At 48.4% G+C, this 44,205-nt stretch carries 43 protein-coding genes and 1 riboswitch (1 of these 44 cut by a window edge); of the genes, 14 read left to right on the top strand and 29 right to left on the bottom strand.

The window, feature by feature from the left end:
* Positions 1 to 442 precede the first annotated feature (442 nt).
* Positions 443 to 895: an RNA recognition motif domain-containing protein gene (locus BCT27_RS14715; protein WP_017012525.1), complete on the top strand. Its 453-nt coding sequence runs from the start codon at positions 443 to 445 to the stop codon at positions 893 to 895.
* Here BCT27_RS14715 and murI read toward each other — a convergent pair.
* From murI to BCT27_RS14695, 4 genes are all read right to left on the bottom strand, one after another.
* Positions 870 to 1,703 carry a glutamate racemase gene (gene murI, locus BCT27_RS14710; protein ID WP_102396110.1) on the bottom strand — a complete coding sequence of 278 codons (834 nt, stop codon included), beginning with the start codon at positions 1,701 to 1,703 and terminating at the stop codon, positions 870 to 872. The two genes, BCT27_RS14715 and murI, sit on opposite strands and share 26 nt — an antisense overlap.
* 19 nt (positions 1,704 to 1,722) lie before the next feature.
* Positions 1,723 to 2,385, bottom strand: coding sequence for a Dph6-related ATP pyrophosphatase (locus BCT27_RS14705; protein WP_102396109.1), 663 nt, complete (start codon positions 2,383 to 2,385; stop codon positions 1,723 to 1,725).
* Between the two features lie 54 nt (positions 2,386 to 2,439).
* Positions 2,440 to 4,263: a TonB-dependent receptor domain-containing protein gene (locus BCT27_RS14700; protein ID WP_157939239.1), complete on the bottom strand. Its 1,824-nt coding sequence runs from the start codon at positions 4,261 to 4,263 to the stop codon at positions 2,440 to 2,442.
* A 44-nt stretch (positions 4,264 to 4,307) separates the two neighbouring features.
* Positions 4,308 to 4,509: riboswitch (cobalamin riboswitch) on the bottom strand.
* 73 nt (positions 4,510 to 4,582) lie between these two features.
* Positions 4,583 to 5,110: an ATP:cob(I)alamin adenosyltransferase gene (locus BCT27_RS14695; RefSeq protein ID WP_102396107.1), complete on the bottom strand. Its 528-nt coding sequence runs from the start codon at positions 5,108 to 5,110 to the stop codon at positions 4,583 to 4,585.
* Positions 5,111 to 5,268: 158 nt separating this feature from the next.
* On the opposite strand from BCT27_RS14695, the gene trmA reads away from it, so the two are divergent.
* Complete coding sequence (gene trmA, locus BCT27_RS14690) at positions 5,269 to 6,375, top strand: tRNA (uridine(54)-C5)-methyltransferase TrmA (RefSeq protein ID WP_102396106.1); 1,107 nt, start codon at positions 5,269 to 5,271, stop codon at positions 6,373 to 6,375.
* 73 nt (positions 6,376 to 6,448) lie between these two features.
* Here trmA and BCT27_RS14685 read toward each other — a convergent pair whose 3' ends face one another.
* On the bottom strand, positions 6,449 to 6,820 hold the full coding sequence (locus BCT27_RS14685) for a YijD family membrane protein (RefSeq protein WP_017012519.1): 372 nt from the start codon (positions 6,818 to 6,820) through the stop codon (positions 6,449 to 6,451).
* 5 nt (positions 6,821 to 6,825) lie between these two features.
* Entirely contained in the window at positions 6,826 to 7,470 is a 645-nt protein-coding gene (gene fabR, locus BCT27_RS14680) for an HTH-type transcriptional repressor FabR (protein WP_017012518.1), read from the bottom strand.
* A 262-nt stretch (positions 7,471 to 7,732) separates the two neighbouring features.
* Between fabR and sthA the strand changes: the two genes are divergently transcribed.
* Positions 7,733 to 9,148 (top strand): Si-specific NAD(P)(+) transhydrogenase, encoded by a 1,416-nt coding sequence (sthA, locus tag BCT27_RS14675; RefSeq protein WP_017012517.1) that lies wholly within the window; start codon positions 7,733 to 7,735, stop codon positions 9,146 to 9,148.
* Between the two features lie 144 nt (positions 9,149 to 9,292).
* Here sthA and cysQ read toward each other — a convergent pair whose 3' ends face one another.
* The 14 genes from cysQ to gspC all read right to left on the bottom strand — a co-directional run bounded on the left by cysQ (position 9,293) and on the right by gspC (position 21,950).
* On the bottom strand, positions 9,293 to 10,108 hold the full coding sequence (gene cysQ / locus BCT27_RS14670; protein ID WP_102319064.1) for a 3'(2'),5'-bisphosphate nucleotidase CysQ: 816 nt from the start codon (positions 10,106 to 10,108) through the stop codon (positions 9,293 to 9,295).
* Positions 10,109 to 10,184: 76 nt separating this feature from the next.
* Complete coding sequence (gene nudE, locus BCT27_RS14665; protein WP_102319063.1) at positions 10,185 to 10,739, bottom strand: ADP compounds hydrolase NudE; 555 nt, start codon at positions 10,737 to 10,739, stop codon at positions 10,185 to 10,187.
* A gap of 23 nt (positions 10,740 to 10,762) precedes the next feature.
* Positions 10,763 to 11,506, bottom strand: coding sequence for a type II secretion system protein N (locus BCT27_RS14660; RefSeq protein WP_102319062.1), 744 nt, complete (start codon positions 11,504 to 11,506; stop codon positions 10,763 to 10,765).
* Position 11,507: 1 nt separating this feature from the next.
* Positions 11,508 to 11,993 (bottom strand): type II secretion system protein M, encoded by a 486-nt coding sequence (locus tag BCT27_RS14655; RefSeq protein WP_102396105.1) that lies wholly within the window; start codon positions 11,991 to 11,993, stop codon positions 11,508 to 11,510.
* Positions 11,993 to 13,201 (bottom strand): type II secretion system protein GspL, encoded by a 1,209-nt coding sequence (gene gspL, locus BCT27_RS14650; protein WP_102396104.1) that lies wholly within the window; start codon positions 13,199 to 13,201, stop codon positions 11,993 to 11,995. The genes BCT27_RS14655 and gspL overlap by 1 nt, the downstream gene beginning before the upstream one ends.
* Positions 13,173 to 14,183 (bottom strand): type II secretion system minor pseudopilin GspK, encoded by a 1,011-nt coding sequence (gene gspK, locus BCT27_RS14645; RefSeq protein ID WP_017016281.1) that lies wholly within the window; start codon positions 14,181 to 14,183, stop codon positions 13,173 to 13,175. Before gspK ends, gspL begins: the two co-directional genes overlap by 29 nt.
* The gene (gene gspJ / locus BCT27_RS14640; RefSeq protein WP_102319060.1) at positions 14,180 to 14,848 is read right to left on the bottom strand and encodes a type II secretion system minor pseudopilin GspJ; all 669 of its coding nucleotides are present in this window, start codon (positions 14,846 to 14,848) and stop codon (positions 14,180 to 14,182) included. The genes gspK and gspJ overlap by 4 nt, the downstream gene beginning before the upstream one ends.
* The gene (gspI, locus tag BCT27_RS14635; protein ID WP_017012509.1) at positions 14,841 to 15,203 is read right to left on the bottom strand and encodes a type II secretion system minor pseudopilin GspI; all 363 of its coding nucleotides are present in this window, start codon (positions 15,201 to 15,203) and stop codon (positions 14,841 to 14,843) included. Before gspI ends, gspJ begins: the two co-directional genes overlap by 8 nt.
* The gene (gene gspH / locus BCT27_RS14630) at positions 15,200 to 15,757 is read right to left on the bottom strand and encodes a type II secretion system minor pseudopilin GspH (RefSeq protein WP_102319059.1); all 558 of its coding nucleotides are present in this window, start codon (positions 15,755 to 15,757) and stop codon (positions 15,200 to 15,202) included. Before gspH ends, gspI begins: the two co-directional genes overlap by 4 nt.
* A gap of 2 nt (positions 15,758 to 15,759) precedes the next feature.
* Entirely contained in the window at positions 15,760 to 16,197 is a 438-nt protein-coding gene (gene gspG, locus BCT27_RS14625; protein WP_017012507.1) for a type II secretion system major pseudopilin GspG, read from the bottom strand.
* A gap of 46 nt (positions 16,198 to 16,243) precedes the next feature.
* The gene (gene gspF, locus BCT27_RS14620; protein ID WP_102319058.1) at positions 16,244 to 17,467 is read right to left on the bottom strand and encodes a type II secretion system inner membrane protein GspF; all 1,224 of its coding nucleotides are present in this window, start codon (positions 17,465 to 17,467) and stop codon (positions 16,244 to 16,246) included.
* Positions 17,467 to 18,990: a type II secretion system ATPase GspE gene (gene gspE / locus BCT27_RS14615; RefSeq protein ID WP_102396103.1), complete on the bottom strand. Its 1,524-nt coding sequence runs from the start codon at positions 18,988 to 18,990 to the stop codon at positions 17,467 to 17,469. Before gspE ends, gspF begins: the two co-directional genes overlap by 1 nt.
* Before the next feature lie 5 nt (positions 18,991 to 18,995).
* Complete coding sequence (gene gspD, locus BCT27_RS14610) at positions 18,996 to 21,014, bottom strand: type II secretion system secretin GspD (RefSeq protein ID WP_102396102.1); 2,019 nt, start codon at positions 21,012 to 21,014, stop codon at positions 18,996 to 18,998.
* A 24-nt stretch (positions 21,015 to 21,038) separates the two neighbouring features.
* Positions 21,039 to 21,950: a type II secretion system protein GspC gene (gene gspC, locus BCT27_RS14605; protein ID WP_102396101.1), complete on the bottom strand. Its 912-nt coding sequence runs from the start codon at positions 21,948 to 21,950 to the stop codon at positions 21,039 to 21,041.
* Between the two features lie 268 nt (positions 21,951 to 22,218).
* Between gspC and hslR the strand changes: the two genes are divergently transcribed.
* From hslR to BCT27_RS14585, 4 genes are all read left to right on the top strand, one after another.
* Positions 22,219 to 22,629 carry a ribosome-associated heat shock protein Hsp15 gene (gene hslR / locus BCT27_RS14600; protein WP_017012502.1) on the top strand — a complete coding sequence of 137 codons (411 nt, stop codon included), beginning with the start codon at positions 22,219 to 22,221 and terminating at the stop codon, positions 22,627 to 22,629.
* A gap of 18 nt (positions 22,630 to 22,647) precedes the next feature.
* Complete coding sequence (gene hslO, locus BCT27_RS14595; protein ID WP_102319055.1) at positions 22,648 to 23,523, top strand: Hsp33 family molecular chaperone HslO; 876 nt, start codon at positions 22,648 to 22,650, stop codon at positions 23,521 to 23,523.
* Between the two features lie 310 nt (positions 23,524 to 23,833).
* Entirely contained in the window at positions 23,834 to 25,465 is a 1,632-nt protein-coding gene (gene pckA / locus BCT27_RS14590) for a phosphoenolpyruvate carboxykinase (ATP) (protein ID WP_102319054.1), read from the top strand.
* Positions 25,466 to 25,695: 230 nt separating this feature from the next.
* Positions 25,696 to 27,603, top strand: a complete 1,908-nt coding sequence (locus BCT27_RS14585; protein ID WP_102396100.1) for an AsmA family protein — start codon at positions 25,696 to 25,698, stop codon at positions 27,601 to 27,603.
* Between the two features lie 128 nt (positions 27,604 to 27,731).
* On the opposite strand, the gene BCT27_RS14580 is transcribed toward BCT27_RS14585, so the two are convergent.
* Genes BCT27_RS14580 through BCT27_RS14570 form a run of 3 tightly spaced genes read right to left on the bottom strand, consistent with a single transcriptional unit; the run spans position 27,732 to position 30,063 of the window.
* Positions 27,732 to 28,679, bottom strand: coding sequence for a bifunctional GNAT family N-acetyltransferase/hotdog fold thioesterase (locus BCT27_RS14580; RefSeq protein ID WP_017012498.1), 948 nt, complete (start codon positions 28,677 to 28,679; stop codon positions 27,732 to 27,734).
* A gap of 34 nt (positions 28,680 to 28,713) precedes the next feature.
* Positions 28,714 to 29,148, bottom strand: a complete 435-nt coding sequence (gene dtd, locus BCT27_RS14575) for a D-aminoacyl-tRNA deacylase (protein WP_102260056.1) — start codon at positions 29,146 to 29,148, stop codon at positions 28,714 to 28,716.
* A gap of 21 nt (positions 29,149 to 29,169) precedes the next feature.
* Complete coding sequence (locus tag BCT27_RS14570) at positions 29,170 to 30,063, bottom strand: virulence factor BrkB family protein (RefSeq protein WP_102396099.1); 894 nt, start codon at positions 30,061 to 30,063, stop codon at positions 29,170 to 29,172.
* Positions 30,064 to 30,129: 66 nt separating this feature from the next.
* Between BCT27_RS14570 and BCT27_RS14565 the strand changes: the two genes are divergently transcribed.
* Complete coding sequence (locus tag BCT27_RS14565) at positions 30,130 to 30,765, top strand: DUF2959 domain-containing protein (RefSeq protein ID WP_017012495.1); 636 nt, start codon at positions 30,130 to 30,132, stop codon at positions 30,763 to 30,765.
* 169 nt (positions 30,766 to 30,934) lie between these two features.
* Entirely contained in the window at positions 30,935 to 31,183 is a 249-nt protein-coding gene (locus BCT27_RS14560) for a GlsB/YeaQ/YmgE family stress response membrane protein (RefSeq protein ID WP_017012494.1), read from the top strand.
* A gap of 146 nt (positions 31,184 to 31,329) precedes the next feature.
* On the opposite strand, the gene typA is transcribed toward BCT27_RS14560, so the two are convergent.
* Complete coding sequence (gene typA / locus BCT27_RS14555) at positions 31,330 to 33,153, bottom strand: translational GTPase TypA (protein ID WP_102319051.1); 1,824 nt, start codon at positions 33,151 to 33,153, stop codon at positions 31,330 to 31,332.
* A 577-nt stretch (positions 33,154 to 33,730) separates the two neighbouring features.
* Here typA and glnA point away from each other — a divergent pair.
* From glnA to add, 5 genes are all read left to right on the top strand, one after another.
* Positions 33,731 to 35,140 (top strand): glutamate--ammonia ligase, encoded by a 1,410-nt coding sequence (glnA, locus tag BCT27_RS14550; RefSeq protein ID WP_017012492.1) that lies wholly within the window; start codon positions 33,731 to 33,733, stop codon positions 35,138 to 35,140.
* A 112-nt stretch (positions 35,141 to 35,252) separates the two neighbouring features.
* The gene (locus tag BCT27_RS14545; protein WP_102396098.1) at positions 35,253 to 35,819 is read left to right on the top strand and encodes a DUF4124 domain-containing protein; all 567 of its coding nucleotides are present in this window, start codon (positions 35,253 to 35,255) and stop codon (positions 35,817 to 35,819) included.
* Positions 35,820 to 35,962: 143 nt separating this feature from the next.
* Positions 35,963 to 37,000 (top strand): nitrogen regulation protein NR(II), encoded by a 1,038-nt coding sequence (gene glnL / locus BCT27_RS14540; protein ID WP_017012490.1) that lies wholly within the window; start codon positions 35,963 to 35,965, stop codon positions 36,998 to 37,000.
* 9 nt (positions 37,001 to 37,009) lie between these two features.
* Entirely contained in the window at positions 37,010 to 38,416 is a 1,407-nt protein-coding gene (gene glnG / locus BCT27_RS14535; RefSeq protein ID WP_102391554.1) for a nitrogen regulation protein NR(I), read from the top strand.
* Positions 38,417 to 38,626: 210 nt separating this feature from the next.
* The gene (gene add / locus BCT27_RS14530) at positions 38,627 to 39,655 is read left to right on the top strand and encodes an adenosine deaminase (RefSeq protein ID WP_102396097.1); all 1,029 of its coding nucleotides are present in this window, start codon (positions 38,627 to 38,629) and stop codon (positions 39,653 to 39,655) included.
* A gap of 355 nt (positions 39,656 to 40,010) precedes the next feature.
* Here add and hemN read toward each other — a convergent pair whose 3' ends face one another.
* From hemN to BCT27_RS14505, 5 genes are all read right to left on the bottom strand, one after another.
* Positions 40,011 to 41,384: an oxygen-independent coproporphyrinogen III oxidase gene (gene hemN, locus BCT27_RS14525; protein WP_102391556.1), complete on the bottom strand. Its 1,374-nt coding sequence runs from the start codon at positions 41,382 to 41,384 to the stop codon at positions 40,011 to 40,013.
* Between the two features lie 112 nt (positions 41,385 to 41,496).
* Positions 41,497 to 41,994 (bottom strand): DUF2489 domain-containing protein, encoded by a 498-nt coding sequence (locus BCT27_RS14520; protein ID WP_102319047.1) that lies wholly within the window; start codon positions 41,992 to 41,994, stop codon positions 41,497 to 41,499.
* Positions 41,995 to 42,546: a Der GTPase-activating protein YihI gene (gene yihI, locus BCT27_RS14515; RefSeq protein ID WP_102391557.1), complete on the bottom strand. Its 552-nt coding sequence runs from the start codon at positions 42,544 to 42,546 to the stop codon at positions 41,995 to 41,997. It lies immediately after the preceding gene.
* Positions 42,543 to 43,190, bottom strand: coding sequence for a class I SAM-dependent methyltransferase (locus tag BCT27_RS14510; RefSeq protein ID WP_102391558.1), 648 nt, complete (start codon positions 43,188 to 43,190; stop codon positions 42,543 to 42,545). Before BCT27_RS14510 ends, yihI begins: the two co-directional genes overlap by 4 nt.
* A gap of 674 nt (positions 43,191 to 43,864) precedes the next feature.
* Positions 43,865 to 44,205: the 3' portion of a c-type cytochrome gene (locus BCT27_RS14505; RefSeq protein ID WP_017011975.1), read on the bottom strand. It continues 277 nt past the right edge of the window; only the last 341 of its 618 coding nucleotides appear in the window; its start codon lies beyond the right edge, outside the window; it ends in the stop codon at positions 43,865 to 43,867.

Below are 44,205 nucleotides of genomic sequence, written 5' to 3'. Positions count from 1 at the left end.
GTTCACCGCATCCAAAACGTCTTGTTGACTTCCTTCAACCGCGATAAGCACTGGGCTTTTCCGTTGAAGCAGGCGGGCATTCTACTGATTCAAACCAACGCGTCAAGCGTTTATTTATCATCGATTTTTGAAGCCATTTCCCATCTGATTTCGTAGAGCGATTTCTCTTTAAGAAGTCGTTCTCCGTGTCAGTGAGGCGGCATTATAGAGACTGAGATCACATTGGCAAGCGTTTTTATTCGTTTTTATTTCGACTGAACACAATTCAACCTAAACTTTAAAAAACACAACATATTGCAACATTAGATAACGGTCACATTCACTCACTGGTAATAACAATTCAATAACCGTAATATCGAACCGACAATTGTATTTATTTCAATCAGCATTGATTTCTATTCTTCATGCTACTTCTTCTAACAGAACTTTAAATTAGACGATTATGAGAACATCTATAAGTTTGCTTATTGCAGCAGCCATTGCTGGACTGGGCGCATTACTGCTCAATACTTCACAACTAATATCGAGTACCGGGTTCGCATTTGCAATGGGTGCCATAACCGTAGGTATTGCCCTTTCTCTTTTATCTACTAAATCTACAGACACTACTTCTGAGGCGTCTTCGCTTAATTCAAAAACAATCTATGTAGGTAACCTGCCTTATCGTGCAAATGAAAATGACGTGAAGGAGCTCTTCGCTGAATACGGTGAAGTGTTTGCGGTACGTTTGATGAAAGACAAAAGGACAGGGAAACGTAGAGGGTTTGGTTTTGTTGTCATGGCCGCCGCAGATGCACCAGCAGCCATTGACCAACTAAACAATAGTGAATACGGTGAAAGGACGTTAAAAGTCAGGGAAGCGAATGACCCTAGAAAGTCGGAGCGCGTTCAATAGGCGAAAAGCCTAGTAGTGACAACTCCTGATTTAACGCACTCTCTTCTTTTACTGGTGCACTACTAAATACTCTGTGTTTATGTTTATTGAAGAAGGCCTTTTGGCCTTCTTCTTTTATTAGCTCTGCAACTCTACTCGCAATCGCTTCTCCCGAATCGATCACCCTACAGTCTTTACCTACCACCTCTTCAATTTCTTCTTTAAGCAATGGAAAGTGAGTGCAGCCTAAAACGATACAGTCTACCTGCCCAATAAACGGGGCGAGAATGTCTTTTAATATACTTTTATTTACAAGCTTGCCACGTAATTTGGACTCCCCCATTTGAACCAACTCGGTCGAACCAACCATATTAACGTGGCAATCAGGCGCGAAATCATTTACGAGCTGGAAAGTATAAGGACGCTTTATTGTGGCTGGCGTGGCTAAAAGACCAATGTTTTTCGTCTTGCTTAATACTGCGGCAGGCTTTATCGCGGGAACGACGCCAACGACAGGAATAGACAGCATGTCTCGAAGGTATGGAAGTACAAGTGTGCTTGCGGTATTGCACGCAATGACCACCAACGAAATGTCGTGTTCAGCGCAGATCGACGACACCATACCAGTGACCCTAGACACCAATACGTCGTCTTTCAATTCACCGTAAGGAAATGCTTCATTGTCGAAGGCATAAATCACATGCTGTTCAGGCATCACCTTTGTGATTTCTCGATAGACTGACAGCCCACCGACACCAGAATCAAAAATCAGCACACTTTTCACATCTATTACCTTCATCATTATTTTCGCCGTCATGATACTGCGCATGATCAGATTTTAAAATCTCTCACTCAAGAAGGCGGTGTATCTGATGATGAAAACGCCCTTCGCGTTTAACAGTATCGACCTCTGTGATGAGTGGGTAAGAGAAGCATGGCGCATCTGTGACCAATGTATGGAATTCACCATCCTCACCACACGGATCACAATGGGCAGGCAAATCATTAAGAAGTCGCTGATCGTAAGCTCTTCCTAGGAAGCTTCCGTCTAGTTGCGAGGTATCAACCGTGGTCAGTCTCGTAACAATACCCACCTCTATGATCTCTCTGGCGAGCAGTGCGCTGTCTTGGCCAATAAGCGGAAACACACATTCCCACCCTTCCGGCTCTATGTAACCTCGACGGTATGCTTCTATACCATTGCAAAACATATCCCCGAACGCGACAGCATCAACCTCAAGGCCGCAATACTTGATACCACTAATGATCGCTTGCTGGTATACATCGTTAGGAGGGAACACCTGATCCAGTTCGATCAGAACCAAAGGCAGGCCAATGCTTTTCGCTTGCGCCTTAACGATATCAATGGGTGTGGCTTGAAAAGGCACTTCCCCATCGACATACGACGTATATAAGCCGACGACGTCATAGTCCGGGGTTTGCTGAAGCCTGCAAAGTGTGAGTGTTGAATCTTTGCCTGATGACCAACTCACGATGACACGTTTTTTCATTGCTGTTCTCGGATGAAAAAAGCCGCCCGTAGGCGGCTTAGATTACTAAAGTAGTTAGTAAGCAAAATTCAGATTAACGTAGAATGCTCGTTCAGCTGCAGGATAGTCACCCGCTGTCTCATATTCTTTATCAAACAAATTAGAGACCTTTCCGCCCAACGTTATATTGTCGTTGATGTCATATTGAGCAGTAACATCCCAAACAGAGAAACTGCCCAGAACATCTCCACCAGAGAAATTAGGTCGTTCACCTTGATACATAAATTGGGTACCCAATAAAACATCACTTACCCGAGTAGATGTACGCCATTTTGCCAACTTCTCTGCGCGTCGAGCAAGCTGCTCATTTTTGGTCACATCTTTAGGATCCCGTAACTCTGCAGAGATTTCGTTATATATCGGGCCTAGGTCAAACCCCGCAATTAACTCAACACCTTTGATACGTGCTTCTTCCACGTTCTCTTGCATTCCATCAGGCCAATTTCCCGAGTACACGATTAGATTATCAATTGTATTGATATAGCCATTCAGACTCCAATTGACATCGTAAGTGACCCCTTCAATGCCTACTTCAATATTTTCGGATTTTTCAGGCTTAAGATTAGCATTGCCTGACGACCCATAGAGTTTATCAAAGCCCGGAGCCTTGAATGCTGTACCGTAACTACCGAAAATACGGTAGTCATCATTAACATCCCAACCCGCTGCGACTAAGCCAGTAGTATTTCCACCAAACTGATCGTTGTCATCATGACGAACACTACCTTCAAGCAAAATACTATCAGTGATGTTCCAATTGGCTAAACCAAACACTCCGATGTTTTGACGAGGGTTGTCCTGAATCGAATCAGCTGAGATGAAGCTACCATCGAGATACTTCTCCAGCGTCAAATCAACACCCGCAGTCAGAGCAAAGTTATCTCTCGCTTGGTAGCGAGATGTTAAACTCGAATAGATTTGGCGAATTTCACTGGTCAGGCTATCCGCTGACGGACTTGAACCTTCCTCGTAGTCGTAGTTTTTCTGCTCACCAACCTCTATGCGCGCTAAGGTATTCCATTTACCAGCCGTATAGCCTGAATCTGCACCTATAGACTTACTCTCAACCCAGAGATATCTTTTCTCTCCAAGGCCGCCCGCAAACCCCACTTCATTTTCATACCAACGGCCAACTACATTGGAGCTCCAGTTTTCACTTGGAGCGTAGCTAAGACGCAAAGAAACATTTTTACTCTCAAATCCGTGTTCGTCGTCAACAGGTGCAATGTCAGGGCGCACATTGTAACCATCAGTGGATTCTAGCCCCCCCATAAACTGCATAGATACATCATCTGAGAGTTTCTGAGTAACACCCGCATTTGCGGATGCAGAACCAAAGCTCCCACCTCCAATACCAAAACGGGTGCCCTCTGCGTCGTTGCGAGTAATGATGTTAATTACACCACCGATTGCATCAGAGCCATAGACTGTCGCTCCGGAACCTCTGATGACTTCAATGCGCTCGACGGTATTAAGTGGCAGCATATTAAAGTCAATTGTTCCCAGCATTGTGCGAGGCAATCGAACACCATCAACCATAACTAGAACATGATTAGAATTGGTGCCTCTTAAAAAGATAGATGCCAGTTGTCCTCGACCACCACTTTGTCCAATTTCAATACCCGGGAGTGTTTTAAGTGCATCAACCAAGCTATTTGCTTGAAGTTCCTCAATATCTGAACGAGTGAGTACAGATACAGGAGCAAGGACTGTTGATACTGGCTGCTCAAATCGAGAGGCGGTGACGACCATAGTGTCGTCGATAGAAGGGGTGTTTGTTTCGGCGTGCGCAAACACAGCCATTGGCAGCATTCCTGCTACCCAATACTTATGAGACATATCAGATCCATAATCGCGTGTATCTAATGATGTCAGGAATTCCTGATACCATATTGTGATCCAGCTGATATTCGGACTTAGAGACGGCCTACAATGACGACTTCCCACCCCCTATCTTAGATAGAAGCACAGTGTCTGGCTTTCGCCGTGTCACCTTCGTTTCTCATTACCGCTGCGCGCCAGTTCTGGATTTTCACCAGATTCCCAGCTGGAAGTAAAAAGCGCGCCGATTATAGTGAAGTCAGCGCGTTATTGATACTTTGATTGTGAGATCTGAGTCCTATTTGAACCGCAAAGAAGACGGTGTGTTACCAAAAAACTAGTAGCTGAGGCTGACGAAATCGACTTCCTCTACATCCAATTTCATCTTTATATAGACGGTTAACACAAAGAAGAAATTGGCGAGAAGATTTGCAAAGCGTGGCAGCTCAGGTTCAAACGTCACCCCCGACTCATCCAAACGGTGTAGCAAGCGAACGGTTTTTTTCGACCCCGAGCGGCATTGATGCAACGCCATCACAGCAACAGGTCCGCGCGGTAAAACGAAACGAGAGATTCGCCCTTTACTCGCTTCGTTGTAATAGTCATAGCGCGCGTGAAGCCATTCAAGGTCTTCTTCGAAGATTGCCGTCTTCCCACGTACCGACCCATTAAGGTGATAAATCTTCGGATGAAGGATTTCAAGATCTGCCACCACATCATCAAACCCCTCGGGCATTTGCGCCAACACCATACCCACTAAGCTACACAACTCATCGGTATGCACCTCATAGTCACACGTCAGTGCCGATTCATAGATGAAGGGATAACAAATTTCTTTACGGTTTTTGGGTTTTCGAAAGGTCATGATCATTCCTGCCATAGCAAACTGCGCCAATATTATCCTATGCACTGAATTTACGCTGCCACATTGTCCGATTGGCGAAAAAGTCAGCGAAAAGGCTGGACAATATGGATGGGCTACTTACAATTTGCGCTCATTTTTAGTTACGCAGGTTAGGTAATATGAGCAACACCCTGATTGACACCCGCCAGTATCAGGCACAGCTGGACGAGAAAATTGCCCGCATGAATGAGGCATTTAGCGCGTTCAACACGCCTGAGCTCGAGGTGTTTCCGTCTCCAGACAAGCACTATCGTATGCGTGCAGAGTTTCGCGTCTGGCATGAAGGGGATGATCTCTATTACATCATGTTTAACCAAGAGACGAAGGAAAAGTATCGCGTGGATGAATTTCCACAAGCGAGCCGCATCATCAATGATCTGATGCCTCTCTTGGTCGACGCAATTAAGCCTATCGAAAGCCTGCGCCGTAAGCTTTTCCAAGTCGACTTCCTCTCTACATTGAGCGGCGAAGTACTGGTCTCCATGCTTTATCACCGTCAATTGGATGAAGAGTGGGAGAAGAACGCGCGTGAGCTGAAGCAAGGCCTAAATGATGAAGGGTTTAACCTGAACCTGATTGGCCGCGCACGTAAGCAAAAAATCATCATCGACCGCGATTACGTGGTTGAAAAGCTGACAGTTCACGATCGTACGTTGACTTACCAGCAAATCGAAAACAGCTTCACGCAGCCAAACGGCAAAGTCGCAGAGAAAATGTTGGAATGGGCAGTAGACTGCACCCAAGACAGCACGGGCGATCTGCTTGAGCTTTATTGCGGTAATGGCAACTTTTCATTGGCGCTGGCCCACAACTTCGATCGCGTGTTAGCGACTGAATTGGCGAAGCCGTCAGTGGAATCTGCGCAATTCAACATTGCAGCAAACAACGCTGATAACGTACAAATCATCCGTATGTCTGCAGAAGAGTTTACGGAAGCGATGGAAGGTAAGCGCGAGTTTCGTCGCCTTCAGCAAGCGAACGTTGATCTAAAAAGCTATAACTGCAACACCATCTTTGTTGATCCACCACGCTCAGGCATGGACGAAGGAACGTGCCGTATGGTTCAAACCTACGACCGTATTCTCTACATTTCTTGCAACCCAGAAACGCTAAAAGAGAACCTTGAGATTCTCTCTGAAACACACCGCGTTTCTCGTTTTGCGCTGTTTGACCAATTCCCATACACCCATCATATGGAAGCGGGTGTCATGCTGGAACGTAAATAAAACAGCAAACGCGATGCAATAAAAAAGGAGCCTAAGGCTCCTTTTTTGCGTTTAGTCGAACAGACTCGATCGCTTATTCTTCAACGGCTTCTTTTTTCCCTTTCAACCAACCCATGCGATGGAAAATCCAAAACGCGAGGATCATGGTGACAATGATAGAGAAGAAATTACCGCCGATGTCGGGCATTTGCATACGTACAAATGCCGAGTATCCGAACGCACCGACTAAGAAACACGCAAACGCGATAAGCGGCGTGCCTTCGGTGAGAGGTTGTGTAAGGTGTTGCTGGTAGAAACAGTAGATAGACAAAACAAACGCGATTATTGGAAAAATCGAGAATGCTACGCTATCAACGAACAGTGTCGACAATGTCGCACTGCCACATAAACCCGCGATTACCGCGAGGAGGAGAAATTTACGCTCAGATTGATGATTTTGTTCCATAATTCTTACCTGCCTGAAGACAACTTATCCTTGAGAGCATTGCGTTCCCGCTCTTTACGGTACCAGTAAGCGCCCTTTGCAATCATGCGCAATTGTGTCACCAATCGCTCAGCGAGTTCAGCACGCGCTCGCTTGTCCAGATCGAGTGCTTCTGCACCAGAACTGAATACCAAGGTCACACATGCTTCCGCCTGATTATAGGCTTCATCACGGGTTAGTCCGGTTTTCGCTTCGAAGTATTCTGTCAATTCAGCCACAAAGTGCTGAATCTCACGGGCCACAGCCGCGCGGAATGCTGTCGATGTACCAGAGCGTTCACGCAATAACAGCCTGAACACGTTCGGGCTGCTTTCGATAAATTCCATGAAAGTTTCTACTGACGTTCTGACCACACTGCCTTCGGTCGCGATGCGTTGACGCGCTTGTCGCATCAGTTGACGCAACAGCAGGCCTCCTTCATCAACCATGGTCAGGCCTAATTCATCCATGTCTTTAAAATGGCGATAGAAAGAAGTCGGCGCAATACCGGCTCCTCGTGCCACTTCACGGAGGCTTAAACTGGAAAAACTGCGATCGGCGCTGAGCTGACTAAATGCAGCATCGATCAACGTACGACGTGTTTTTTCTTTCTGTTGAGCTCTTATTCCCATCGCCAGTGTTTACCTCATGAAATCTAACCGCAAACTATACCCGCTTTTTACAAGGAGTTCAGTGGGTCTCACTGTTCGTTTTTGCAATCCCTGTGTTAGATCACCACAACGAGACAGAATTATGACCTGAATAGCGACCTTTTCGCCCAAAGTTGCGTGATCACCTACGCTGATTAGTAGTGAGTGTGTTCTCGTTAAGCCCCTGTGGCGTTACAATCAGCTCGCGATTCTTAACATAATGAAAACAAAAGGTCATAAGGATATGAGCAAAGCATCCCCTACATCGCCTAGCCATTTTGACGTTATCGTGATCGGCAGTGGCCCTGGTGGCGAAGGTGCCGCCATGGGTTTAACCAAAGCTGGTTTGCGCGTTGCTGTCGTCGAAAAAGAAGAGACCGTCGGTGGTGGTTGTACCCACTGGGGCACCATCCCATCCAAAGCGCTGCGCCATACCGTTAGCCGTATTATCGAGTTCAACAAAAGCCCGATCTATTCAGGTGACAATCGATATGTTCACAGTACTTTCTCCGCCATTCTTGGCCACGCGCAATCTGTGATCGGTAAGCAAACCCGTATGCGCCAAGGCTTCTATGACCGTAATGCCTGCTCTATTTTGCATGGCAGTGCACGTTTTAGCGGCACAAATGAATTACAAGTCACCGCGAAAGACGGCAGTGTTGACACCTACACCGCTGATAAGTTTGTCATTGCGACAGGCTCTAGCCCTTATCGTCCAAACGATGTCGACTTCAAGCACCCTCGCATTTATGACAGTGATTCAATCCTGTCTTTAGAGCACGACCCTCGCCACGTCATTATTTATGGAGCAGGGGTCATTGGCAGTGAATATGCGTCGATATTCCGTGGTCTTGGTATCAAGGTCGATTTGATTAACACCCGTGATCGTTTGTTGTCTTTCCTTGATAACGAAATGTCTGACTCGCTTTCCTACCACTTCTGGAACAGCGGTGTACTGATTCGTAACGATGAAACGTACGAGCGTATCGAGGGCACCAAAGACGGCGTCATTTTGCACCTGCAATCTGGTAAGAAAATGCGTGCAGATTGCATCTTGTTCGCGAATGGGCGTTCCGGTAATACCCACTCACTCAATCTCAAAGCAGTTGGCCTAAAAGCCGACTCTCGTGGTCAGTTAAAAGTGAACGACAACTACGGCACAGAGGTCGAACATGTTTTTGCTGTGGGTGATGTTATCGGTTACCCAAGCCTGGCAAGTGCGGCTTATGACCAAGGCCGCATTGTGGCGCAAGCCATTGTTGAAGGCCAAGCAACAGGCCGACTGATCGACCACATTCCAACGGGCATTTATACCATCCCTGAAATCAGTTCTGTTGGCAAAACCGAGCAAGAACTGACGGCAGATAAAGTGCCCTATGAAGTCGGTCGTGCGCAGTTTAAACACCTGGCACGCGCGCAGATTGCGGGCATGGATGTCGGCAGTTTGAAGATCTTATTCCACCGTGAAACCAAAGAAATTTTAGGGATTCACTGTTTCGGCGAACGCGCCGCAGAAATCATTCACATCGGTCAGGCGATTTTCGAGCAAAAAGGTGAAGGGAATACGCTGGACTACTTCATCAATACCACGTTCAACTACCCAACCATGGCTGAGGCTTACCGTGTTGCGGCATTGAATGGATTGAATAGGTTGTTCTAAGACTGGGTCCTAAAAATAATTGAGTCTTGTTTTAGGTCTTAAAGAGTTTTGCTCACGCAGAAAGACATCACCTTTTTAAGCACTAGGCCCAACAAAAAACGGAGCGAATGCTCCGTTTTTTTTATTGCTGGCTTAAAGAAGGCATTAACCTTCTAAGCGCACGATATCTCGCCAAGGCAGTCCGGTGTCACCCAACACAATAAAGTTAGGGTTTTCGAACGAATCTCTTTCATTGTAAGAAAGGGGCGACAACGTCATGTCTAAAATACGGCCACCGGATTCTTCGACAATGCACTGTGTTGCAGCCGTGTCCCACTCGCCCGTCGGACCTAAACGTAGGTAGCAATCCACCGCACCTTCAGCCACCAAACATGACTTCAGCGCGGCGGAGCCTAAAGGCACCAAATCATAATTACGGCTAGGATCCAAACGTTCAGTGATCTTACTGATGTCTTGTCGACGGCTAATCGCAATGGAAAGTGATGACATTTCATCGTCATGCTTGAGGATAGATAAACGCACTTTTTCGCCATCCGGCATGATTTTCCATGCGCCGTGACCTTTCGCCGCGTAATACGACACACCCGAGACGGGGCCATACACTACGCCCATCACGGGTTGATTGTTTTCAACCAACGCAATGATGGTGGCAAAGTCACCGCTACCTGCGATAAATTCTTGTGTTCCATCGAGTGGATCCACCAGCCAATATCTGTCCCACTTTTCGCGCTCAGACAATGGCACAGTCGCGTCTTCTTCAGAAAGCACGGGAATGTCGGGGGTGAGCGCCGTCAATCGCTCAGTCACCAGCTTGTGTGCAGCTAAGTCTGCACTGGTGACAGGCGTGTCGTCGCTTTTTATGTTTTTTTCAAAATCACCACGTTGGTAAATATCCAGAATCACTTGTCCGGATGCACGTGCGATTTCAATCACTGGTTGCAGTAGCTGTGACAACTCCATGTGATACTCCTCTTGGGCCTTCACACTACGACTGCTTTCAATGCCTTTTGGTCACTGAAAGTAACGCCGACAGTTTTTACTGGCCGGAAAGATGTTTCAGTGCCAGCAGCAATGCGGTAATGCTGCGGGCTTCCCCAAAATCAATGTGAGACAGTAGCGCTTCAGCCTGATTAACAGGCCAACGAACAAGTTCCAACGGCTCGGGTTCATCGCCCTCGAGCTTCTCTGGATACAGGTCATGCGCAAGAAATAACGTCATTTTGCTTGAGAAATACGACGGTGCAAGTACCACCTCTTTCAGTGGTAAAAGCTGGTTAGCGCCAAAGCCGATTTCTTCTTTTAGCTCTCGGTTTGCAGCATCAAGTGCGGTTTCACCAAGATCAATGAGGCCTTTTGGAAAGCCTAGTTCATAACGTTCCGTTCCGGCAGCATATTCACGCACCAGAAGCAGGTCGCCATGTTCAGTCACAGGCACAATCATTACAGCGTTTCTGCCGCTCGGTTTCATGCGCTCGTATGTGCGCTCTTCCCCGTTACTAAAACGAAGTTCCAGAGACTCGATTTGGAAAAGACGCGATTTAGCGACGACTTTTGCATCCAAGATCTCGGGGGGCGTGAGTTTCTTTGTCATGTGTTCTCTCCTAACAAAGGCTGTTAGCTACCAAAGCTGAGTCGGTAGCGTCCTTCGTTGTCTGGCTTTCCAAGCCAGCTTAACTGATTCTTCATGCTCTCTGGTAACGCATCGCCGGGAATGAACCAACCATTAATGTTGTAACGCTGACTCGGGTCAAGTGAGAGAGTAAACTCGCTCTGCAATGCATCCGATTTACTGTCACCATTCAACACCAGGCTACCTTCATCACACGTGACATCCGCCACCACTAACCCCGGGTCGACGTTACCTAACGGAGAACTTACGCTTCCTTGAGACCACGCAATATTGCCATCCAATGTATCGCAAAATGGCTCATTCATCAGGTAATCACGTACAGTGACATCAAATTGCCCCGAGACACCAACAGGCAAAGGGTAAGGCACGTAAGATTGAATGAATGAGGCTGGCGCGGACAGTAAAAGCTGCTTTGCAAACACACCATTGAATCCATAACCCACATTACCACGCGCTGATAATCCTGAGCCTGCTAAACGTACCGACACATCAGCCTTACCGGTAAACAAAGGCAGAACATTCAACGTCCAATTTAACGTACCCAGAGGTTGCCCTTGCCACGTAAATTGCTTGGCCGAACCGTTCCATAACGTCCCCGAGACACCAGTAAAGTCGGCGCCAGTGTTCGAAGGCAAATGGCGAAGCGCAAAACTCGCGGGAATGTGCACGATAACGCTGGTCACGAGAAGGATGACAAAGACCAGTCCGGTGAAAATTTTACCTTTCATCTCAACCCCGCCCCAACTGCAGACGCTTCACTTCAACCATACCTTCGGTATCCGTTTTGCCTAAATCGATAAATTTCACCTGCACACCCTGAGAAGAAGAAAGAAACTCCAACCAGTTCAACAACGTGCTGAAAGACATGGGTTTTAGCCACACTTGAATATCTTCTTGCTGCGGCTGCAACCTAACAATTTCTAATTTGTAGCGTTTAACACTGCTTGTCACCGCTTGGTTGAGTGGTAACGTACTCACTTGCGAGCGGTTACCCGTTGCAGTACGAAGCGCTTCAATTTCTGCGGCTTTTCCATCAACCCAAGCCAGTAACGCTTTTTCGCTCGCCAGTTTCTGCTTTGCTTGTTCGGCACGATCTTGCAGCGGGCTTATCAACCCCCAATACAAACCACCCAACAATAGTACTGCCGCTGCTGCCCCTAACAAGCGTTGCTCACGAAGCGACAAGCCTTTCCAATACGCGATAAATGCTTTCATTACGACGCCCTCTTCAACACAAAGGCACCTGTGACGCTTTCACGATCACGGCTTGTTTGGCCAATGCTTGTTTCATATTTACTAGAGAGTACTTCTCGCAACTTATCAAAATCTGCAAAGTCTTTACCACGGGCATTAAAGCGCAGTTCGCCACGCTTTTGGTCATAGCGAATAGAGTCCAAACGAATGCCTGACACGCCTTTCAACATCGGACCTAATTCGTGCAACCACACCATCAACCCCGTTTGTTCTCCTGCACCGGAAAGCCGGTTCACTTCTGATTCCATTAAACGACGCAGGTAACTGGTGGTTGGAATACGCTGATTATTCGGTAACACAGAACGCAATCGGGTTTCGCTTTGCTCACGATATTGTTTCGCCTGCGCTTCCATTTGGTAAATGCCCGCCACTTTTTCAGCGCCAAGCACAGACAACAATATCCCCGCAGCGATGGCGACACTTCGCCAAGGCTTTAGGTGTTTATAAATTTGATTTTGTGGCTTGTAGCGACCCGTCAACAATGAAGCTCGGCTCGACATGGCACCTTGCGCCAGTAGCAACATGACTAACTCAGAAGGTTCACAACGCCAGTTTTCAGGGGCATCTTCAGGCAATGCTGAATAGCTGATCACAGCACGTTCTTCTGCTTCGTTATCATCATGTGAATCAGCGACGCTTTTTAGCCACATAGGCAGCCAAGCAGGTTCTGCCGTTCCACCTTGCGTATCACTCACGCGCGCCAACCAGCGGTTGTTCAACGATGCCACGCTCACGGCATCATCATGCAGTGGCAAGCACAAACAATCAGGAACAAGACGTTTAAGTGTCATGCCTTCATCAGACAATTCCGAAAGCCAACGCGTCAAGATGCGATGCTCAATGACCGCCACATGCGCCTGCGTACTAGACTTTCCAAGCAGGGTGACATGCACCTGATCGACATCTTGCGCTAAATCATCCTCTAGCAAGTAAGGCAACACAGTTTCCAACTGGCGTTCGCTACCAGAGGGAATAGCCACAGAGGCTAAAGTCAACGCTGCGCTATCCGCCAACGCCATGACATCACGGTCTTTGGCATACTCTGCCAATTGTGCCAAATTCTCAGCTTCTCCCGATGCAATCACATCTTGCTGACTTGGCGACCATACTAGCCACGGTATTGCTTCCTGCGGATCACTGTTAAGCCTTATCGTCAGGATCTCGCTCACTCATTCCTCCAAAGCGGCGACGGACAACGTTGACCGTGCCTGAATCATCTCTTACCAACAGCGCGCGCATTCGTAAGCTCGTGCTGTCGAGGGTAATGGTTGTATCTAGTTCAAAGAAGCGACTTCGAACATCAAAAAAGTTCTGAAGACGTTCTCTGTCTTCTTGTTTTAAGCTGCTTAACACGGGCTCTGCCATAAAGCTCGCCACGTCTTTCCAGCCATCAACAGCGTTTCGTTCGTTGATCAGTTGTTTAGCCTGGTCATCACTTAAATTCGGGTGAAAAATGGCACTCAGTATTGGTGCGTCTTCTTCTGTCAGTGTATTCACGTTTACGACAAGGTTGCCATTGGGGACGGCACAGAGAAACGGGCTGACTTTCTCATACATCTCTTGGGATACGCCGTTTACCGCGCGCCACTCAGAGATATCTGCAATAAAATTGTTTGGTGCGACATGAGCCAATGAACGCGCTTCATACTCACTGTCTTCGACACCCAACGTCGATTGCACATCTGTGTTGGTATCAATGTATTCCCACGTGGATGCTGCGGCAGTTTCTGCTTCAAAGCTATCGATGCCTTGAGACTCTATCAATTGCTGTAGCGCCGTCACCAACAACGGATTTGTACCATTCTCTAGCGGTTTAATGTCCCGCAGGCCATTCACGTTGAAGCAGGCTTGGCGGTCGAACACACTGCCCGTGGCTTGCCCACCATCCAACGGATAAATTTGGTCTCGCACCGCCCAAGGCTGGCTGAGTGTCACGGTTTCATCGCTGTCGATGCTCTCTTCAATGCCGTAGCGAGCAAGTGCTTCTACAGATTGCGCATACCAATACGCTTGTTGGTATCGGATCTGGCTTTCAGCACGGTTGAAGTTCACGAACATACGGCTCGACATGCTCACAGCGACAGTCGTCATCAGTGCCATGATCAGCAACACCACCAGCAATGCTACACCACGTTGGGAGTGCTTCATCATTGCACGCCTCCAACAGCAGGGGTATCCGCGATCTTTTGACCCGGCAACAGATACACGCGTGTTAGCTCGCCGTATCGTTCCGTTTCAAGCGTCACGCGAACCGCTTTAGGCATGACATTCGCGCTATCCCAATTTTTCTGCCAGCTTTCTTCACCAAGCACTTCAAAGGTTAAATTTGTCAGGCCTTCCATCAACGGCATCACAGCAGGTTCCGTGGCAGAGCTGTCATCTGCGTACATCCAACGAATACGCTCTAGCGTTTCATCGTGTAAGCGATACCCCACTTTTACCACCTCCCCCCGAGGGAAGAGCTGTTGTGGGTTGATCCAACCACCGCGTACAAATCGAATACCTGCGGCTTCTGAATCCAATAAGTTATCACCGAGCTCAAGCAGTTTGTCTTCAGCTTCATCGCCACCATTTCGGTATTGGCGCGCCAACATCTGACGAAAATCGCTGTCCATGATCACCAAGCTACGTTGCAAGGTTTTCAACGCATCACCCACTTCTTCCGTTTGTTGGTTAGCGTTGATCACATTACGAAAGATCTGATTTGCAGCCACACTCAAGGTGGCAAAAATCATCAGTGCCAACAGCACTTCAATCAAGGTGAAACCATGCGCTTTACGAGACGTTAACGTCGTTATCTTATTCACCTTAGCCATTCGGGACATACGTCCTCACGGAGAGCAGTTGGTTTGTCTTCTCTTCGTTCTGCCACACGATCACATCCACGGCCTTGAGCGCATTGTCCACCGTAGGCACCGGTTGGATTGTCCAAAACCATGTGCGGCCCGCCAACTCAGACTTGCCATTTTTAGCCGACGTTGGCACTTTCCCTTCAAGGGTAAACAAGGCCAATTCATTGTCAGCAACCATGGCTGCAAAGGTTTTCTCTTCCAAGGCACCGAGCGAGTTAACATGTTGCCCTGTTGCATTCAGCACCGCCATGGCAGCCACTGCAAACACAGCCATTGCCACAAGCACTTCAATCAGGGTAAAGCCGCGAGCTCGTCTCACTCTTTATCCTTATTCAGCGCCATAATTTCAAAGGTCGCGACATCATTGCCTTTGACTTGCCACAAACGCTTATCATCCGCCAAGAAGGTCAGCGTGAATGGAATGATTTCACCATTTCCCATCAGCACCACTTGAGGTGGCTTAGGTTTGTCTTCTTCCTCAGCAAACAACTCTTCATCAAACAGACCTTTGCGATCGAACAAGCGATCTTCTTCATTCACAAAACCTGAGACTTCCAAGTCCATCTCAATCCCCTCTGGCATTGAAATCGCGTTGGCATACCGCCCCTCAGAGACAGGTCGCCATTCTTTTGGTGTCAGTTGATTCAAGGTGTAGCTGTCATTATCAAAGCGCAGCCCAAAGGTTTGTCCTGTCAGCAGCGCTTGCTCTGTCCACAGTTGCACCAATTGGTAAAAACGCTGCGCTTCTTCTTTCGCTTCATCACTCTGATTTTGTGGAAGATTAGGCACAACAACCACTGCACTGACTGCTAACAAAAGCAGTACCAGCAAAATTTCCAGCAATGTAAATCCGGTTGAGTGCCCATTCTTCACAATCAGTTAATCTCTAGCATGTTCCAGTTACCGATGTCTTGATTGACACCCTCACCGCCTTCTTGGTTATCCGCACCCAGGGTGAAGATATCCGTTGTGCCGTGCTCGCCTGGGTTCAAGTACTGGTAATCGTTACCCCAAGGGTCTTGCGGAAGACGCTTGATGTAACCATCTTGGCGATAGCTACGTGGTTCTGGCGATGAGGTAGGTTTCGACACCAACGCATCCAGACCTTGGTCTGTGGTTGGGTAAACGCTGTTGTCTAGACGGTACATATCCAACGCACCTTCCAGTGCACTGATATCTGTGATCGCTTTTTGCTGGTCAGCTTTATCTTTGTTACCGAGAAGGTTAGGGACAACCAAACTTGCCAATACACCCAAAATAACGATAACAACCATGATTTCCAGCAGGGTGAAGCCCTGTTGACGACGTTGCATGTTCTATCTCTCCTGAAAAATTGCTGCTTAGCAGCTTATGTTTTGCTTATACACCAACAATATTGTTGAGCTGAATAATGGGCATCAAGGTTGCCACAACAATGAAAAGCACGATGCCTGCCATGCAGACAATCAGTAACGGGCCAAAAATCCCGAGTGCGATATTGACCTGAGATTCAAAGTCGCGGTCTTGGTTATCCGCAGCGCGAGTTAGCATTTGCTCCAACTCACCACTGCGCTCACCACTGGCGATCATATGAAGCATCATCGGTGGGAACAGTTTGGATTTCTCAAGCGACACACGAAGGCTTGCCCCTTCACGCACACGATCGGACGCTTCCAGCACCTTGGTTTTCACCCAGGTATTGGTCATCACATCGGCGGCGACCTTCATGCCATCAAGCAAAGGAATGGCGCTTGAGGTACAAATTGACAAGGTACGTGCAAAGCGTGATGTGTTGAGTCCACGCGCCACGCGCCCAATCACAGGCATACCCAACACATGATGATCCCAATTGAGTTTGCGGGTTTCATTTTTCAGTAGCATTTTGGTGAGCACTAAGAGCCCCACAAACACCACAAGGACGAGCACCCCCCAATTGGTCACAAAGTCACTGGCACTGAGCAGCACCTGCGTAATGCCGGGCAATTCAGCGCCTGTACGCAAAAACTGCCCAACGATGTCAGGCACCACGGTCGCCAACAAGAAAGCGACGATCGCAATCGCCGCCACAGTCAGCACAATCGGATATACCATGGCTTGAATCAGTTTGTTTTTAACTTGCTGACGGTTTTCGACGAAGTCCGCCAAACGCTCAAGCACAGGGCCCAAGTGACCGGATTTTTCACCCGCAGCCACCATGGCACGAAACAGTTGATCAAACACATGTGGGTAATCACCCAAACTGTCCGACAAGGTATAACCTTCAACAACGCGTGCACGTACCCCTGTCAGCATGTTCTTTAGACGCTGCTTTTCAGTTTGTTCAGCCACCGCCTTAATGCATTCTTCCAAAGGCATGGAGGCTTGCACCAAGGTCGCCAGCTGGCGAGTGATCAACGCCAACTCACTGGTGCTGATTCCACGTTGGAAACCCACGGATTGAGATCGCTGCTGTTGCTGCTCTTTCTCACGCGTTTGGGCTATATCAACGGGAACCAAGCCTTTTTCGCGCAGCATTTGCCTTGCAAGACGGGCGGTGTCGGCCTCAATCACACCTTTGATGGTGCGACCTTTAGGGTTAAGTGCTTTGTATTCGAACGCTGCCATTACCCCTCCCGCGTAACGCGAAGGACTTCTTCGAGCGTGGTCTGGCCGAGCCTGACTTTCATCAAACCATCGGCACGAATGCTTGGCGAATGTTGGCGAGCATAACGCTCAATGGCTTGCTCACCTTCTTCGTTGTGGATCAGCTCTTGTACGTGCGTATCCACCACCAGCAGCTCGTGAATACCGGTACGGCCACGATAGCCTTTGTTGTTACAGTGCTTACAGCCACTTGGACGATACAAGGTCAGCGATTCATCTTCCGACATACCAAACCAAGATTTGCTTGGCGCATCCGCTTCATACGGCTCTTTGCAGTCTTGGCATAATGTACGAACAAGACGCTGTGCAAGCACACCCAACAATGACGAAGACACGAGGAAAGGCTCAATGCCCATATCACGCAAACGCGTGATCGCACCCACGGCGGTGTTAGTGTGCAAGGTTGACAGTACCAAGTGACCCGTTAACGAGGCTTGAACCGCAATCTGCGCGGTTTCTAGGTCACGGATCTCACCGACCATCACGACATCTGGATCTTGACGCAAAATAGCGCGAAGACCGCGAGCAAAGGTCATGTCGACTTTGGCATTGACCTGCGTTTGACCGATACCGTCGATATCAAATTCGATCGGATCTTCTACCGTCAAAATATTACGTTCAGCGCTGTTAAGTTCGGTCAAACCCGCATACAAGGTCGTGGATTTACCCGAACCGGTTGGGCCAGTGACGAGCAAAATACCATGAGGGCGTTTAATGAGCGTTTGGAAGCTATCATGCACCGAACGCGTCATGCCCAAACTTTCGAGGTCAAGCTGGGTGGCATTTTTATCAAGTAGACGCAACACCACACGCTCGCCGTGAGACGATGGCATGGTGGACACACGCACATCGACGGCACGGCCACCAATGCGCAGTGAAATTCGGCCATCTTGCGGTACACGCTTTTCGGCAATGTCGAGACGCGCCATAACTTTGATACGCGACACGAGCAGCGGCGCCAGTTTGCGACTTGGGCTTAACACCTCGCGAAGCACGCCATCGACACGAAAACGGATCGACAGGGTTTTCTCAAACGTTTCAATGTGAATATCAGACGCGGTTTCTTTGATCGCCTCACCCAGCATGGCGTTGATCAATTTGATGATCGGCGCATCGTCTTCCGATTCCAGCAAATCCTCGCTTTGCGGCAGCTCTTCTGCCAAGGCAAAGAAATCATCACTGTCCGCACCGATGTCTTCCATCAATTGCTGTGCTTCCGACGAATCACGTTGATAGAGTTGCGTCAGCTTGGGATCGAAATCTTCAACACGCAGTTGGATCGGCGTAAAAGATTGCCCAAGCACACGACGCACTTCCATCAATACTTCTGCACGCGGCTGGTCTTTGTAATACATCAACCAACCGGTATCGGTACGCTCAACCATCACGCCATGACGTTTCGCAAAACCAAACGGCAGACGTAATGCCAAGATAGGCATGACTTGCTCAAGTACTTCATCAGAAACTGCTGGCAGCTCATCCATCGCGTTTACCTCAGTTCCGATAAAATGGCACGGATTTCTGCAGGCATGGTCAGATCGTTACCAAACTCAGGTAGCACTGGCGTCGTCACTCCCGGCATCAGTTTCACTTCTTCTTGCGCGCGGTAAATTTGCTCTGCACGAATGTAGTTGTACTTGCGCTGCGTAATGCCGTCAGCCGTCAAACCGGTGCGAATGATCGTCGGCTTGATAAACAGCATCAAGTTACGTTTTGTTTTACCTGAAGACGTAGATTTGAACAGGTGACCAAGGAATGGAATATCACCCAAGATTGGCACTTTCTGCTCGCTTTCATTGGTTTGTTCATCAATCAAACCACTCAACACGATCATTTGCTGGTCAGCCGCCAAAATCGACGTTGTAAGTTGGCGTTTACCAAAGCGAATGTCTACTGCGCCACTTGCGCCCAGTACGTTAGAAATTTCCTGTTCGATGCTGAGCTGAACAGAATCACCTTCATTGATTTGAGGCGTTACCTTCAGCTTGATACCCACGTCTTTACGTTCAACGGTCTGGAATGGGTTGTCATTATTGGAGCCTGTTGCAGAACCTGTCACAACCGGCACTTCTTCACCGACGATGAATGAGGCTTCTTCGTTGTCGAGCACCATCAAGCTCGGTGAAGACAGAATGTTCGAATCGCTGTTGGACGATACCGCTGTGACCAACGCAGTCCAATCACCAAACACAACACCCGCCGCCAAGCCGCTCACGCCGCCTAACACTTCAGCAATCGCCGTTGGGTCACCAGCTTCAGTAACAGGAACCTGCACGGCAATATTATCTCTATCAAATTGTGTTTCAGTTGTGGTGGTGTCTTTAGCTTGCTCTTGTGCCGCAAGGTAGTTGGTGATCGGTACACCCGTATTACCAAACTGGATACCACCACCATCAAGCGAACCCCACTGAACGCCAAGGTTTGCACCGTCGCTTTCAGAAATTTCAACAATCATGGCTTCGATAAGCACTTGTGCTCGGCGAATATCAAGCTGTGAAATGACACTTTCAAGGGCACGCATGATATCGGGCGGCGCAGTGATCACGAGGGCGTTAGTGCCTTTGTGTGCAGAGATTTTCACGTCCTTGCCCGCTTGTGCTCCGCCAGATTTCTGACCGCCCTGCTTTTCAGCAATCAGGTTGTCAGACACACCTTGAAGGACATCAACCACGTCTTCGGCTTTTGCATAACGCAGGTACACAACACGGTTGTTGCCCGTGGTAGCCATTTCGCGGTCAAGTTGACGAATTAGGTTACGGATACGCTCACGAACCTGAGGTTCGCCAGAGACGAGAATTGAGTTAGTGCGCTCATCAGCAACAAAACTTGGTTGCAACAATGCTGGGGTATTTTTACCGTCTGCTTGTTTGTGCAAGCTTTCAACGATACGTACCATTTCAGATGCCGACGCGTGGTTAAGGTTAACGATCTCAACTTCCGTATCACCCGCCCTGTCCACACGATCAATGATTTCAGCCAGTCGATTCACAACCGCAGCACGGCCGGTGATCATAATGACGTTTGCCGGGTCGTAGTGAACAACGTTACCCGCACCCGCATTGTCGATAAGTTGACGTAGCAAAGGAGACAATTCACGTACGGTTACGTTTTTCACCGACACAACGCGCGTAATAACCGCATCACCTTGGATGGTGTTGTCATCACCGACAACGGGAACGGCTGCCTGCTTCGCGTCTTTATCGCGAATGACTTTCAACACACCGTTTTCCATCTCAACCACAGCAAACCCGTAAACCTCAAGCACGTTGAGGAAGAACTGGTAATACTGATCATCGTTCAGGACGTCATAGCTACGTACATTCACTTTGCCGCGTACAGCGGGATCGACAATGATGGTTTTTTCTAGGTTACGACCAACAATCTCGATAAATTCTTGGATGTCCGTTCCTTTAAAACTGGCACTGAATTCAGCGGCCCATGCGCCCATGCTTTGCATCGCTAACACGCCGGCGACTAGCCACGTTTTACGTTTCTTCCACGTATCCACTCTGTTCTCCGTTTCCAGTCCTACTTACAGGCTGATATAAATGTCGTGCAACTGACCGTCGCGCTGAACGGTGAGACTGATCTCTGAGGCATCAGACAAGCTTTGCCAAATACGGTTCATTTCAGCAGGGTTTGTTAGGTCAGCACCGTTAAGGCCAACTGCTACGTCTCCGGACTTCAAACCCGCCTCATCAAATAAACGGCTATCGCTACCAGGACCGATGCGATACCCAACTAATCCATTTTCACCCTGCTCTTGAGACAAGGTGATGTATTTCAGTAACGCTTGCGGGTTACTCAGGATTTCCGCCTTCACATTACTAAGATCTGGCTTGCCTGTATTTCGTCTGACAGGCGCAGACGCTTTTTGACGCGTCGCTGGCTTGGTTTGGCCGCGCGCATTGTAATCGACACCCGCCAACATCAAAGCTTCATCTCGTCCGTTATTGCGTAAAATGACGCGGTCGTTCAAAACTTGACGCAAAGTAACGCGAGTTCCTTCAATGGCTTCGCCAATACCATAGGTTTTTTGCGAGCCACGGTTTGCGATCACCGCCAAACCACGCTCAGGTTCAGAACTCGCCACCAATCCGACAAGCGTCAGATTCAGACGGGTACGCGGGGCATCAACCACTGGCTCAGGTTTTTTAGGGGCTGGCGCTGTTTTTTCGCTGAAGCGCCCAAAAATATTATGATTAACGATCTGATCGATTTGATAGGCAGGTGTGACTTGTCCAACCGAAACTTGAGAGGGTGCAGAAGAAACAACCGTCGCGTCAGCGGGTACAAACCATACCCATAGCAAGCGGCCTAACGTCCATGCCAGTATAAATAGCAATATCCGTGTCACCCACTTCGCTGCCGAGGCAGGAGCGTCCTTTCCTAATTGTGGCGGCGCAAAGTTCCCTAAGCGCTTCATCCCGAAATTTGCAAACATGCTTTTCCTGTCTAATTACATCAGCAATGCATTGGCAACCAATATGTTGACTGTTTTTAGCGCCTTGATGCAGGAATCATTAGTATGACTCAACAATTTACCTTTTTTCAGACCAATTGCCGATAATACAGAACTGATTTTTGACTGAATGATTCCATCTCGGCTTGAAAGTTAGACGGATCGACACCATATCGAGCCCTGAATTGTGATGCTGATCGTATTAACCAATTGTGGTAAGTTTAGCCACCTGAATGTAAAGGAGTGTTTAGTGGGTTCAAAACACGACAATTCCGACCAAAATTTGCAAGTTCGCCTAGACAAGTGGTTGTGGGCCGCGCGCTTTTACAAAACACGAAACTTGGCGAGAAACATGATTGACGGTGGCAAAGTTCATTATAACGGCCAGCGGTCAAAACCGAGCAAATTGGTTGAAGTCGGTGCGGAAATCCGACTGCGCCAAGGTGCTGAAGAAAAAACCATCGTGGTTGAGCAGCTCAGCGAACATCGACGTGGTGCCCCAGAAGCACAAGCGCTCTATAGCGAAACCGATGCCAGCGTGACATTGCGCGAGCAAAAGAGCCTCGAACGCAAACTCAATGCGCACAACCCGAGCCCAGAACGCCGACCTGACAAAAAGCAGCGACGCGATATTATCAAATTTAAAAACAGTAACGATTAACGCCGGAGAAGTTATCCCATGGCACAAGACAGTCTGCACCGTTACTTGTTCGATGGCGTTTCAGTACGCGGCGAACTGGTTCAATTATCTGACTCTTTTGAACAACTCACAGGCAGCAAGGAATACCCTGCTCCCATTAAGAACCTGCTCGGTGAGCTTATGGTTGCGACCAGCTTGCTTACAGCGACCTTGAAATTTGAAGGCAGCATTACCGTACAAATCCAAGGTGACGGTCCCGTACCCCTTGTGGTTATCAACGGTAACCACGAACAAGTGCTTCGTGGCACAGCGCGTTGGCATGGAGAGCTTGCTGACGACATCACCTTGCAAGGCATGATCGGCAAAGGGCAAATCGTGATCACGATTGAACCTGAGAAAGGTGAACGTTACCAAGGTATCGTTGGCTTGGAAGGCGAGACCCTTCAAGAATGTATTGAAGATTACTTTGAGCGTTCTGAGCAGCTAAAAACACGTTTGTGGCTTCGCACGGGTGACGTTGACGGTAAAAACCATGCGTCAGGCATGTTGCTTCAAGTGATGCCAGATGGCCAAGGAAGTGACGAAGATTTCGACCACCTTGCGCAATTAACTGACACGGTGAAGAACGAAGAATTGTTCACTTTGGCCGCTGAAGACGTTCTTTACAGACTTTATCACCAAGAAAATGTAAAAGTCTTCGAGCCGAAAAACGTGACATTCAAGTGTACATGCTCTCGTGAGCGCAGTGCTTCTGCGATTGCTGCAATTGAACGCCAAGAAGTTGAGAAAATGGTCGTTGAGACAGGAAATCTCAAACTTCACTGCGATTATTGTGGCACGGACTATGAATTCGACAGTGTTGATATTAAAGCAATTTTCGATCAAAACAGTCCATCATCAGATTCTATGCATTAATATTTTCCTTAAATAATTAACGCACAAAAAACCAACAAAAATCGGCCTCCTGGCCGATTTTTGTTCTCTTTCTCGCCTCTTTCCTAAAAAAAACACGCCGACCTTCAACTGCTTAATTTTGTACAAATAATAACCGATATCGAGTGGCACAAGTGCTTAACATGGCGGTAATATAAAAGGTACAGACTGGTTAAGAGTATTACATTCCCTTAATTTGTTTGTGGTTATTTTTTGAATTAACTCTCTGAATTACCTAGTTCAGGTTGCTAGCATGGACGACAGTTAAACACATCTTACCCAAGGAGCACCTATGACTGTCATGAACGTCGAGAAAAAGGTTGCAAGAAATATGGATTTGTCACTGCACGGCTTACACAATGTTAAGGAAGTAATTCGTAACCCAAGTTATGAGCAACTCTTTACTGAAGAAACAAAAGCTGAGCTTGAAGGATATGAGAAAGGCGTTGTTACCGAACTAGGTGCAGTGTCGGTCGATACTGGTATTTTTACTGGTCGCTCTCCGAAAGACAAATACATCGTACGAGATGCCACCACTGAAAATACCCTATGGTGGTCAGATCAAGGCGCTAATGATAATAAAGCGATCGAACAGCATGTCTGGGATGATCTGAAAGCCCTTGTGACAACCCAACTATCTGGCAAGCGTCTGTTCGTCGTTGACGGCTACTGTGGCGCAAACCCTGATACTCGCTTATGCATTCGCGTTATCACAGAAGTTGCTTGGCAAGCACACTTCGTTAAAAACATGTTTATCCGCCCAACAGAAGAAGAGCTGGAAAACTTTGAACCTGATTTCGTGGTAATGAACGGTGCTAAGTGCGTCAATGAGAAGTGGGAAGAGCATGGTCTGAACTCTGAAAACTTCACAGTATTTAACCTGACCGAGAAAATGCAATTGATCGGCGGTACATGGTACGGCGGCGAAATGAAGAAAGGCATGTTCGCAATGATGAACTACTTCCTGCCTTTGCAAGACATTGCATCCATGCACTGTTCTGCAAACATGGGCAAAGAAGGCGATGTTGCGATTTTCTTCGGTCTTTCTGGTACAGGCAAAACCACCCTGTCTACCGATCCTAAGCGTGAGCTTATCGGTGATGACGAACATGGTTGGGATGACAACGGTGTCTTCAACTTTGAAGGGGGTTGCTACGCGAAAACCATCAAGCTATCGAAAGAAGCTGAGCCTGATATCTACAATGCAATCCGTCGTGATGCACTGCTAGAGAACGTTACCGTTCGTAAAGATGGCTCTATCGATTTTGATGACGGTTCGAAAACGGAGAACACCCGTGTTTCCTACCCTATCTACCACATTGAAAACATCGTTAAACCCGTATCGAAAGGCGGTCACGCAAACAAAGTGATCTTCTTGTCTGCGGATGCATTCGGCGTATTGCCACCTGTATCTAAACTGACTCCAGAGCAAACCAAGTACCACTTCTTGTCTGGCTTCACGGCCAAACTAGCAGGTACTGAACGTGGTATCACTGAGCCGACACCAACGTTCTCTGCATGTTTCGGTAAAGCGTTCCTGACGCTTCACCCTACCAAATACGCAGAAGTACTGGTTAAACGCATGGAAGCCGTTGGCGCAGAAGCTTACTTGGTTAACACCGGTTGGAACGGCACAGGCAAACGTATCTCAATCAAAGATACACGCGGCATTATCGACGCTATCCTTGATGGTTCTATCGAGAAAGCAGAAACAAAAATCATCCCAACGTTCAATCTGGAAGTGCCTACCAGCCTGCCAGGTGTTGATTCAGGCATCTTGGATCCACGTGACACGTATGTTGACCCGCTACAGTGGGAAAGCAAAGCGGAAGATTTGGCGCAGCGCTTTATCAACAACTTCGTTGAGTATACTGACAACGACGAAGGCAAAGCATTGGTTAAAGCGGGTCCACAACTCGACTAAAACAAACTTGCAGATGAAAGCCCCCAACTGGGGGCTTTCTTTTTCCCGCCGATGTGATCCTCGTTTCTTTTCATGTTGTCTCACGCCCTTGCCGCTTTCGGCTTGAATAACAGACCTTTTTACGCCAACCTCAACACACTATGCGGGTGTGAACCCGACCCATGCGTATTCCTCACAAACTCAGGTTCATCGTTATCCTTGGTTTGAGTATTTAAAGAGATCATCTCCACATGCGTTTGCTTGCAAAGTTGCTCACGTCGCTACTCATCGTGCTCGTTGTTGCACTGTGCACCTTCCTGACGGTTCTACACACGTCATATGGTTTACCTATGGTGCAACGCGTTGTTAGCACGCTTACGCCTTATCAGCTCAATGCCAATGCGCTTGAGTACGACATCCTTTCGCCTTTTAGCGTTGCATTTGATGACCCAGAACTGTTTCAGGACAATCGTGGTGAGTCTGTCGCATACCTGTCTTTCACCGTCTCGCCTCTCGATAGCCTCACCGGACAGCTCGTGCTAAAAAGCCTGGTGATTCGTGGCGCCACCATCGACGACACTCTGCCTGAATGGGTACCAAGTACGTTGTCGGTAAAACACATTGCACTGGATGATTTGGCCTATGACAGCGATGGACTGTCTTTCTCTCAAGCCGACGTTCAACTGTCGAATTGGCAAAACAGTGAAAAAGAGTGGGGGACGTGGAACGGCAAGTTTCAATTTTCGGCGCCTCACATTTCACTTCAAGGTCAGACACTCTCGAACTTGCTGCTCGACAGCGAAAAGCGGGATGATATATGGGAAGTGTGGGGATTATCCTTCAACAGCATTTTTGGCAACATCACAGGTAGCGCCACCCTTGATGCAAACGACCATTGGACCGTTCACCAACTTGGCGTAAGTGACGCCCGGATCGAACCTTCAGAGGCTTTGTCGGCACTGTCCTCGCAATGGCAGGCTTTTTCTCAACACTATTCCATGGACATTCGCAGGCTCGACCTGCTCGATGTCAGTGCTGAAATGCCCACGCTGAGCATTGACCACCTCAACCTTTCCGCGCAATCCATGACGGTAAAAAACGGCGAACTGACGTGGGCCAACAGCAACGTACCCTCGTTGTTATCATTCAACGCAAACTTGCTGCGTTACGACACGTGGGTGCTGACGGACGCATTGGGTGAGTTTTCACTTTCTCCTGATCTTCTGCGCGTTAACGCATTCTCCTCCAAGATTAACGACGAAGGCTTTATCTCGTTTGCTGGTGACATCAGCAAGACAAGTATACAACTCGACACCTTGGTGGTTAATGGGTTTGACCTTACGCTCCAGGCGCCCTTATTTAGCACACTAAAAACAGCATGGTCAGCGCTGAATGATATTCGAATAGCGTCACTTTCAGTGCGACACACCAATGTTACCGTGCCCGATGTGAACTTCCCGCTGCAGTTCATTGGCATCAATTTGCGGGGCAATGCGTTATCACTGCGAGAAAAGCAACGCTCAGGCATGTGGCAAGGCGACCTCACCGTCAGCATGAAAGCCGCCAGCGTGAATCGCGTTTCAGTCTCAGCACCGCATGCGAGCATGTCCGTCAATGATGGAGTATGGCAATTGGACACGTTGTCATTGTCATTCCGTCAAGGCCAGTTGAACGCAACCGCCAAGGTCGATTTAGCCAACCCAAGTCGACCTTGGGAGATGAAGGCACAAGGCCTCAGTATTCCAACCACGCTTTATCAACAGTGGCTTGATATTAATTTACCGCTATCCGGTGAGCATGACGTATACGCGGCGTTTTCTGGCCTTGCAGCAAGCAACGACAGCTTTGCATACAGTTTGACTGGCACCTTGAATGCAACGCCGCACCGAGTCCTCTTTTCTCGCTCGCCAGGAACAACGTTGTCTCAAGACATTCTGAATGTGTTCATGGGCACCGAGCGTGCTCAAGATGCCGTGGCGTTGCCTTTGGTCATGGGAGACATTGCCATTACCGCCGACAGAGGACGCATCCACATCACGCCTACAACCATTGAAGATGACAATGAAAAAACCGAACTTTCTGGTGAGTGGGATTTAGTGACCCGAGATGGAAAGCTGTCAAACAACACGTTAAAAAGCAATATCTTGGAGATCGACTAGCGGGAAAAATCCCCCTCTTTGCCAACGTATCTCAGGACGGGACAAACGTCAGACACAAAAAAGCGCGAAGATTTCGCGCTTTTTTCGTTAGTGCGGTGTTGTTGTTCATCAGCACGCTTGCTGATCGCTTACCCAAACAGCAAGGTTTGCGTCGGCGTTTGGTGTTGATGTGACGTGCTTTCTTCAGGCACCAACATATAGGTGCCTGCAAACACACCCGCAATCTCGTCGCCGCTGTAGAGCGTCACTTCCAATTTCACACGGGCTTTTCGCCCATCCGCTAAGCGGTCTAAATCGCCGCTTAGTCCATCAAGGGATACCACGGCACGTGGACGCTCAGTGATCGGTTTTCGATAACGAATGTGGCTATCTGCTAATACGATACCTGCGGTGAGCTGTCGCTCTTTCATCAATAACCACACCATCCCCCACCCCGTGAGGGTTGCCATGCTAAACACACTGCCAGCAAACATGGAATCATGAGGATTCAGGTTAGCGTTAAGCAACGCGGACACTTCAAAACGGTAGCCCGTGAACTGAGTGATACGAATGCCCATTTTGTCGCTGATCGGGATTTGTGTTTGCCAGCGTTTCTGAAGCTCACTGCACCATTCTGGACGGCGAACAACATCAGACATCATATCAAGGGGTTTGAGCATTTGTTGATGGCGTACAGGGCCACGCTCTTCGTTCAATTCACCTTGGCTGACAAAACCGTTACCACTGTAAAACCCAATGGCATCTTCGCGGGCGTTACATACAAGGCGTTTTGCCCCTTCTTGGCGCGCAAGTGATTCGAGCGCCATCAAGATCAGCGCACCAAGACCGCGCTTTCGATAATCAGGGGAAACCGCCATGTAGCGAATCTGCCCGTCGTTATCTGGGCTAATGTACAAACGACCAATCGCAATCGGCTCGCCTTTGGCATCCACGATCATGCGGTGAATCGCACCGACATCGTAGGCATCACGCTCAGAGCCTTCTGGCTGACACCAAGGTTCGCGCAGCATCTGCCAGCGAAAATGGAAGTACGCATTCAATTCGTCTTCCTTCGTTGGTGTGATCAATCGAAACATTTCGCAGCTCTCCTTGCGAACCTGAAGTAAACCTTTAAGCCTGAAGCCAGAAAGTGACAGGACCATCATTGGTTAGGCTGACTTTCATGTCAGCAGCAAACACGCCGTTCTCAGTATGAACACCGCTGTCACGGCAATACTGCGAAAACAATTGGTACAGTCTGTCAGCTTCCGCTGGCGGTGCTCCATTAAAACTAGGACGCATCCCTTTTTTTGTATCGGCGGCTAACGTAAATTGCGACACCACCAACACCTGACCACCCGCTTGTTGCACGTTCAAATTCATTTTCCCTTCGTCATCACCAAAAATGCGATAACCCAGAACTTTCTCGTGTAAGCGATGCGCTTTTTTGTCGTCATCCCCTTTTTCAACACCCAACAGCACCAGTAGCCCATGATCAATCGCACCCACCACATCACCGTCTACCACGACGCGTGCTTCACTGACTCGCTGGATCAGCGCAATCATACCAGCCCCTCTCTTATCATCTTAATTATCAGTAAGTTGTTCGTTTGTTGACGGCTCCTCAACATGCCACAACTTTTTCTCACCCAGCGAGGCGGTCACTTCCGCGCCAAGCAATACGATGCACCAACTGAGGTACACCCAAACAAACAACAGCGGCACCACCGCCAGCGCGCCATAAATCAGCTCATAAGACGGAAATTTCGACACATAGATGGCGAACCCCTTCTTACTGAGTTCAAACAACAAGCTTGCGGAAACCGCACCTGTCAGCGCATGCCAAAGTACCACTGGACGATTAGGCACCAAGGTGTAAAGCCCAAAGAAAGCGATAGTGGTTAATAAGAACGGCAACATGCGAAGCAGTGACGGGATCCATTGCTCAGTACCTTCCACATTGAGCAAATTCAATGAACCAAGGTAAGAACTTACACCGAGGCTGGTGCCCACCAACACGGGGCCCAATGTCAGCACCATCCAATAAATAGAAAACGAAATAACCGGTGCCCGCTTGTGCTGCACACGCCAGATGTAGTTTAAGATTTTGTCGATCGCTGAAATCATCATCAAGGCAACAACGAACAGGAAAGCGACACCCACTGCGGTCATTCGCCCAGCATTCGACACAAACTCATCAAGGTATTTCTCGAGCGCTTCCCCCGATGCAGGAACAAAGTTATGCAGGACAAAAGATTTGATTTCATCGCCCGCGCCCGCAAAACTTGGGAATATTGAGAGTGCCGAAAGTACCACAGTGATCAGCGGCACAAGAGATAACAAAGTGACGTACGCCATATAGCCGGCATTAACCGTCAATCGATCGTGACTTACTCGCGACACCAAGTGTCTTGCGAAAGCGAATAACGTCTGCCCCACCTTGGGCAATGAATGCTTGAGTCGTTCCACAGCTTCAACCATAGTTTGTTATTAATATAATCTTTGTTAAGAAACCTAATCATACACGAATGCGTAAAGGAGTTTACCGTGCGTCTACTCACCACCCTATTTCTTATTTTCGCTTTGTCAGGCTGTCAGTCTGCGTACTACGCAACCATGGAAAAGGTTGGCGTTCACAAGCGTGACATTATGGCCGATCGCGTTGAAGCGGCCTCAGAAGCGCAACAAGAAGCCAGTGAGCAATTCACGAGTGCGCTTGAAGCACTCACTGCCCTGACCAATTTCGATGGTGGTGAATTAGAAGCCATGTATAACACCATCAATGACCAATACGAAGAGAGCGAAGCCACAGTTGAAAACGTAAAAGAGCGCATTGAGGCGGTCGAAGATGTCTCTGATGCATTGTTTGACGAGTGGCAGGAAGAATTGTCTTTGTATTCAAGTGCAAAATTGCGCCGTGAGAGTGAACGTAAACTGAAAAACACAGAGCGCAGCTACACCCAAATGCTCGCCGCTATGCGAAAAGCTGAAAGCAAAATGGAGCCTGTGCTCGATACACTTCGGGACAACAGCTTGTACCTCAAACATAACTTAAATGCTGCAGCCATTGGTGCACTCAAAGGCGAGTTTGCTGGGCTAGAAGATGATATCAACCTTGCAATCAAAGACATGCAGGCAGCCATCAATGAGTCTGAGCGCTTCCTCGCCACATTGAAGAACTAATTAAGGATTGGCTGTTTCTTATAAGTGAAACATCCCATGTAACCGTTTTCCCTTATCGTGTGTGCAGGCAACTTCTTGCCTGTATTCAACGGTATGAATACACCACGCGGCTTGAACCATAGGTCACCGCTGATGGATATTCGCCGTCTCTCAACTCGGAGGAGAACACATGGGTATTATTTCTTGGATCATTCTTGGGCTACTTGCCGGCATCTTGGCGAAGTGGATTATGCCTGGGAAAGACGGTGGTGGTTTCATTATGACCACGCTACTGGGTATCGCTGGTGCGGTTGTCGGCGGCTGGGTGAGTTCACTGCTTGGCCTTGGCACTGCTGGCGGTCTAAGCCTAGGTAGCATTGTGATGGCAACCGTTGGCGCGCTTATCTTGTTGTTCCTATACAACCGATTCGCCAAGTAAGCCATCTATTCCAGAACAGCCTCTTACGCTATGTCATGTTGGGATGCTCAGGAATAAAAAACGTTAGATACAAAAAAGCCTCCAATCATGGAGGCTTTTTTATTCGCTACCGTTAAGTCACGATAGCGTTAGCGTTGGTAAATACATTACCCGCGGCTTGCGCGTTTACGCTCGTTCTCAGTAAGAAGTTTCTTACGGATACGGATGCTTTCTGGTGTTACTTCTACCAATTCGTCGTCATCGATGAATTCTAGTGCTTGCTCAAGGGTGTACTTGATAGCAGGTGAAAGTGTTTGAGCTTCGTCAGTACCAGATGCACGAACGTTGGTCAGCTGCTTACCTTTCAGACAGTTAACAGTCAGGTCGTTAGAACGGTTATGGATACCGATAACTTGACCTTCATAAACTTCATCTGCGTGTTCAGCAAACAAACGGCCACGCTCTTGCAGGTTAAACAGTGCGTAAGTCAGTGCTTTACCCGTTGCGTTAGAAATCAATACGCCATTTTTACGCTGACCGATAATGCCAGGTTTCATTGGACCGTAGTGATCAAACGTGTGGTAAATCAAACCAGAACCTGAAGTCAACGTCAGGAATTCAGTTTGGAAACCGATCAGACCACGTGAAGGCATGATGAAGTCCATGCGCACACGGCCTTTACCGTCTGGAGACATGTCAGTCAGTTCACCTTTACGAAGACCGATTTTCTCCATTACGCCGCCTTGGTTTTCTTCCAATACGTCGATGGTTACGGTTTCAAACGGTTCCATTTTCTGGCCGTCTTCTTCTTTGATGATTACTTCTGGACGAGATACTGCTAGCTCGAAACCTTCACGACGCATGTTTTCGATCAGGATAGACAGGTGAAGTTCACCACGGCCTGAAACACGGAAGCGATCTGGGTTGTCAGTTTCTTCAACGCGCAATGCAACGTTGTGAACCAATTCTTTTTGCAGACGCTCAAGGATGTTACGTGACGTCACGTACTTACCTTCTTTACCTGCAAAAGGAGAGGTGTTGACTTGGAAAGTCATGGTCACGGTTGGTTCGTCAACAGACAATGGTGGCAGCGCTTCAACAGCGTTCACATCACAGATAGTGTCAGAGATTTTCATCTCGCCAAGACCTGTAATTGCAACGATGTTACCCGCGTGTGCTTGATCGATGTCATGACGCTCAAGGCCAAGGTAACCCAGTACAGTGCCGACTTTACCGTTACGGGTTTTGCCGTCTGCACCAACGATGGTCACTTGTTGGTTAGGCTTAACCGAACCACGTGTTACACGGCCAACACCGATAACACCAACGTATGAGCTGTAGTCCAACTGAGAGATTTGCATCTGCAGTGAACCTTCAGAATCAACTTTTGGAGCAGAAACGTTGTCAACGATAGCTTGGAACAACGGTTCCATGTTCTCGCCAGTTTCGCCTTCTTCCAACGTCGCCCAGCCGTTTAGTGCTGATGCGTAAACCACTTGGAAATCCAGTTGTTCGTCAGTTGCACCAAGGTTGTCGAACAGGTCAAATACCTGATCCATAACCCAATCAGGACGTGCGCCTGGACGGTCAATCTTGTTAATAACAACAATTGGCTTCAAACCGTGACCGAACGCTTTTTGCGTTACGAAACGGGTTTGTGGCATTGGACCATCAACGGCATCAACAATCAGAAGAACCGAGTCAACCATCGACATGATACGCTCAACTTCACCACCGAAATCGGCGTGTCCTGGAGTATCAACGATGTTGATGCGGTAATCATTCCAGTTAATTGCGGTGTTTTTCGCAAGAATGGTGATACCACGCTCTTTCTCGATGTCGTTCGAGTCCATGACACGTTCTTCGTGCTCGCCACGGGTTTCCAGGGTGCCAGACTGCTGAAGCAGCTTATCAACCAAGGTAGTTTTGCCGTGGTCAACGTGCGCGATAATCGCGATATTTCTTAGTTTATCTAACTGTAACGTAGACATGGGTTCTCTTTCACTCAAAAAAGATGTGTCGCAAAAGGCACTCTAGCTACATTACTAGAGGCATTCATCGCCACTTGATTAAAAAAACGACCGTAATTTAACAGATTCTTACTCAAAACACTTCAACAATGTGACCTAGGACCAATTTATATTCGCCTCGCCTTAGTGATGACACACTTTTAGCCCCTCTTAATATAGTCGCATCCCCTGTCTTTGCGCCTTTAGCGGGTCATCTCTGTGCTAGATAGCATCATGCATCAGCTTTCCGATCGAGATCACAGGTACAACATCGCTCATGTTTCTCACCCCCAACATTGATTGACAACATGAGGCAACCGCTGCTGAATGAAGGGATTGGACACGCATTCTTTTTAGATGCACCAAAACAGTGCGGACGCGCACCAAAAGTGAACATTACTGGCGGTATTTTGCGGACAAGATGACCCAAAATCAGGCAGTAACAGGGTTTTAAAACTTGGCACGCTTTTCGCTTAGTAGCATACAGATTCATTTTTTGTCTGAGCGAAACAAGCTGCTTAGCCAATTTAGAGATAATTGACACCGGAGGTTTATTCACATGTCAGTAGAAAACGTACTTGCCTTAATCCAAGAGCACGAAGTGAAATTTGTTGATCTGCGTTTTACCGATACCAAAGGTAAAGAGCAGCACATCTCAATCCCAGCACATCAAGTTGATGCAGACTTCTTTGAAGACGGCAAAATGTTTGATGGTTCTTCCGTAGCAGGCTGGAAAGGCATTAACGAATCAGACATGGTAATGATGCCTGACGCATCTACTGCTGTACTTGACCCGTTCACCGAAGACAGCACCCTAAACGTGCGTTGTGACATTCTTGAGCCAGCAACAATGCAAGGCTACGATCGCGACCCACGCTCAATCTCAAAGCGTGCTGAAGACTACATGCGTGCTTCTGGTATTGCAGACACCGTGCTTGTTGGTCCAGAACCAGAGTTCTTCTTGTTTGATGACGTGAAGTTCGCCACCGACATGTCAGGTTCTTTCTACAAAATTGATGATGTAGAAGCGAGCTGGAACAGCGGTGCGTCTTTTGAAGGTGGTAACAAAGGTCACCGTCCAGGCGTGAAAGGCGGTTACTTCCCAGTCGCACCTGTTGATTCATCACAAGACATCCGTTCAGCAATGTGTCTGGTTATGGAAGAGATGGGTCTGGTTGTTGAAGCGCACCACCACGAAGTTGCAACAGCAGGTCAGAACGAAATCGCAACGCGTTTCAACACGTTGACGTCAAAAGCTGATGAAATCCAAATCTACAAGTACGTTGTTCACAACGTAGCACACGCATTTGGTAAAACTGCGACCTTCATGCCTAAGCCACTTGTTGGTGATAACGGTTCTGGTATGCACGTTCACATGTCTTTGAACAAAGACGGTCAGAACTTGTTTGCGGGTGATAAATACGGCGGTCTATCTGAAATGGCGCTGTACTACATTGGCGGTATCATCAAGCACGCACGTGCTATCAACGCCTTTGCTAACCCAGCAACTAACTCATACAAACGTCTTGTTCCAGGCTTCGAAGCGCCAGTTATGCTTGCATACTCTGCACGTAACCGTTCAGCTTCTATCCGTATCCCAGTGGTACCAAGCCCGAAAGCACGCCGTATCGAAGCGCGTTTCCCAGATCCAGCAGCCAACCCATACTTGGCGTTTGCAGCACTTCTGATGGCAGGTCTTGACGGTATCAAGAACAAGATCCACCCTGGCGATGCAATGGACAAAGATTTGTATGACCTTCCAGCGGAAGAAGCAGCAGAGATTCCAAAAGTTGCAGAGTCTTTGGAAATTGCATTGAAAGCACTTGACGAAGATCGTGAGTTCTTGACTTCAGGCGGCGTATTCTCTGACGATTTCATCGATTCTTACATCGGATTGAAATCTCAGGACGTGGAAAAAGTAAACATGACCACGCACCCATTGGAATTTGAACTGTACTACTCAGTGTAATACATTCAGTTTCATATCAGATCAAAGGGCTCGCTCACAAGCGGGCCCTTTTTCTATTGTCGTAAACAAGATCAGGCGCAAAATAACACTTTACTCTTCAGGATGTTAAACGATGCGCTCGTTCCGTGTTTTCCTGCTTTCAAGCCTAATGCTCTATTTTGGTGCACCTTCTCTTTCCATTGCGTCCGATGAGTACTACCGCTGGGTAGACGAGAACGGCGTCATGCACTTTAGCGATGCACCACCCGACGTCAGCGTAGAACTCGACATACAGATTGATGTGGTGCCATTAGAAAAACAAACCACAAAGACAAACATACCCACGCCCGATGCGCCTCCTGCACCACCAGAGCCAGAGGCCCCAGCCATGGCAACCGCGGTACGCCTTGTTTCGCCTTCCCAAGAAGCCACGATTAGAAACAACGAAGGCAACATCAGCATCAAGGTCGATACCGATTTACCCTTGGGCAAAGACCAAGCGTTACGCCTGGTTATGGACGGGGAAAAACTATCAACCCAAAGCGCTAACCGTTGGCAACTCAACAACGTAGACCGAGGTGCTCACCAGTTAAATGTGCAATTACTACAAAATGGCAAGGTAATTGCAGCAACCCAGTCAGTGACTGTGTTTTTGCACCGAGCAACAAAGCCTAAAGCGCCAAAACCGACACCACGGTAGGGGTGTAACAAACACAGAGTTCTCGATATGCCATTAATTGATATCGAACGCTGCACAACAACGCACTATCGCGTAAACTAGAATGCACCAATATGGTGCATTCAAACTAGGAAGGTGATGTGGCTACTCTGACCGAAACTGTAATGGACAACCTGATCACAGCAGTGCTGGTGCTCGACAACGAGCTTGTCGTGGCCTATGCCAACCCTGCGGCTGAGCAATTGTTCTGCCAAAGTGCACGTCGCCTGCGCGATCACCCTCTGACAGAGTTACTGCAACACAGCTCCATCGATTTAGTGCAGGTCAAAGAAACCCTCGAGAACGGACAAAGCCTCACGGACAGCGATGTCACACTTGTTATCGATGGCCACCAGCGGAAAGTCGAATTCAGTGCGAGCCCATTAATGTGGGAACGCAGCCCATCCATGCTGCTTGAGATCAAAGCCATTGGGCATCAACGTCGCATCAGCAAAGAGCTCTCCCAGCAAGCCCAGCAGCAAGCCGCTCGAGAATTAGTGCGTGGCCTCGCGCATGAAATCAAAAACCCACTTGGGGGCTTACGCGGCGCGGCGCAATTGCTGGAGAAAATGCTGCCGGACCCAAGCCTGCACGAATATACGCGCATCATCATCGAACAGGCTGACCGGCTACGGAACTTGGTCGATCGCTTATTGGGGCCACAAAAACCCGGACATCGCCAACACGAGAACATTCACGTCATCTTGGAGAAAGTGCGCCAATTGGTCGAACTCGAATCTGGCGATATATCCATTGTCAGAGATTACGACCCAAGCTTGCCCGACCTAGAGATGGACCCCGATCAGATGGAACAAGCCATACTGAATGTGGTCAGCAATGCCGCACAAATACTGCAAGAACTGCACGCACTAAACACCCACGAAGGTGAAATCACACTTAGAACGCGTACCGAACATCAAGTGGTCATTAACGGGCAGCGCCATCGTCTTGCCGCCCGCATTGATATTTCGGATAACGGCCCGGGTATTGCCCCCGATCTTCAAGACACGCTCTTTTACCCCATGGTATCAGGACGCGCTGGCGGCACTGGGCTAGGCCTTTCTATTACGCGAAACCTCATTGATCAGCATAAAGGCAACATTCATGTCAGCAGCTGGCCGGGGCATACCACCTTCACCATTTTGTTACCAATTCGTCGCTAAGGGGAGCTCATGAGCAAAGGATTAATTTGGGTCGTTGATGACGACAGCTCAATTCGCTGGGTATTAGAACGCACGCTAAACGCCGCTGGCTTGGCCTGTGAGACGTTCGCAGATGCAGACAGCGTGTTAGAAGGCTTAAACCGAGAAGTGCCCGATGTGTTGGTCTCAGACATCCGTATGCCGGGAACAGACGGTTTTACCCTGCTCAATCGCCTTCAAGAAGAATACCCAACCCTGCCCGTCATTATCATGACCGCACACTCGGATCTCGACGCAGCTGTGAGTGCCTACAAAAAAGGCGCATTCGAGTACTTGCCGAAACCTTTCGACATTGACGAAGCCGTTGCCTTGGTTGAGCGTGCTGTTTCCCACAGCCAAGAGCAAAAACGTCAGCGCTCTCCGCGTGAATCACAAGAAACCGTGCCGGAGATCATTGGTGAAGCACCCTCAATGCAGGAAGTGTTTCGTGCCATCGGCCGTTTATCCCGCTCCTCCATTTCCGTCTTGATTAACGGTGAATCGGGCACAGGCAAAGAGTTAGTTGCCCATGCCTTGCACCGTCATAGCCCACGCGCCAAGAATGCGTTTATCGCCTTGAACATGGCGGCCATTCCGAAAGATTTGATTGAATCTGAATTGTTTGGCCATGAGAAAGGCGCATTTACTGGGGCGAATAGCATTCGCCAAGGCCGTTTTGAGCAAGCCAATGGCGGCACGCTGTTTTTGGATGAAATCGGCGACATGCCGTTAGATATTCAAACCCGCTTGCTGCGCGTATTGGCGGACGGGCAGTTTTATCGTGTCGGTGGGCATTCAGCGATTAACGTTGATGTGCGTATTATCGCCGCAACGCACCAAAACCTCGAAAAATTGGTGGCAGAAGGCAGCTTCCGTGAAGATTTATTCCATCGCCTGAACGTTATTCGCGTTCACCTTCCCCCGCTGCGAGAACGCCGCCAAGACATCGGACAGCTCGCCAAGCATTTTCTCAAGCGTGCGTCCGACGAACTCGATATCGAGGTGAAATCGCTGCATGCCAGCACGCTCGATCTCATTTCAGGCCTCGCTTGGCCGGGCAACGTGCGTCAGCTCGAGAACACGTGTCGCTGGCTTACCGTGATGGGCAGTGGCAAAGAAATTTTGCCCGAAGACCTTCCGCCAGAACTGCTGCAACCGACCGATACCCTTGAAGAAGGCGAAGGTGGCGGTTGGCAATCTGCGCTCTCGCAGTGGGCGAAGCATTCGTTGGGTAACGGCGATGACAACCTGCTCAGAGAGGCTTTGCCTGAATTTGAGCGCATCTTGTTACAAGAGGCTCTCAGCCACACGCGAGGCCACAAACAAGAGGCTGCAAAACTGCTCGGTTGGGGGCGCAACACACTGACGCGTAAACTCAAAGAACTGCACATCCCTTAAACTCACCGATGAGCTTATTCGCGTAAGGGCAGTCACCGCCCTTACGCATGATGAATAGGTTGGGTTCTTTATCGCTGAGCAATAAATCAACAACTTTGGTTAACATTGACAACAAAACCGCTCAATCGAGTGGTTTGTCTTCACCAATCTACTGACGCGCCTATTTTTAGTCCTTATACTTCTCAAAAGTTGATTTAAGGATATTTGGCTATGATCGCAACCCACCTTCCACTGACGGACCTTCACCGTCACCTTGATGGCAATATTCGTATTAATACCATTTTGGAACTGGGTCAGAAGTTCGGAATGGCGCTCCCTGCGACCACCATCGAAACACTTCGTCCACACGTACAAGTGATGTCTAACGAACCTGATTTGGTTGGCTTCCTGTCCAAATTGGATTGGGGTGTCGCTGTACTTGGCGATCTAGACGCGGTGCGCCGTGTTGCTTACGAGAATGTCGAAGACGCATTGAATGCCCGCATTGATTACGCTGAGCTGCGTTTTTCTCCTTACTACATGGCCATGAAGCATAACCTGCCCGTGCAAGGCGTGGTTGAAGCCGTGATTGACGGTGTAAAAGCCGGTAGCCAAGATTTCGGCGTGAAAACCAACCTGATTGGCATCATGAGCCGCACCTTCGGTGTGGACGCTTGCATGCAAGAATTGGATGCGTTATTGGCACTCAAACAGCACCTCGTCGCCGTTGATTTGGCCGGTGATGAACTTGGCCAGCCTGGTGAGCAATTTAACGACCATTTCGCAAAAGTACGCAAAGCAGGACTCAATGTCACCGTGCATGCGGGCGAAGCTGCAGGCGCTGAAAGCATGTGGCAAGCCATTAACGAATTAGGCGCGACCCGCATTGGTCACGGCGTAAAAGCCATCCAAGATCCACGCTTAATGGATTACCTTGCCAAGCACCGCATTGGTATCGAATCCGCCCTAACGTCAAACGTGCAAACCAGCACTGTCGAGAGCTTCGCAACTCACCCAGTGAAAGCCTTCCTTGAGCATGGCATCTTGGCATCACTAAACACCGATGACCCTGCGGTCTCTGGTATTGAACTGCCACACGAATATGACGTGGCTGCGCCTCAAGCAGGTTTGAGCCAAGCGCAAATCATTCAGCTGCAAGAAAATGGTCTCGAGATCGCTTACTTGTCCGCCAGTGAAAAAGCAGCGCTAAAGGCAAAAAGCACACGCTCGCGCGTAAACGCATGTAAAACAATGCGTTGATGGCAGCACCCTGCACGGTAGGCCTGTCAGGGTTAAGCGTTATAAAAAACACCAGCAAATTGCTGGTGTTTTTTTGAGCGAAGCTGACGTACAATGCCGCCGATTTTTTAACACGCCGGATGAAACGCTCATGTTCGACGCACTATTTACACTGAATGAAATGGCAGCAGCGGGCCCAGGTCAACTGGCCGCGGCAGCTCTCGCTGTGGTACTGGCTGTATTCAGCCTAGGCAGCGGCGCGTAAGCGCAAAGCAATAACGCCAGATCGAAAAAAGCCGCGATAGCGGCTTTTTTCGTTTTTGTCTTTGGTGATCTCGCTAACTCGCGTAGCGATCACCTTCAGTCACTCATCACATTAAATCACTCGAGAGAACTGCTGCTGGCGTGCACGATCGCGAAGGTAGGTGTCAAAACACATACAGATATTGCGGATCAGTAAACGGCCTTTCAGCGTCACCTTGATGCTTGTCGCATCCACGTCCACCAACTCATCATCAACGAAGCACTGAAGTAGCGATAAATCTTCAGCGAAGTACTTATCGAATTCAATGTCATAGGTGCCTTCAATCTCGGACTTATCAAGATAGAAATTACAGATCAGCGATTTAATGACTTCACGGCGCAACAAATCGTCGCCATCTAACATGACGCCTTTCCACAGCGCATGACGTTGCTCTTCCACTTGGCCGTAATATTTCTTCAGCTCTTTTTGGTTTTGAGCATAACAATCACCAATCATGGAAATCGCTGACACACCCAAACCCAGCAAATCACAGTCGCCTTGCGTGGTGTAGCCTTGGAAGTTGCGGTGAAGGTTTCCTTCACGCTGTGCCACAGCAAGCTCATCATCCGGCAACGCAAAGTGATCCATACCAATGAATTGGTAGCCTTCACTCGTCAACGTACCAATGGTTTGCTCCAACATGGACAAACGCACTTGTGGCGACGGTAAATCTTCATCTTTGATTTTACGCTGAGCAGCAAACAACGATGGTAGGTGCGCATAATTGAAAACAGACAAGCGTCCCGGCTTCATCTCAAGCACTTGCGACAGGGTTTTCGCAAATGTCTCACCGTTTTGGTGTGGAAGGCCATAAATCAAATCAAGGTTGGTTGAGCGGAAGCCCAAGGTTTTAGCACGCGACACCATGTCACGAATGAAGGTTTCATCCTGCTCACGGTTCACCGCTTTCTGTACGGTTTTATCAAAGTCCTGAACGCCAATACTTAAACGGTTAAAGCCTTCACTGCGCAGGTGATCAAGCATATCCAGCTCGATTTCGCGCGGATCGACTTCGATGCTGATTTCAGCATTGTCATCCAGTTGGAATTCTTGGCGAAGCAGCCCCATCAATCGAGAGACCTGCTCTTTGGTCAAAAAGGTTGGCGTGCCGCCGCCCCAATGAAGCTGTGTCACGTTGCGATCATGCAGCAAATACGCACGCTGGCGGATTTCTTGCTCTAGCGCATCCAAATACGCATCCGCTTTGTGCTGATGTCGTGTAATGACTTTATTGCAGCCACAGTAGTAGCAAAGCGTATGACAAAAAGGGATATGAACGTAGAGAGACAGGTTTCTCTCTGGGTATTGGGTACATGCCATGTCAAATTCCGCGGCGGTAAACACCTCATGGAATTCCAGCGCGGTTGGATAGGAGGTATAACGAGGGCCTGAGTAGTTGTACTTCTCGATCAGACTCTGATCCCAAATGATTTGCTGTTTTGACATGTATATTTCGCCCAATATGAACAACCGGAGAGTATTATTTTGCCACACTCTCCGGTGTCAGATGAATCAATCTCGCTGCTCAACGGCAATTTTGCTGGACTGATCGTAGCGATCAGCTCGCTAACGTCCGAATAGGTGTCATCTTGGCACCAGTAAAAGCGAGGATTTCTTCGAGTTCGATTTTGATCGCATCCTGAAGACGAGTTTCCGTTTTCATGCGCTCTAAATCATGACGCATCCTTTCTTTTTTCGGGATGGCCTTTCGGGCGTCACCACGTGGCATGTCCTTAACCACGTCATACAATTCATAAAGCGCAGGAAAGCGCGTCGGGTAATCCACACGCTTTTCTCCCTGTAGGTGATCCATGATCATAAACAGACGGATCGCCGCTTCTGACAAATCGCATTGATCTTGCAATGTTGCCATCGCAATCACATCAACGCTTTCGATGATCTTGTTGTTTCTTTGGGTAATCGCCGCTTTTTGTTGCGCAGCCTGAAAGCGAGTTTGTCGACGAAGTTTCGACAACAACCAACCGGCATAACTTGCTAACCCAAGAACAATGACGCCGCCAAGCGCCACAACACCTAAAGGAAGAGTCTCCAACACTTACTCCTGATCGAATTTTAGGTTTTCAAACTCAGCCAATAAATCATCGTCGCCGCGGCGCGATTTCTTTCCTTTTGGCTGTTCTACTGGCGCTTCTTCTTGCTCTTCTTCCAGCAAGCCAAGCTGTGCCATCAACGCTTCAATGCGATCCAGTTTCTCATCAACGTAAGACTGCAGACCTGCACCGAGCTTCTCGCCATTTTCAATACGGTCTAACAACACATTTAGTTGTGCATCGTTTTCAAGCATGTCCAATTCTTTTGCAGCATCTAGGCGACGAACCTTTTTACCTTCTGCTGACTTTGGATGTGGCTTTTGCTCAACAATCAATGCGATAGGCTTTTTGCTACCCAAACGAGGGTCTCTTGTTGCGTTGATTTGGCGTTGCTTTTCGACTTTACCATCAGAATGGCGAGAGCCCGCTTTCAAACCTTTACGACGGTTTGCGCGTTTGCGTGCCAATGACGCAACGTCATCTTTGCTCAATGAACGGTCATTGTATTGTGCAGGACCTTCAGAGCCGACTTTGCGTGCTTTCTTCTTGCGGGTCATTCGTTTTTCTTCCTCAGTAAAATTACGTCGTTACCAACAAAGTCCACGTCAAGACCATCACGATCTGCCAAAAAGCAGAACGTTTCGCGACTAAAAAAACTCACGTGGGTTGGATCGTTCTTGTAATGCCAGCGCTTAAACGCGTCAGCATCAATAACGAGCTTGGTCATGATAGCTAACCAGCCTCCAGGCTTAACCAGACTCAGTAACTGTCTCCATTCCTTGTGAGGCAAGTAAAAATGTTCAATCGCTTCGGTGCAGGTAACGAAATCGTATTGCGTCTCGAGCACCGTGGTGTCAGGCGAAAAATACGGATCGTAAATCGACATTGTATGCCCTTTATCCGCCAGCATGCTGGCCAACACAGGACCAGGCCCACAACCAAAGTCTAAGCCTCGCTGAGAGGCCATACCGAGCTTTTCGCTCAGTGGCATGGCAATGCGGCTCAGAAACTGGCGATAGCCTTCATCTTCCGCCGAATTCTCATGCAGGTCGTAATGCGCTTTCTCTTCATCCGGTGAAAGTCGGCTAGCAGGATCGGCGAAAACCAGTGAACAAGGGTCACAACGGAAATATCGACGACGTTTATCCTGCTCAAAATCGACGACATGGGTCGACTGACAAAGCGGGCAATCAAGGGTCATTGGAGATTTCTACACCAAAGTGAATGGCGGAAATGTATCAGAAAGATGGATAAGAAAAAAGCGACAGGCAAGGCCTGTCGCTCTATAGCGTTCTAAAGAACGGATTTTACCGTTTTCATCCCTAACAGTAACACCACTTCCCGGTGAACAATATTCCTTTTGTGATAGGGCTTCCTGCCGTTTTTATTTGAATTTTGCTCGTCAACATCCTGTTGTCTCCACCATCCTGGCGGGTGTCATTCTCTCGTCCAGAGAGTGTCCTATCGGCGTTATTCCTTCACACCGCTTGTCATCCTGACAACAAAACATCCTGTTCTTTCTAAGGCTCATCCAGAGCCAGTATCCGTTTGTCCGCTACGCACCCTGCGTCATCGTCCTGATGGTCCATTCCGTGTCGTGTTCCCTGTCGACATAGATAAGTTTACGAGTCTCTCGAAAACAAAACAGGTCATGTTTCACAAAACGCACTACCCATTTTTGGGGAAATTAAATATCTACCTGAAATGTAGAACAAAAAAATAAAGTCTGTCATTTTTTCGCGCGTATGACGCGTCTAACAATGGTCGATCGCTTACACGCAAACAGGAAAAATGCTCAGAAAGACAAAAGGCAGCTCTCGCTGCCTTTTTGATAACTTAACCTTTCAATGCCAGATTACGGCATCAGGATGGTGATCAGTGCAAACCGCCAACATAAAGAGAAATCGCTTCAATCTCTTTGTCGGAGAGCTTAGATGCAACAATTTGCATCATGCCATTCATGTCGTTGTTTCGCTGCTTATCACGGAATGCCATCAACTGAGATTTGATGTAATCAGCATGTTGGCTAGAGATTTTAGGAAAGCCGGACAGTGCCGTGCCGTTACCACGAGGGCCATGACAGGCAATACACGCTGCAATGCCACGCTCTTTATCACCAGCGAGGTACAATTGCTCACCAACAGGGATTGACGATTCAGGCGTGCTACCGGCTTTCGGTGTTTGTGCCGCGAAGTATGCCGCGAGATCGGACATAT

The sequence above is a fragment of the Enterovibrio norvegicus genome (genome assembly GCF_002876705.1).
GTDB classification, from domain to species: domain Bacteria; phylum Pseudomonadota; class Gammaproteobacteria; order Enterobacterales; family Vibrionaceae; genus Enterovibrio; species Enterovibrio norvegicus_B.
This window is presented reverse-complemented; position numbering and strand designations above follow the sequence as displayed.

What these genes read in the sequence shown, in the direction of transcription:
- hslO (WP_102319055.1), top strand. Translation starts at nt 22,648, where the DNA reads ATGGCACAAGACAGTCTGCACCGTTACTTGTTCGATGGCGTTTCAGTA.
- gspF (WP_102319058.1), bottom strand. Translation starts at nt 17,467, where the DNA reads ATGGCAGCGTTCGAATACAAAGCACTTAACCCTAAAGGTCGCACCATC.
- nudE (WP_102319063.1), bottom strand. Translation starts at nt 10,739, where the DNA reads ATGACAAAGAAACTCACGCCCCCCGAGATCTTGGATGCAAAAGTCGTC.
- BCT27_RS14705 (WP_102396109.1), bottom strand. Translation starts at nt 2,385, where the DNA reads ATGAAAAAACGTGTCATCGTGAGTTGGTCATCAGGCAAAGATTCAACA.
- pckA (WP_102319054.1), top strand. Translation starts at nt 23,834, where the DNA reads ATGACTGTCATGAACGTCGAGAAAAAGGTTGCAAGAAATATGGATTTG.
- BCT27_RS14660 (WP_102319062.1), bottom strand. Translation starts at nt 11,506, where the DNA reads ATGAAAGGTAAAATTTTCACCGGACTGGTCTTTGTCATCCTTCTCGTG.
- BCT27_RS14695 (WP_102396107.1), bottom strand. Translation starts at nt 5,110, where the DNA reads ATGACCTTTCGAAAACCCAAAAACCGTAAAGAAATTTGTTATCCCTTC.
- trmA (WP_102396106.1), top strand. Translation starts at nt 5,269, where the DNA reads ATGAGCAACACCCTGATTGACACCCGCCAGTATCAGGCACAGCTGGAC.
- murI (WP_102396110.1), bottom strand. Translation starts at nt 1,703, where the DNA reads ATGCGCAGTATCATGACGGCGAAAATAATGATGAAGGTAATAGATGTG.
- BCT27_RS14570 (WP_102396099.1), bottom strand. Translation starts at nt 30,063, where the DNA reads ATGGTTGAAGCTGTGGAACGACTCAAGCATTCATTGCCCAAGGTGGGG.
- cysQ (WP_102319064.1), bottom strand. Translation starts at nt 10,108, where the DNA reads ATGGAGTTGTCACAGCTACTGCAACCAGTGATTGAAATCGCACGTGCA.
- gspJ (WP_102319060.1), bottom strand. Translation starts at nt 14,848, where the DNA reads ATGGCTAAGGTGAATAAGATAACGACGTTAACGTCTCGTAAAGCGCAT.
- gspK (WP_017016281.1), bottom strand. Translation starts at nt 14,183, where the DNA reads ATGATGAAGCACTCCCAACGTGGTGTAGCATTGCTGGTGGTGTTGCTG.
- sthA (WP_017012517.1), top strand. Translation starts at nt 7,733, where the DNA reads ATGAGCAAAGCATCCCCTACATCGCCTAGCCATTTTGACGTTATCGTG.
- fabR (WP_017012518.1), bottom strand. Translation starts at nt 7,470, where the DNA reads ATGGGAATAAGAGCTCAACAGAAAGAAAAAACACGTCGTACGTTGATC.
- glnL (WP_017012490.1), top strand. Translation starts at nt 35,963, where the DNA reads ATGGACAACCTGATCACAGCAGTGCTGGTGCTCGACAACGAGCTTGTC.
- gspG (WP_017012507.1), bottom strand. Translation starts at nt 16,197, where the DNA reads ATGCAACGTCGTCAACAGGGCTTCACCCTGCTGGAAATCATGGTTGTT.
- BCT27_RS14510 (WP_102391558.1), bottom strand. Translation starts at nt 43,190, where the DNA reads ATGACCCTTGATTGCCCGCTTTGTCAGTCGACCCATGTCGTCGATTTT.
- typA (WP_102319051.1), bottom strand. Translation starts at nt 33,153, where the DNA reads ATGTCTACGTTACAGTTAGATAAACTAAGAAATATCGCGATTATCGCG.
- dtd (WP_102260056.1), bottom strand. Translation starts at nt 29,148, where the DNA reads ATGATTGCGCTGATCCAGCGAGTCAGTGAAGCACGCGTCGTGGTAGAC.
- BCT27_RS14580 (WP_017012498.1), bottom strand. Translation starts at nt 28,679, where the DNA reads ATGTTTCGATTGATCACACCAACGAAGGAAGACGAATTGAATGCGTAC.
- add (WP_102396097.1), top strand. Translation starts at nt 38,627, where the DNA reads ATGATCGCAACCCACCTTCCACTGACGGACCTTCACCGTCACCTTGAT.
- yihI (WP_102391557.1), bottom strand. Translation starts at nt 42,546, where the DNA reads ATGACCCGCAAGAAGAAAGCACGCAAAGTCGGCTCTGAAGGTCCTGCA.
- BCT27_RS14715 (WP_017012525.1), top strand. Translation starts at nt 443, where the DNA reads ATGAGAACATCTATAAGTTTGCTTATTGCAGCAGCCATTGCTGGACTG.
- gspC (WP_102396101.1), bottom strand. Translation starts at nt 21,950, where the DNA reads ATGTTTGCAAATTTCGGGATGAAGCGCTTAGGGAACTTTGCGCCGCCA.
- BCT27_RS14585 (WP_102396100.1), top strand. Translation starts at nt 25,696, where the DNA reads ATGCGTTTGCTTGCAAAGTTGCTCACGTCGCTACTCATCGTGCTCGTT.
- glnA (WP_017012492.1), top strand. Translation starts at nt 33,731, where the DNA reads ATGTCAGTAGAAAACGTACTTGCCTTAATCCAAGAGCACGAAGTGAAA.
- BCT27_RS14655 (WP_102396105.1), bottom strand. Translation starts at nt 11,993, where the DNA reads ATGAAAGCATTTATCGCGTATTGGAAAGGCTTGTCGCTTCGTGAGCAA.
- gspE (WP_102396103.1), bottom strand. Translation starts at nt 18,990, where the DNA reads ATGGATGAGCTGCCAGCAGTTTCTGATGAAGTACTTGAGCAAGTCATG.
- BCT27_RS14560 (WP_017012494.1), top strand. Translation starts at nt 30,935, where the DNA reads ATGGGTATTATTTCTTGGATCATTCTTGGGCTACTTGCCGGCATCTTG.
- hemN (WP_102391556.1), bottom strand. Translation starts at nt 41,384, where the DNA reads ATGTCAAAACAGCAAATCATTTGGGATCAGAGTCTGATCGAGAAGTAC.
- glnG (WP_102391554.1), top strand. Translation starts at nt 37,010, where the DNA reads ATGAGCAAAGGATTAATTTGGGTCGTTGATGACGACAGCTCAATTCGC.
- BCT27_RS14545 (WP_102396098.1), top strand. Translation starts at nt 35,253, where the DNA reads ATGCGCTCGTTCCGTGTTTTCCTGCTTTCAAGCCTAATGCTCTATTTT.
- BCT27_RS14685 (WP_017012519.1), bottom strand. Translation starts at nt 6,820, where the DNA reads ATGGAACAAAATCATCAATCTGAGCGTAAATTTCTCCTCCTCGCGGTA.
- BCT27_RS14700 (WP_157939239.1), bottom strand. Translation starts at nt 4,263, where the DNA reads ATGTCTCATAAGTATTGGGTAGCAGGAATGCTGCCAATGGCTGTGTTT.